Genomic DNA, 54,323 nt, shown 5'->3' with positions numbered 1-54,323 from the left:
CTCCCCCCGCTTCGCCGACGCCCGCGGCGGACGAGCCGGTCATCCCCCTCCCGAACGCGCGCGAGAAAGAGGTCAGTTTCGTGGCGCGCAGCGGGGCGGTGGTCACCCTCCGCCTCATCGACACGGGGCGATTCGAGCTCAAGCTCGACACGCGGGGCGACTACACCGCCGTCCTCCTCCACGACGGAGAGAGCTTCGAGCTGCACCCCGCCCCCGGCGTCCACGCACTCGGGGGAACGGGCCTGACGGCGACCCAGATCTACGAGGGGTTCTGAGCGGCGACGCAAGCCCCACGGCTCGACCTTCGCGACGGGATTGACTGAGGTCCTCGATCCCCGGGAGGACCGCCGTGAGCCACGACGCCGACAGCTACGACATCGCCGTGATCGGAGCGGGCCCCGCGGGCACAGCCGCCGCCTTGCGAGCGGCGGAACTCGGTGCCTCCGTGGTCGTCCTCGAAGCCGGCCGCGTGGGCGGGACCTGCGTCAACACGGGTTGCGTTCCCACGCGGGTGCTCGCGAAGGCCGCGCGCCTCATGCGCGAGACGCGCTCCGCGGACGACTACGGCATCGTCGTGGACGAGCCCCGCGTCGACTGGTCGGCGGTGGTGTCGAGGGTGCACGAGCGAGTGGATGCCGTGCGCTCGATCAAGCGCGAGGCCGAGCGCTTCGCGCACGCCGGGGTGGCTCTGGTGCACGAGGGTCGGGCGCGCTTCGCCGACGACCACACGCTCGTGCTCGACAGCGGCCGCCGCATCCGTGCGGAGTCGATCCTGGTCTGCGTGGGCGGGCACTCCCGTCGCCTGCCGATCCCCGGAGCCGAGCTCGCCACCGTCCCCGAGGACGTGCTCACCCTGACCGAGCTGCCCCGCCGCGTCGCCGTCATCGGCGCCGGCAACACGGGCGCTCAGCTGGTGACGGTGTTCCGCTCCTTCGGCTCCGAGGTCACCCTGCTCGATGTCGCACCGCGCGTGCTCATGGCATCCGACGCCGCCATCTCCCGGGTGATCGCCGACTCCCTCTCGGAGCACGGCGTCGACGTGCGGACCGGGATCGAGACGGTCGAGCGCATCGATCGCGCCGCCGACGGATCGCTCACCCTGGTCTGGCGCGAGGAGGGCTCTTCTCGGAGCGTCGACGTCGACGTCGTCATCATGGCGACCGGGTGGCCCGCTGACGTCGAGGACCTCGGCCTCGAGAACGTCGGCGTCGAGGTGGAGCGCTCGGCCATCCCGGTCGATCGCTACTTCCGGACGATCGTTCCGCACATCCTCGCCGTCGGCGACGCGAACGGCCGCGACATGCTCGTCCAGGCGGCGCAGTTCGAGGGCGAAGCGGCGGCCGAGAACGCCGTTCTGGGCGCCAACCGGCGCACCCCGCACCACCTGCTGCCCGCGGGCGGGTTCACCGACCCCGACTACGCGGGCGTCGGCTTGACCGAAGAGCAGGCGCGAGACCGCGACCCCTCGTGCGTCGTGGCGACCGTCCGCTTCGCCGACCTCGACCGCGCGGTGATCGACGACCGCGAGCGCGGTTTCCTCATGCTCATCGCCGACCGTCGCCGCGAGTTGGTGCTGGGGGCGCACGCGGTGGGCGAGAACGCCGTCGAGGTCATCCAGTCGGTGACCACGGCGATGGCGGCCGGCATCGACGTGTCGACGCTCGCGGGAGTGCGTTTCGCGTACCCCACCTACAGTGCGGTCATCGGCAACGCGGCGCGCGCTCTGCTGCACGCGGACTCCCCCGCCCTGCTGGAGTGACACACTGAATCCGTGCCCGCCGATCCCGTGACGACCCCGCAGACCGCCGACGCCCCGGGTGCGACGGAAGACGCGCCCGCGCGTCGGGGTCGCCCGGGTTACGACCGCGAGGGACTGCTCGCCGTGGCCGTGCAGTTGTTCAACGAGCAGGGGTACGACGCCACCAGCGTCGCCGACCTCGCCAAACGCCTCGGGCTGACCAAGTCGGCGCTCTACCACCACTTCTCTTCGAAGGAGGAGCTGCTGGCGGTCGCCCTCGAGGCCGCACTCGGCGGTCTCGAGGCCGTCCTCGACGAGCCCGGCGCGCGCGAGGGCGCGGCGTCCGATCGCCTGCGCTTCGTGCTCACGGGGGCGACCGACGTGCTCGTCGCGCAGCTCCCCGCGGTGACCCTCCTGCTGCGGGTGCGGGGCAACGGCGCCGTCGAGCAGGCCGCGCTCGAGCGTCGCCGCGTCTTCGACCATCGCGTGACGAGCCTCGTCGCCGAAGCCCAGGCCGAGGGGAGCGTGCGCGACGACGTCGATGCCGCGGTCGCCGCCCGCCTGCTGTTCGGCATGATCAACTCCGTCGTCGAGTGGTACCGTCCCGGCGGCGGCGTCGACGGCGATCGTCTCGGCGCCGACATCGTGCGCATCGCCCTCGACGGCCTGCGCACCGCCTGACGGTCGTCGCGCGAAGAGGCGGCCCCGCGCCACGCGCAGGGCCGCCTCTCGGCATCCGGGATCACGCCCTCAGGTCGACGCCCTTCGTCTCTTTGATGAGCGAGACGGCGCCGAGCGAGATGAGCGCGGCGACGGCGATGTACAGACCGATGGTCCACGAGGCGCCGGTCGAGCGCAGCAGCGCCTCGGCGATCATCGGGGCGAAAGCTCCGCCCATGATCGCGCCGAGCGCGTAGCCGATCGAGACGCCCGAGTACCGCACGTTCGCGGGGAACATCTCGGCGTACAGCGCCGCCTGCGGTCCGTACGACAGGCCGAGGCCGAGCGTCATCACGAACAGCGCGACGAAGTACCAGACGATGTTCGCGGTGTCGATGAGGAACCACATCGGCACGGCCCACACGGCCAGCAGCAGGTAGCCGAGCTGGAAGGTCCGCACGCGGCCGAGACGGTCCGAGAGTCGGCCGCCCCACAGGGTGAAGCCGAGCCAGCCGAAGGATGCCAGGGTCGTGGCCAGCAGCACGGTCGGGCGATCCATGCCCAGCGCCGAGACGGAGTAGGTCGCGAAGAACGCGATCAGCAGGTATCCCGCGGCGTTGTTGCCGATGAAGACGAATGCCGTCAAGGCGACCTGGCGCCAGTTCTTGCGGAACAGCTGGCCGAGCGGAGCCGACGACTCCTTGCGGCGGCGCACGAGGTCTTCGAACACGGGGCTCTCCTCCACCGCGCGGCGGATGACGTATCCGACCACGATGAGCACGATCGAGAACAGGAACGGCACGCGCCAGCCCCACGCGAGGAAGGCCTCGGCCGACATCGACGAGGTGAGGATCCACAGGGTCGCGGTGGCGAGGATCATGCCCACGGGCACACCGATCTGCGGGTACGCACCGAAATAGCCGCGGCGGTTCACCGGGGCGTGCTCGACCGAGAGCAGCGCCGCGCCGCCCCACTCGCCACCGGCCGAGAAGCCCTGCAGCACGCGCAGGAGGATGAGGAGGACGGGGGCTGCCACCCCGATCGCGGCGTACGTGGGCAGCACGCCGATGAGGGCCGTCGAGACACCCATCATGATGAGGGTGAGCACGAGCATCTTCTTACGGCCGAGGCGGTCGCCGAGCCAGCCGGCCACGACAGCGCCGAGCGGGCGGAAGAGGAACGAGATGCCGATCGTCGCGAACGACAGCACCTGCGCGATGGCGGGGTCGGTCTGGGCGAGGGGCGCGAGGAACAGCGGCGCGAGCACGAGCCCCGCCGCCTGGGCGTAGATGAAGAAGTCGTACCACTCGATCGAGGTGCCTACGAGGGTGCCGGCGAGAACGCGCCGTTCCTCTCGTTTCATCCCGGTGGCAGGGGCGGATGCCGAGGTCAGCGAGGCCATGAGAACTCCGTCGTTCTGTGGGGCAGGGTGTGAGGACTCGACCAGAATCTGTTACCGACCGAGCGTTCAGTAATAGTGTCAGAGGGACACGCCCCCGACAAGAGGGAGCCCGAAGGAGAACCCATGACGCCCTGGACCATCGTTCCCGGAGCCCTCGACGACCGGCTGGGCATCACCGTGACGGAACAGTCGGCCGACCGGGTCTGCGCGTGGATGCCCGTCGAGGGCAATACGCAGTCCCTCGGCCGCCTGCACGGTGGCGCGACGGCCGCGCTCTCCGAGGCCGTCGGCTCGTGGGCGGCCATGATCCACGCGTCGACCCTCGGCATGGTGTGCGTCGGCGTCGACCTGAACATCACGCACCATCGCGGGGCGACCGGGGGCCGCATCCACGCCACAGCCACACCCGCTCATCGCGGTCGCCGGCTGGCCACGTACGACGTCCGCGTGGTCGACGACCAGGACCGCCTCGTCGCGACGGCGCGGATCACGAATCTGCTGGTCGCCCCCGACTGAGCACCCCGGCGTCGTCTCGGGGCACTGCCCGTCTCTGCCATTCTGGATCGCATGACGAAGATCCGAGGGGTTGCGCCGCCCCCAAGCGGCGCAACCCCTCGCCCGTCGTCGTCAGACCCGAACATCGGACGACGGGCGTATGGGTGCCTTCTCGAAGCCGGAGTCGGCACCCACCCCCGCATATGTCGTGTCCGCCGAGCACCTTTCCTTACACACCGTCCGAAAATTCTTTTCTCGCCTTCCTCTGTAAGGTCCACGACCGCCCCGACACAGCCCCGGTACACGCACGAGGAAAGACAGCGGTGACGGACGACGCGGATTTCGTGGCGCTCTTCCGTGAGCACTACAACGCCGTTCGGCGATTCATCGAACGGCGCGTGTCGGACCGCGAGGCCGCGGACGACCTCACGATGGAATGCTTCGAGATCGCGTGGCGCAAGCGCGATCCGCGAGAGCCGTTCGGTTTGCCGTGGCTGTACCGCACGGCGCGGAACCTCATCGCGAACGAATACCGACGACGAGACCGAGAGGGGGCACTGTGGACGCACATCGAGGACCAGGTGCGCACCCTCTCGAACGCGTCGGAGGGCGAGATGATCGATCGACTCGTCGACGCGATCCGCGCACTATCAGAGAAGGAGCGCGAGATCCTCTGGCTCACCTACTGGGAAGACCTCTCGGCCGCCGAGGTGGGTGTCGTCGTCGGGGCGAGCGCGGGGACCGTGTGGACGCGCCTGAATCGCGTCCGAGCCAAGCTCCGCCCGCTCCTGTCCGACGGGCCCCTGTCCGCCGAGGAGGTGCTCGATGAACGACGATGACCTCGCGCGCGCGTTGCGCCGGCTGGATCCCGCGCAGACGACCCTCGACGCACCGATCCCCCTCGCCGCCGAGCGACGGGCTCGCGATTTCGCGAGAACGGCTCCGCGAGCGCGCCGTCGACCCGTCTACGCCGCCTGGGGCTCGGCCGCCGCGGTCGTCGTCCTGGTCCTCGCGATCGTCACCGGAGTCCTCTGGATGCCGAGTTCCCCGGCATCCGCTCTCACTCCCCAACCGCTCGCGTTCACCTCGATCTCCGAGGACGCGTCGGAGGTGATCGCGCAGGCGCAGCAACGGTTGACGGACGGCTGCGGTCCCTCCTCCCCCGAGCGGCGATCGTTGTCGCTCGGCTGGTACTTCAGCGGCTCGCCCGACGAGGCCGAGGCGACGGTGTTCCGCCGTGAGTGGATCGACGTGCAGTGGAACGAGAACCTCTCCGGTTCGGTCGTGACCACCGCCGCCGAGGCCACCAACGCGGCGGGCGACACGGTGCCCGCGGGCGAGCCGACGCCGGGGACCGTGGTCGGCGACCTCCACTTCGTGCAGAACCAGTTCTCGCCGCTCTCCCCCACCGCCCCCGAGTCCACCGTCGAGGCGATGCGGGCTCTCGTGCTCACCTCGACCGGCGCCGGGGACCAGCTGACGGCGGGCGACGCGATGCTCGGCGCCCGGGCGCTTCTGGGCGAGTGGACGCTCACCGGTCCGCAGCAGGCGGCCCTGCTCGAGGTGGTCGCCCAGGCCCCGGGTCTGCGGGTCGTCGGGTCGGCGTTCGATCGGCTGGGTCGTCCGGTGGTCGGTCTCGCCGCGGTGCCGTCCGGGCTGACCACCTCCGAGGCGACGCTGCTGCTCTCGGCCGACACCGGGCGCATCGTCGGCTTCGAGTCCGAACTGCTCGCCGACAATCCGAACCTCAAACTCCCGGCCGGTTCGATCACCGACTACACCCTCTGGGACGTCTCCGACAGAAAGGCGGACTCCGAATGACCACGACCGACGATCTGCACCCCGACATCGCCGCGGCTCTCGCCGAGATCCCCGGCGGGGTGGTCATCGACTCGCATCACGCGGAGTGGCCCGAGCTCGGCATGACCATGGACGTCCCGTCCGAGCACGAGCGGGCGGTCGGAAGCTGCGCCGACGGCAACGTCTGCGCCTTCAGCGGATCGAGCCTCTCGGGGACGCGGGTGTCGTTCTCGTACTGCGGCACCTACTCGCCCGGCATCACCGTGCGCTCGATCGCCAACGCGCGATCCGCGGGGTACGTACAGGCCCGGTCCTCGTCGGGATCGGTCCTCGCCACCGCGATCGCCACGTCGTGGGCGAACGTCTCGGGCACGGTCGCCACGCTGAACTGCGTCCCCTGAGCCCGGCTCAGCGCCAGGGACGTTCCGAGCGCCGACGCCAGTAGTCGACGGGGTCCGTGGCGAGGTCCGCCGGGGCGGCGACCGGGTGCGCGCTCGCGCCGCGGCGCAGGTGCGTGGTCGTGGTGGCGCCGCTGAGCACGACGTCGGCCCACGGCTGCGCCAGCGCGGCGCCGAGCGAGAAGACGTCCACGGGCAGGCCGGATGCCGATCCCTCGAGGCGACTCCCGGGTTCGGCGTGGGCGAGCTCGCCGTTGGCGAGGACTTCTTTGACCACGACCGTCCAACCGGCGTCGTGGGCGGTCTGCACCGCCGGAGCCACGGAGGGCTCGAGCAGATTCCAGGTGGACTGCACGACCGAGAACGGCGAATCCGCAAGAGCGAGGGCGGCCCGGATGACGGCCGCCTGGTGCGGTCCACTCGTGGACAGTCCGACCCGCACCCCGTCCGCGCGCAGACGGCGGAGTCTGCCCAGTAACTCCTCTTCGCCGAGGGCGGAACTCTCCGGGGTCACGGAGTGGACCAGGTAGTAGTCCGGAGCGGAGCCGAGCGCCGCGAGCGTCTCGGGCCACTGCCTGTCGAACATGGCCGCCGAGTGCTCTTTGCGCTCGTGCACGGCGGCATCCATCCTCCATCCGCCGACGTACTCGTAGCCCCACTTCGACCCGATCGTCAACTCGGCGCGGCGCTCGGGGTGTACGTCGAGCCACGACCCGAGGAACTCCTCGGCCCGGCCGTAGGAGCGGGCGGCATCGACGTACCGGATGCCGAGTGCCCAGGCCTCGTCGAACAGCTCGTGCGCGCGCTCGCGCAGGGCCTCGACCGAGCGCTCGGCGGGGTCGCCCAGGTCGCTGTCTCGCGCGGTCGTGATGTAGGCGGGGCGGCCGACGGCGGCGAGGCCCAGACCCAGCCGGGCGGAGGTGGCGTGCATCCCTCGACGCTAGCGTCCCCGCGTGCGGGGCGCGTCAGCCGTTCCGGTGCCGACGCACCTCGATCGCACTCAGCAGGATGGCCGAGCCCGAGAAGACCACCGACACCGCGAGCGCAAGGGTGAGAGCGTCGGCGAACGTCGCCGGATCTTTCGCCGGGGAGCCCGCTCCCGCGGAGCCCGCCGCACCCGCGACCGCCAGCACGAAGGCCGTGCCGAGGACGGTCTGACCGATCGAGGACCCCACCCGCTGAGCCGTCTGGACCACTCCGCCGGCGACGCCGCCCCGCCGGGGATCGACGTCGGCCAGGGTCAACGTCTGGTTCGGCGTGACGATCGCGCCGCCCGCGATGCCGAGGACGAACAGGGGAACGCACAGGCGCAGGATGACCCCCGCCGGGTCCGTCGCCTCGGCCCCGACCTGAACCAGCAGTCCGAGGACGATCGTGACGCTCGTGAAAACCGCGACGGCACCGACCAGAAGCGGTCGCCCCACCCGTGAGACGAAACGCCCCGCGACCGGAGCCCCGACGACGGAGCCGATCGCGTACGCCGTGACGCCGAGGCCGGACTGCAGCGCGGTGAAGCCGAGACCGTTCTGGTAGTAGAGCGCGAGCACCAGCGGGATTCCGGTGTTGCTGCAGAAGAAGACGACCGCGAAGACGACACCCGTGACGAAGGACCGGACGCGGAACAGGCGCAGATCGAGAAGGGGCCCGGCATCCGCCTTCGTCAAACGCGCCTCGTGACGCACGAGCGCGAAGAGGAAGCCCGCGGCGGGAAGGAGCAGGAGAAGCGTGAGCGGGCCGCCGCTCTGCCCCGTCTCGACGATCGGGAACAGCAGGCACAGCACGCCCGCACCGAGAAGTATCGCGCCGAGCACGTCGACGCGCCGACCGGATGCCGTGGAGGACGGCTCGTCGGCCGGGACCCAGCGCCGAGCGAGCAGAACCGCGGCGATCCCGACCGGCACGTTGATGAAGAACACCAGACGCCATCCGATCTCGGGCCCTCCCGCCGCGATCAGGAGACCCGCGATGACCGGGCCGAGGGCGGTTCCCGCACCGACCGTCAGCCCCAGCCGGCCGAAGGCGCGCCCCCGTTCCCACGCGGGGAACGCGTTCTGGATGAAGCCCGAGACCTGCGGCCCCATCATTCCGCCGAAGAGCCCTTGGACGACCCGCGCCGCGATCAGAAGGCCCGCGTTCGGGGCGAGGCCCACGGCCGCACTCGCGATGACGAACCCGAGGACGGCGATCGTGAAGATGCGCCGCCGCCCACGCTGATCGCCCAATCTCCCACCGATGACCGGGACGAGCGCGAAGGCCAGCACGTACCCCGTCACGATCCACTGCAGCTCGCTCGCGCCCGCTCCGGTGGAGCGCCCGATCGACGGCAGCGCCACGTTCGTCACGCTGACGTCGAGGAGGGCGGCGAACTGCCCCATCAGCATCACCGAGAGAGCGCGCCAGCGGCGCGGGTCGGGAGCGGGGGCGGATGCCGTCATGCGGTGCCCACTGTCGGACCGGGGTCCGCAGCGGCACGGGAGATCGGCATGGGCCGAGCCTATGCCTGCGGTGGAGGGCCGGGGCCGCTGACGCGGGGGAACACGTCGGACGGGATGCGGGTTGACCCCGGGGACGGATGACGAGCGGGACGGCCATGACCTACAGAGACCCTTACGACGACGGCGCGCAACCGATCTGCCCCTCGTGCGGTGTGACGATGCACCCGCTGCTCGAACAGGGCGGCGGCGCCGACGAGTGCCGCGAGTGCGGGTTCCAGCTGGAGTGGTCCACCCCGGGGCATGTCCGCGACGAAGACGACGATCGGCCTCGCGACCGCTGGGCCGAGGAGTCCTAGCCGAGCGACGCGGCCGGTCACCAGAACAGGGTGGGCGACGAGAACAGGTCGACTCCGCGCGGATCGTCCTGTTCCCCGCGCATCGCCTGTTCTCGTGACACGGATGCTGCGGCGGCGGGCTCAGCGCTCGAGCACCACCGCGAGGCCCTGACCCACGCCGATGCAGATCGCCGCGACCGCGACGCCGCCGCCGCGGCGTTTCAGCTCGTGGGCCGCGCGCGCGATGATGCGTCCGCCCGAGGCGCCGAGGGGGTGGCCGATCGCGATCGCCCCGCCGTTCTCGTTGAGGCGGGCGGGGTCGAGCTCGGTCCACAGCTTCGCGCACGCGAGCGTCTGCGACGCGAACGCCTCGTTGAGCTCGACGAAGGTCACGTCGGCCCACGTCTTCCCGGCGCGCGCGAGGGCGCGGTTCGCCGCCTCGACGGGGGCCACACCGAACACGTCGGGGTCGTTGCCGAACGCGGCCCGGCCGGCGATGCGGGCCAGGGGCTCGGCATCCATCGCCCCTTCCGCGCCCAACAGCACGGCCGAGGCGCCATCGTTGATGGGCGAGGAGTTGCCCGCGGTGACCGATCCGCCCTGACGGAAGGCCGGGCGCAGACCCGCGAGCACCTCGGCGGTGGAGTCGTCGCGGATGCCTTCGTCGCGCGCGAGCGCGTGACCCTCGACCTGCACGATCTCGTCGTCGAAGCGTCCCTCGGCCCACGCCGCTGCGGCGAGGCGGTGGCTGCGGGCGGCGAAGGCGTCCTGCTCCTCGCGCGAGATGCCGTAGATCTCGGCCAGCTTCTCGGCGCTCTCGCCGTTCGAGATCGTCCAGTCCTTCCGCAGCCGCGGGTTTGTCATGCGCCAGCCGATCGAGGTGTTCCACATCGTCTGGGTGGCGGCGGGGAAGGGCCGCGGACTCTTCTCGACCACGAACGGGGCCCGCGTCATCGATTCGACGCCGCCCGCGAGGATTACGTCGGCATCTCCGGCTTCGATCGCGCGCGAGCCCTGGATCACGGCATCCAGCGACGATCCGCACAGGCGGTTGATGGTCGTTCCGGGCACCGACGAGGGGAAGCCCGCGAGTAGCGCACCGAAGCGCGCGACGTTGCGGTTGTCTTCGCCGGCCTGGTTCGCGTCGCCGAAGATCACGTCTTCGATGCGCGCGGGGTCGATCCCGGTGCGTTCGACGACGGATGCCATGACCGTGGCGGCCAGGTCGTCGGGGCGCACGTCGGCGAAGGCCTTGGCGTGGCGGGCGAAGGGGGTGCGGACGGCGTCGTAGACGAACGAAGCGGGCATGGTCAGCTCTCCTGGTCGAGAAGGGTCAGACCGAGAAGCGCCTCGATCTCGGCGTGGGTGTTGTCGCCGAACAGCTCGCGCACGCGAAAGCCGTCGGGGGTGACGTCGAAGACGCCGTGATCGGTGTAGACCCGCGAGACGCAGCCGACCCCGGTCAGCGGGTAGCTGCAGGCCGCGACGAGCTTGGGCTCGCCGCCCTTGGTGAGCAGGTCGGTCATGACGTAGACGTCCTTCGCGCCGATGGCGAGGTCCATCGCCCCACCCACGGCCGGGATCGCGCCGGGCTCGCCGGTCGACCAGTTGGCGAGGTCACCGCCGGCCGACACCTGGAACGCGCCCAGCACGCACACGTCGAGGTGGCCGCCGCGCATCATGGCGAACGAGTCGGCGTGGTGGAAGTACGCGGCTCCGGCGAGCGCGGTGACGGGCTGCTTTCCCGCGTTGATGAGATCGGGGTCGACCCGGCCGCGCTCGGGGGCCGGGCCCATGCCGAGCATGCCGTTCTCGGTGTGCAGCACGATCTCGAGCCCGGCGGGCAGGTAGTCGGCGACCAGGGTCGGCGCGCCGATGCCGAGGTTCACGACGGCTCCCTCGGGGATGTCGGATGCCACGCGAGCGGCGAGATCGCGCCGCGAGATGCGAGTGGTCATTTCTCCTCCTCGGATGCCAGGGCCCGGCCCTCGATGTCGACGCCGCCGACGAAGACGCCGTCGCGCAGCCACCGTCGCTCCCCCACGGCGACGACGCGATCGACGTAGATCCCCGGCGTCACGACGGACTCGGGGTCGAGGGATCCGAGTTCGACGACCTCGTCGACCTGGACGATGGTGGTCGCCGCGGCGGCGGCCATGATGGGTCCGAAGTTGCGCGCCGTCTCGCGGTAGACGAGGTTGCCCCAGCGGTCGGCGGCGCGGGCGCTGATCAGCGCGGCATCCGCGTGGATGGGGTATTCGAGCACGTAGTCGCGGTCGTCGATGCGCCGCGTCTCCTTGCCCTCGGCGAGCTGCGTCCCGAAGCCGGTGGGGGTGAAGAACCCACCGATGCCGGCACCCGCGGCGCGGATGCGCTCGGCGAGGTTCCCCTGCGGCACGAGCTCGAGCTCGACCTTGCCGTCGCGGAAGAGCCCGTCGAACACCCACGAGTCGCTCTGGCGCGGGAACGAGCAGATCATCTTGCTCACCTGACCTGCGGCCAGGAGGGCCGCGAGCCCGGTGTCGCCGTTGCCGGCGTTGTTGTTGACGATGGTGAGATCGCCGGCGCCGTGCGCGATGAGCGCGTCGATCAGCTCGACGGGCTGACCCGCGCGGCCGAAACCGCCGATCATCACGGTCGCCCCGTCGGCGATCCCTGCGACGGCCGACGCGAGGTCGGGGACGGTCTTGTCGATCATGCGGAGCATCCTCGCTTGTTCGCTGTGCGTACACACGTACGTTATGCGAACAGGATACGCCGATCACCGCGGGCACGGCAAGGCCCCGCCCGCCGCACGAGCGGGGCTTCTCGACGATTCAGACCAGGCGGAGGTCCGCGTCGATCTCGGCCGCGGCGGCCCGCAACGCCGGCAGGCACTGCTCGCGCCATTCGTCCGCGTCACCGCGAGAGCTGGCCGAGATGTTCACCGCCGCGACCACCGCCCCCGAGCGATCGTGAAGGGGCGCCGCGAGAGACCGCAGCCCCTCTTCGAGCTCGCCGTCCACAAGAGCCCACCCCTGAGCACGCACCGCCTCGAGCTCCGCGACGATCGCATCGACGTCCGTGCGCGTGCGCGGGGTAAGGGACGCGAGGTGCGAAGCTGCCACGATCTGTCGCGCGTCCGCTTCGGCGAGGGCCGCGAGCAGCACTCGCCCCATGCTGGTGGCGTACGCGGGAAAGCGCGTACCGATCGTGATCCCGACGCTCATGATCCGTCGCGTGGGAACGCGGGCGACGTAGACGATGTCGGCACCGTCGAGCACGGCCGACGAGACGCTCTCCCCCACCTCGCGCGACAGGCGCTCGAGGTGCGGCTGAGCCAGCGCCGGCAGCGACAGCGCGGAGAGATAGCTGAAACCGAGCTCGAGGACGCGCGGCGTGAGCGAGAAGACCCGACCGTCGGCACGCACGTAGCCGAGAGTCTCGAGCGTTTGGAGGAAGCGGCGGGCGGCGGCACGGGTCAGATCGGCGCGACGGGCGACGTCGCTGAGCGTCAACGCAGGGTTCTCGGCGTCGAATGCCCGGATCACCTCGAGACCGCGAGCGAGGGATTGGACGAACTCTCCCGAATCACTCACGCGGCTCACCCTATCGGGGCGCGAGGAGTCCGCCGCGCGCCCCTCGCGGCGACAAAACGAAAGCCGTCCCGGAGGACGGCTTCGCGAAGAATCTGTAGCGGGAGCGGGGCTTGAACCCGCGACCTCACGATTATGAGTCGTGCGCTCTCACCAACTGAGCTACCCCGCCGCACGGCATCCAGGATTCAGATGAGGATGCCTTGAGCCCCGAGTCAGGATTGAACTGACGACCCCTTCCTTACCATGGAAGTGCTCTGCCACTGAGCTATCGGGGCGTACCCGGATCGCTCCGGGCAACTAGAAGAGAATATCAGACCTCGACACTCTCTTACGAATCGAGGGTCAGCCGCCGGCGTGCTGGCGCAGCCACGCGATCGGGTCGATCGGGGTCGTGCCGTTCTGCAGGATCTCGACGTGCGTGTGCGCGCCGAACGAGCGACCGGTGTTGCCGGTGCGTCCGAGGAACTGTCCGACGTGGACCTTCTCGCCCGGGGTGACCTGGAGCGAGCCGTACTGCATGTGTCCGTAGCGGCTCGAGACGAGCTGGCCGTCGATCACGTGGTCGATCAGCACGGTCACACCGAAGGCGCCGCCCTGCTCGGTCGCGATGCGGACGGTGCCGTCGGCGATCGCCTGGACGGGTGCGCCCTCACCGGGGACGAAGTCCGCACCCTCGTGGAAGCCGCCGTCGCGCATGCCGAAGCCGTACGAGATCGACACGCCGACCGCGAAGGGCCACTGGATGGGCGCAGTCGGGTCGTTGACGTAGAAGTTCGTGGGGTACTTGATGCCCGAGTCGACGGCCATCTTGGAGTACGTGGTGGCGCTGTAGCCGTCGGCGCGGTCGACGACCGCGGCCTGCGACTGAGCGGGCGCGACGTAGGCCTGGATCGCTCCGTCGGCCGAGGCGACGTCCCCGCCGACCGCGAGACGGGTCGTCGCGGTGTCGGCCGCGGGGGCGGTGATGCTGTCGGTGCCGCTCGCCGAGGCGATCGCGCTCACGGGCATTGTCATGCCGACCGTGAGGAGTCCGACGACGCCCATGACGCCGACCGAGAAGGACGTCGCCGCGATGCGGCGGACGTTGCGGCGAGTGCGGGGAGCGGCTGCTGCGGGCAGGCCCTCCGAGACGGGCTCAGGAGCCGGGGTGACCGGCGCCGCCTGCTGCGTGGGCGTCTCGCCGGTGAAGGAGAACAGGCGCGCGGCGGTCGCGAACTCGTCCGCGGCCGTCTCGTCGGCGGTGTCCGGCCGCTCGATGGCGGGCTGCTCGACGACGGTCTTCGTCATCTGGCGCGCGACGGGCTCGGACACCGGCTCAGCGACCGGCTCGGACACGACGGGGGTCTCGTCGACCGTGGAGTCGAGGATGACCGACGCCTGGGGGCGACGACGCGCGCGGCGGCTGGCGGGAAGGGTGATGGGCGAGGTCGGCAGCGACACCGGGGTGGTCGCGACGGCGCCGTCCGCGCTCTGCAGAATCACGGCGACGTCGTCGGAACGACGCTGCTCATCGACGACGGTGACCTCGAGGGCGTCGGAGGACGCGGCATCCGGGGTCTGCTCGGCGGGAATCGCGGCGGTGTCGCGCGACGGCAGGGTCGGCTCGATGGTCGCGGCGATGACGGTCTCGACGACCGCGGCGGCGACGCTCTCGATCAGCTCGGGCTGAGAGGCGGCCTCGGCGTCGACCGGGGCGGGGTCGGCGGCCTTGGGTGCCGACGCGGGGGCGTCGAGCGTGGCGACGGGGGTCTCGCTCGCGGAGCGACGGCGCATCTCGGCTCGGGTCAGCCGGGGGGTCGTCTCGGGAGCGGGCGTGGGGAGGGGGCGACGAGACCGCCGGGTGGCGGCGGGCTCAGTCTCAGAGGCTTCTGACGGCAACGCGGAAGGGCTCTCGTGTCGTGTCGCGAAAAGCGACGGCTTCGGGCTGGGGGGCTTGGCCATCTCCGCAGGTTCGGGTTGCGGAAGATAACGAACTGGTAAACACCCTACCTCGGCTGGTCTGGGAATGCCATGAGCAGACGCTCTGTCAGCGCTCGTAGTCCAGCAGCGGCTCGAGACGGCTGTAGAAGTCCGGTCCCGCGGCGATGACCATGCCGTTTCCGGGCCGGCCTCCGGGGGCGCCTCCGACGGCGCCGCCCGCCTCCGCCACCAGCAGCGCGCCGGCGGCGTGATCCCACGGCTGCGTCCCGCGCTCGTAGTACGCGTCGACGCGTCCGGCGGCCACAGAGGCCAGGTCGAGGGAGGCCGCGCCGATACGGCGCACATCCCGGGCGATCGGCATGACGCGGGCGAGCTGCGCAAGAGCCGGGCCGTGCGTCTCGGGGTTGTACCCGAAACCGGTCGCGACGAGGCCTCCGGCGGGCCCCACCTCGCTGACCGCGAGGCGCTGGTCGCCGAGCCAGGCTCCCCCGCCGCGCGAGGCCCGGAAGAGCTCGCCGGTCACGGGGTTGAACACGGCCCCGGCGAGCGCGGTCCACGCCGCGGTCTCGGCAGTCCCCTCGACGGCGGCGATGCTCACGGCCCACGCCGGGATCCCGTACGCGTAGTTGACGGTGCCGTCGATCGGGTCGACGACCCACGTGATGCCGCTCGTTCCCTCTTCGGCCCCGGACTCCTCGCCGAAGAAGCCGTCGTCGGGCCGCTCGCGCGCGAGCTCGGCGCGGATGAAGGCCTCGACCTCCCGGTCGGCGGCGGTGACGATGTCGGCGGCGGCCGACTTGGTGGCGGCGACGGTCACCCCCTCCCGGCGCCGACGGTGGGCCAGTTCCCCGGCTTCGCGAGCGATACGCGTGGCGATCTCGAGCAGGTCGGCTGCGGAAGTCATGGCATCCAGGCTACGTGCGCCACCCCCTGCGACGAATTCGTCCCCGTGGTTAGCGTGGGGCCATGACCGCTTCGGATTCTCGCCGGTACGACGTCGTCATCGTGGGGGGCGGGCACAACGCCCTCGTCTCCGCGGCCTATCTCGCCCGGGCAGGGCGACGCGTGGTGGTGATCGAGAGATCGGATGCCGTGGGCGGCTCCGCCGTGTCGGAGCGCCCGTGGGCGGGGGTCGATGCTCGACTGTCGCGCTACTCGTACCTCGTGAGCCTGCTGCCGCAGCAGATCATCGACGATCTGGGGCTCCGCCTCGAGCTGCGTCGTCGACGCTATTCCTCCTACACGCCCGACCCGACCGATCCCACCCGCGGCATCCTGGTGGACACCCACGATGCCGAGGCGACCGCCGCCTCGTTCGCGCGCACGACCGGCGACGCCGCTGAGGCCGAACGCTTCGCGGCGTTCGGCGACCGGCTCGCCCCGGTGGCGAGGGCCGTCTTCCCCACGATGACCGAGCCGTTGCCCACCGCTGACGAGGTGCGCGAGCGCGTGGGCGACGACGAGCTGTGGGATGCCCTGACGACGCGCCCCCTGGGGGATCTGCTGCGCTCCTCGTTCGACAGCGACCTGGTGCGGGGCATCGCGCTCACCGACGGCCTCATCGGCACGTTCGCGTCGTCCGACGACCCCTCCCTCGCGCAGAACCGCTGCTTCCTCTACCACGTGATCGGCGGCGGAACCGGGGACTGGGACGTCCCGGTGGGCGGCATGGGCGCCGTCACGGCCGAGCTCGAGCGCGCGGCCCGCGAAGCCGGGGCCGAGATCGTCACGGGGGTCGAGGTCGTCTCGATCTCACCCGACGGCGACGTGCACACCCTGACCGACCGCTCCGAGGTCTTCCACGGGGACCTCGTGCTCAGCGGTGTCGGCCGCGCCGTACTCGAACGGCTACTCGCCGCGGGCGGAGCCGCGACGACCGGCGCCGACGAGCCCGAGGGGGCGCAGGTCAAGGTCAACATGCTGCTCTCGCGTCTGCCCCGTCTGCGGGACGAGTCGGTGACCCCCCAGGCCGCGTTCTCGGGCACGTTCCACGTCAACCAGACGATGACCCAGTTGGATGCCGCCCACGCGGCGGCATCCGGAGGGCTCATCCCCGAGCCGCTCCCGGTCGAGATCTCCTGTCACTCGCTCACCGATCCGTCGATCCTCGGCGACGAACTGCGGGCATCGGGCGCGCAGACGCTCACGATGTTCGGCCTGCAGGTTCCGCATCGCCTGATCGACGACACGGATGCCGTGGCCGCCGGTGCCCGCCTGCTCGCGGCCGCGCAGGCCTCGCTCGATTCCGTCCTCGCCGAGCCCCTGCGCGACTGCATCCTGCGGGCACCCGACGGTCGCTTGTGCATCGAGGCCCGGACGACACGCGATCTCGAGGAATCGCTGAACATGATCGGCGGCGACATCTTCCACGGCGCGCTGTCGTGGCCCTGGCTCTCGGCACCGGCCGACTCCCCCGCCGACCGCTGGGGCGTGGCGACCCCGCACGCGCGCGTGCTGCTGTGCGGCTCGAGCGCCCAGCGCGGCGGGGCGGTCAGCGGCATCGGCGGCCAGAACGCGGCGATGGCGGCGCTGGAGATCCTCGGGCGGTAGCGGGCGTCAATCGCAAGGATCGTCGCGACGCGTCAGCAGGCGGATCATGGTCTGCACGGCATCCATCAGGACGACCGTCGACGGACCCGCGTAGCCGAAGACGATGCCCGCGGGGAGGTGAGTCAAGGCGCCGGGCACCCCGTACGAGGTCAGAGGGGCCACGCGGACGTCCGCCTCCGCGAGCCGGTCGACCACGTCCTGCTCGGTCCCGGCCCCGGCCGCGGGGAGCAGGACCACGGCGTGCAGCCCACCGTCGGTCGCGGTGAGCTCCACCCCCTCGATCTCGGCGAACGCTTCGAGCAGCAGGCGGCGGCGGTGGCGATAGTCGCGACGGCGACGGGCGGTGTGCCGTGCGAGCGCGCCCTCGCCGAGGTACAGGGCAAGCGCGCGCTGCTGCACCTGCGACACCGGCGGGTCGAGGTCGGCCCGAGCCGCGACGAGGCGATCGCGCAGCTCCCCGGTGGCGACGATCCACCCGCTCCGCAACGCCGGGCTGAGGACCTTCGACAGGGTGCCGATCATGACGACCCGCGCGGGATCGAGCAGGTGAAGCGGGGGCAACGGTGCCCGCCCGTGGGGGAACTCGCTGTCGTAGTCGTCTTCGACGATCACCGCGCCGGTGCGCGCGGCCCAGGCGAGCAGTCGCGCGCGGGCAGCGGCATCCAACCGTGTTCCGAGGGGGTAGTGATGGTGAGGAGTGACGACGAGGGCGTCCAGATCGGCGCGGGCCTCGACGGCGTCGAGATCGAGACCGTCGTCGAGGCGCACCGGGAACGGCACCGCCTCGACCCCCAGCCGGTGCAGGACCCGACGAACGCGCGGGTATCCCGGGTTCTCGATGCCCACGCGGAGGGGGCGACCGACGTTCCGGGGCGTGAGCGCGAGCAGCGTCAGCAGCACCGCATCGCTCGTCCCCGCGGTCACGATGACCTCGTCGGGAACCACGTCGAGCCCGCGGGTGCGTCCGAGATGCCGGGCGATCTGGTCGCGCAGAAGCGGATCGCCCCGCACGTCGTCGACATCGGATGCCGGATCGACGCCTCCCGCCCGCCGCCACGCCGAGCGCCAGGCGGCGTCGGCGATGCCCGCGGTGTGCGGACGCCCGGGGCGCAGGTCGACGAGGGTGGGAGTCGTCGCCGGCGAGGGCCGGGAGCCCCTCTGGACCGGGCCGGTCGACGAGCCGACGACCTCGGCGACGACGGTCACGCTCCCGGCGCGCGTCACCAGGTAGCCCTCCCCCGCGAGGATCTCGTAGGCGGCCACCGCCGTCCCCCGCGCGATCCCGAGATCCGCGGCGAGCACGCGCGTCGAGGGGACCGGCTCTCCCCCACCGGTGCGTCCGGACAGGATCGCCGCGCGCAGGTTGTGCGCGAGTTGCTCGTGCAGGGGCACCGACGATTCGCGATCCAGGATGCCGGCGGAGATCATGTCTCGGATTCTGTCACTGGTCCACGAGAATGCGGGAAAAGCGGACTATGACCTGGACCACGAACTCGCGTGGACTGAACCCATGACCGACCTGCCCCTGACCACTCTGACGCGCGTCCGCCGCGGCGCCCACCATCAGCGCACCGACCGCGCGGCCCTGTACGACGTGATCGACACGGCCCTGTACGCCACCCTCGCGATCGTCCGCGACGGCCGCCCGGTCGCCCTTCCGGTGGGCATCGGTCGCGACGGCGACGACCTCCTCGTGCACGGCTCGACCGGCAGCGATTTCTTCCGCCGCATCGCCGCCGGAGCTCCGGTGAGCCTGACGATCACGCACCTGATGGGCCTGAAGTACGCTCGTTCGCTCTTCGACAGCTCGATGCGCTACCGCTGCGCGGTCGTGCACGCGGTGGCATCCGTCGTCCCTCCCGAAGAGAAGGAAGCGGCTCTACTCACCCTGTCGGAGCACCTCATGCCGGGGCGCAGCGAAGACGTGCGACCCATGACCGCGCGCGAGATCGCGGCGACCATGGTGCTGCGCATCCCGCTGGCCCAGGCGAGCGTGAAGGACAACGCCGGCTCTCTCGTCGAGGTCGACGACGACGGGGAGGACCGCTCCGTCTGGGCCGGGATGCTGCCGTTGCGGGTCGTCGCCGGCGACCCCGTCACCTCGCCGCAGACGATGGCGGGAACGCCGGTGCCGGAGTCGGTTCGCCGGGCCGCGCGCCGCGTCGAGGCCTCGGGCACGGCCTGAAACCCGACACGGCTCCTGCAATCCGCCCCGCCTGCCGGAACGAGCGCCTCACCCGCGCCCTTGTGCAGGAGTTGTGCGCACCCGCGAGCGTGCAGACCCGCCGCTCCCGCGGGAAGACCCACCGGCTCGCGGCAGAACTCCTGCGTTGCGTCCCGCGAGGCTCCGCGACGCGCCCCGATCCGCGTTCCCGCGGGAGGTGTGGTCAGCGGGGTGCCGTGACTCCCGCACATCGGCGGGACGACGAAGGGCGGGGCCGTCACACGACGGCCCCGCCCTTCTCCGTTCTCAGCCGACCAGCGGCGGCACCTCGTACCGTCGCGGGGTGCCGAAGCGATGCGCCGTGATCGAGACGGCCTGCTCGCGCAGGAACGGTAGCAGTTCGACGTGCCCGGCACGGGTGACCTCGCCCGCGTACACGGCCACCGAGGGCGAACCGTTCGTCGCCTCGGCCACCGCAACGGGCGACCCGCTGAGCAGGCGAATGCGGCCGCCGGTGCGGGCGAGGCGCGCCGCGCGGCGACCCCAGTCCGCGCCGTCTTCGACCGATGCCCGAACTCCCACGCCCTCGAGCCAGGCGCGCACGGCGGGCGAGAGCTCGCGCGCCGTGCTGACCGTCACCGTCGAGCGGGCGCGGACGCCCGCCGCGACCACGCGCACCAGCGCGGCCTCGGAGGCGTCTTCGAGGCGCACGGTCACGGGCACCGAGGCGTAGCGCAGCACGTTCTGCTCCGACTCCAGGCCGGTCACGTCGCGGGCCAGCGCGAACTCCTCGGCCCACGCGGCGGCGTCGCTCGAGAGGGCGGATGCCACCCACTCGCGGTCGGCGGCGGGCACGGCGGCCAGCGCCGGGGCGGCGAGGGCGTCGGGCGTGCGGGGCGCCGAGGTCTCGGCATCCGCCCACTCTCCGAACCCGAACAGGTAGTGCGGTCCGCCGGCCTTGGTGCCCGCGCCGACGGCCGACTTCTTCCACCCTCCGAACGGCTGGCGCTGCACGATCGCGCCGGTGGTGCCGCGGTTGACGTAGACGTTTCCGGCCTCGATGCGCGAGAGCCACTGCTGGATCTCGGCCTCGTCGAGCGCGTGCAGGCCCGAGGTGAGGCCGTACTCGATGGCGTTGACGATCTCGATCGCCTCGTCGAGGGTCTCGGCGGTCATGATGCCGAGCACGGGGCCGAAGTACTCGGTGCGGTGGAACTCGCTGCCGGGCTGCACGCCCTCGCGGATGCCGGGACGCCAGAGCGATCCCTCGTCGTCGAGGCGCTTCGGCTCGACCACCCAGCGCTGGCCGGGCTCGAGGCTCGTCAGGGCCTTCAACAGCTTGCCGTTGGCGGGCTCGATGAGGGGTCCGACGCGCGAAGCCTCGTCCCACGGCAAGCCGACCTCGAGAGAGGTGACGGCGTCGACGAGCTGGTCGCGGAAGCGACGCGAGCGCGCGACCGATCCGACGAGCACGACGAGGGATGCCGCGGAGCACTTCTGTCCCGCGTGGCCGAAGGCCGACATCGCGACGTCCTTGGCCGCGAGGTCGAGGTCCGCACTGGGGGTCACGATCACGGCGTTCTTGCCGCTCGTCTCGGCCAGCAGCGGCAGGTCGGGGCGGAACGAGCGGAACAGCTCGGCCGTCTCGTACGCGCCGGTGAGCACGACCCGCTCGACGGCGGGGTGGGTGAGCAGCTGCCGACCGAGGTCGTTCTCCGACACCTGCACGAGCTTCAGCACCTCGCGCGGAACGCCGGCCTCCCACAGCGCCTCGACCATGACGGCGCCCGAGCGCTCGGCGAGGCCCGCGGGCTTGATGACCACGGCTGAGCCCGCGGCGAGCGCGGCGAGAGTGGAGCCCGCGGGGATCGCGACGGGGAAGTTCCACGGCGGGGTGACCACGGTCACACCGACCGGGGTGAAGGTCGCGCCGTCGACGGTCTCGAGCGTGCGCGCCTGCTCGGCGTAGTAGTGGGCGAAGTCGATCGCCTCCGACACTTCGGGGTCGCTCTGCTCGATGACCTTGCCGCACTCGGCGCCCATGACCTCGAGCAGGTCGGCGCGGCGCTTCTCGAGGGCGTCGCCCGCGCGGTGCAGGATCTCGGCGCGACCGGCGGCCCCGAGCGCGCGCCACGACGCGGCGGCGTCCGCGGCATCCTGGATCACCGCGTTCAGCGCGGTCTCGTCGGTGACCGTGTGGTCGGCGATGGTCTGCGCGCCGAGGGTCGACTCCTCCATGCGCGCGACGATCGCCCGCGACCAGTCGCGGTTGGCCGCGATCGCCGGGTCGGAGTCGGGGGTGTTGCGGAAACCGTGGGTCGGCGCGGGCGCCGCGGGAGCGGTGCGGTCCTGCACGCGGTTGGACGCTGGCACGCCCGAGGGCATGTCGGCGAGCGAGGCGAGGAAGCGGTCGCGCTCGCGCGAGAACAGCGCCTCGTGGGTGTCGAGGTCGAACACCGCCGACATGAAGTTCTCGCTCGACGCGCCCTCTTCGAGGCGGCGGATCAGGTAGGCGATCGCGACGTCGAACTCCTGCGGGTGCACCACGGGGGTGTACAGCAGGATCGAGCCGACCGTGCGACGCACGACGGCCTGCTGCGCGGTCGCCATGCCGAGGAGCATCTCGACGTCGATGCCGCCGGTGACGCCGCGCCGCTCGGCGAGCAGCCACGCGAGGGCGACGTCGAAGAGGTTGTGTCCGGCGACGCCGATGCGCACGTTCGCGGTGTGCTCGGGGCGCAGCGCGTAGTCGAGTACGGCCTTGTACGAGGCGTCGGTCGCCTGCTTCGAGGGCCAGGTGGCGAGCGGCCAGTCGTGCACATCGGCATCCACCCGCTCCATCGGCAGGTTCGCGCCCTTGACCACGCGCACCTTGATGTGGGCTCCCCCGGATGCCACCCGCGCGGCGGTCCATTCCTGCAGGCGGATCATCGCGGCCAGCGCATCGGGCAGGTAGGCCTGCAGCACGATGCCGGCCTCGACGCCGTGGAACTCGGGCTCGCCCAACAGCGTCTCGAAGACGGCGAGGGTGAGGTCGAGGTCCTTGAACTCCTCCATGTCGAGGTTCAGGAACGTGCCCGTCTCCTTGGCCACCCGGTACAGGGGGCGAAGGGCGGCGACCGCGTCGGCGACGGCGGCATCGAAGGCCCACGGCGTGTGCGGGGCGACGGTGGACGACACCTTGATCGAGACGTAGTCGACGTCGTCGCGCGAGAGCAGCTTGCGGGTGCCGGCCAGGCGCCGCGCCGCCTCTTTCTTGCCGAGGATCGCCTCGCCGAGCAGGTTCACGTTGAGGCGGATGCCGTCTCCCCGACCCCGGATCGAGGTGATCGCCTCGCCGAGCTTGCGGTCGGTGGCGTCGACGATGAGGTGGCGCACCATCGAGCGCAGCGCCGTGCGGGCGGCGGGCACGACGATCTGCGGGAGGATCGGCGCAGCGAAGGCGCCGAGGCGGATCGCGGCCTTCAGGTGCAGTGGAAGGAAGCCCGGGATGAGCGGGGTGAGCGCGGCGAGGTTGCGCGCGGCGACGCGCACGTCTTCGGGACGCACGACGCCGTCGACGAAGCCGACGGTGAAGTCGAGGCCGTGCGGGTCGCGGAGCACCCCGGCAAGGCGCTGGGCGGCGGCGTCGACGGGCTCGCCGCGGCTCTCGGCGAGCCAGCGGCGCACGAGGGCGATCGCCTCGTCGGCGAGCTCGTGGGGAGAGACGAGTGCGGCGGGGGTGGTGCCGGACGTGGTGTCGGGGACATCGGTGAGCGACATGGCGATCCTTCCTCGGATGCTCTCAGCATGGGGCTCGCATACGTTCGAGAAAAGCGATGATTCCTGACGCATACTCTTCGATAGACCCGAAGGGATGCCATGTTCGATCTGCGCCGTCTGCGCCTGCTGCACGAGCTGTCGGTGCGGGGCACCCTCGCCGCCGTCGCCGAGGCGCTCGCGTACAGTCCGTCGACCATCTCGCAGCAGCTCGCGCTGCTCGAGAAGGAGGCGGGAGTGCCCCTGCTGGAACCGGACGGCCGCCGCGTGCGCCTCACCGCGCAGGGCGCTGCGCTCGCCGCCCACGCGGCCCGCATGCTCGCCGCCGACGAGGCCGCGCGCGCGGAGCTCGAGCGCATGCGGCCCTCCCTCGCCCCGGTGCGTCTGGCCGTGATGCAGTCCGCCGCGCACGGCCTGCTCCCCCGCGCCCTCGACGCCCTCGCTGAGAGCGAGCCGCAGCTGCGCGTCGAGGTCGCCGAGCTCGCTCCCGAGGAGGGGCTGTTCGAGGTCGCCGCGCGCGGCTTCGACCTCGCTGTGGCCGAGCAGTACCCCGGTCACACGCGCGAGCACCGCGAGGGCCTCGAGCGCGGTCTCCTGGGGCGCGACGCCATCCGTCTCGCCGTCTCGCGCGACGATCCCGCTCAGCACCTCGAAGACCTCCGCGAGCGCGCGTGGGTGATGGAACCGGTGGGCACGGCCGCCCGCCAGTGGGCCACCCAACAGTGTCGGGCCGCCGGGTTCGAGCCCGACGTGAGGTTCGAGATGGCCGACCTCACCGCGCAGGCCCGGCTCGTGGCATCCGGTCATGCCGTGGGGATGATCCCCGACCTCGTCTTCGCGGGCGAGACCCCGCCCGTGCGACTCGTCGGCCTTCCTGACCACCCGCGGCGCGAGGTGTTCACGGCGGTGCGCCGCGGAACGGCCGACCGCCCCGGTGTACGCGCCGTGCGCGCGGCACTGCAGGTGGCGTACGACCGGGGCGGTCGGTAGGGGCGGCGCTTACTTCGTCAGCGCGATCTCGTTCGGGGTCTGCTCGAGTGTCACGCTCTTCACGACCTGGCCGGTGGTGAGGTCGACCGCGTGCACGGCGTTCTTCGCCGGCTCGGTCACGTAGGCGAGGTCACCCGAGACCTTGATGGCGGGGTGGGCGTCCTGCCATTCGGCCGGCCCCTCCCACGCGTCGATCACGGGGAACGCGTCGGTGAACTGCCCGGTCGCGGGGTCGAGCACGTGGATCGCGCCATCGGATGCCAGAACGTAGGCGAGGTCGCCCGGACCCCGGGCCACGTCGCGGAAGGTGTACTCGGCCCCTTCGGGCATGTCGACCACGCGCTGGGTCTTCGCCGCGGTGTCGATCAGCGCGAGGCGGTGGAGCAGGTAGCCCTCGGCATCGCGGTCGTCCTTGTAGTCGCCCACGATGAGCGCGCTGTTCTCGCTCACGTACGCGTTGCCCATGCGGCCGTACGGCTGGTCGGGGGCGGTCAGCTTGGTGAAGGTGCCTTCGTCGTAGACCAGAGCGCCGTTCTCGCAGCCGAAGACGACGACCTCGTCCTTCGCCGTGCCTTCGCCGTGCACGCCGGGGCAGTCGGTGCTCTCGGCGAGGGTGGCACCGGAGGCGTCCTTCGCCACCACGCCGTTGCGGCCGTCGGCGTTGCCGACCGTGGTGAGGAAGGTGCCGTCCTCGAGCACGATCGAGACGCCGTGGTGCGCCTCGACGCCCGGAACCGTCCGAACCTCGGGAAGGGAGTCGGTGGATGCCAAGAGGGCATCGGTGTCGAAGATCGTCGAGTCGCTCGTGCCGTCGGCGTAGAGAACCGTCGTCCCACCGTGCGTGACCACGTGACCGGGCTTGGACGCCGGGAACACGAGGTCGGTGAGCTCGGGGTCGGCGGCCGGGGTCCCGGCATCCAGAACCTGGAATCCCTTGCTCGTGGTCACCATGATGTGGCGACCGTCGCCGGCCGAGTTCAGGCGAGTGAATACCTCGGACGAGAGATCGCCCAGGGTCTCGAGGCTCTGACCGTCGAGCACCAGGATGCCGCCGGGGTACGACAGGGCGACGCGGGTGGCGGTGTCGGTCGCGGGGCTCGACGCCGGGGCCGCCGACCCGGGGCCGGTTCCGCCGGCGCACGCCGACAGGGTGACGGTGGCGCCGATCGCGAGGGCGACCAGGCCCGCGCGGGGGAGGGAGAAGCTGCGCATTCGTGTCTCTTTCTGGGGTGGGGTGGGTCTCGTCAGGGTGAGAGCCCGGTGGCGATGCGCTGCGTGTTCACGCGCATCATGGTCAGGTAGTCGGGGGCGTCACCGCTCGCGTCGGTCAGCGATTCGGTGAACAGCTCGGTCACCTCGACGTGGCGGTCGGCCTCGTCGGCGAGGGCGCGGACGAGGCGGTCGGGAGACGACGACTCGGCGAAGATCGTCGGCACCTTCGCCTCGTCGATGGCCGAGACGAGATCGGCGAGGTCGCTCGTGCTGGGGGCGGCGAGGGTGGTGCCGCCGGGGATCACGGCCCCGATGAGGCGGAACTCGAAGCGAGCGGCGAGATAGCCGAACACGTGGTGGTTGGTGACCAGCGCCCGGCGTTCGGCGGGAATTGCGGCGAAGGCCGCGGTCATGTCGGCGTCGAGCTGCTCGAGCTGCGCGCGGTAGGCGGCCGATCGCTCGGCGACCGCGGCCCCGCCGAGCTTCTCGAGCTCCGGGGTGAGGCGGTCGACGACGGCGATCATCTGCGCGGGGTCGGTCCAGAAGTGCGGATCGTCCGCCCCGTCGGCGTCGGCCGAGGTGTACGGCAGCACGGTGACGGCGTCACCGGCGACCATCGTGCTCACGCCGTCGGCGGCCGCGGCGTCGAGGTGGTGCTGCAGGCCCTCTTCGAGGCCCAGACCGTTCGCGACCAGCAGGTCCGCCGAGCGCATACGCGCGGCCTCCGCGGCCGAGATCTCGAACGAGTGCGGGTCGGTGCCCGGGCGCATCAGAGTCATCACGTCGACGTCATCGCCGACGAGATTCGACACCACGTCGCCCAGGATGTTCGTGGTCACCACGACCAGAGGGCGGTCGGATGCCGCGCTGCCGGCGCACCCGGTCAGGCACAGCAGGGCTGCCGCGGCGAGGGCGGCGAGGGTACGGCGCATGTCAGCGTCCCGTCTCTGCGAAGAAGAGCGGCGAGCGCTCGGGGGTGAACTCGCGCGCGATGCGCGCGCCGTCGACAAAGTCGATCTCCCACAACCGGCCCTCGGCGGGCCCGTTGAGGTACGCGCGCTGTTGGTCGGCGACGAGTGTCACAGGAAGCCCCGCGGCGAGACTCTCCGAGACGAGGGGGACGGATGCCGCGCGCACCGCGCCGCTGTCGCCGTCCAGCGTGAGCGCCCGGCCACCGGCGCTCAGCGCCAGGACGTTCGCGGTCTTGTCGTCGACGGCGGTGACCTGAACGAGCGGCTCGGGCGCGGGAAGAAGGGTCCACGTGCGCGCGCGAGTGTCCAGGATCCAGATCCCGACGTCTCCGGCGAGAGCTGCGACGCGGGGTCGCCCCTCGCGGTTGTGGAAAGCCGTCGCCCGCGGCGCGGTGGTGCCCGGCGGGTACGGGACGACCTCGACGACCGGCTGATCGCCCTCGACGCTCGCGAGGACGGCGCCGTCGCGGCATCCGATCACCGCTCCGACGCGGGTCGTGATCGTACCCGCCGGGTCGATGCACGGCGTCGTCGGGCCGAGCGGGGCGCCGTCGGCCGCGCGCAGCGACACCTCTCCCCCGGCGGCGACCGCCGCGAAGGAACCGACCGGGGCGACGAGACCCGCACCCGCTGTCGTCGTCATGCGGAACTTCTCGACGACCTCGCCCTTCGACAGCGCTTCGGTATCGAGCAGAACCGCCTCGCCGGAGCCCGGGAAGAACACGCCCGTACCCCCCGAGGTCGACGAGTTGGATGTCGCGATCGTGGCGACGCCCTCCCCCGCGACCTCGTCGAGCACGCGCGCGGGCGCCCGGTAGTAGTGGAAGTGGTCGACGTGGTCCCAGGTCCACACCCCGCTGTCGACGATCGAGACACCGTCGTCGTCGGCCGAGAAGAGGTAGCGACCGTCGGAGTGCACCGCGGCGGGCGCGCGGACGACCCCCAGCTCGGCCGTGGTCTCGTCGAGCAGGTCGAGGTGCGAGACGCGGCCGCCTGCGTCGATGGAGGTCAGACCGAGCGCGGGCTCCGCCACTTCCGCGGCGCCGTCGATCCGACCGTGCGCGTCGGATTCGGGGGCGGCTGTCGAGGCGGACGGCGCTGGCGGGGCGGCGCAGCCGGCCAGAGCGAGCAGGAGGAGAACGCCGACGGGCGCGAGGCGGCGGGAGGAATGAGACATGGGGGCTTTCCAGGTGGAGCGGGACAGGGAGTCAGGCGGGCGCGGGCGGGGCCGCGAAGGCGCGGCTGCGCACCTCGTTCGTCGCCCGGCGCAGGAGCCACGAGACGCCGGCGGCCGCGATCGCGGTGGCGGCGATCGTCGCCCCGGCTGCCGTCGCCGCGTGCCACGACACGACGAGACCGACGGCGACGGCGAGAGCGCCGATGGCGGCGGCGAGCACCATGGTCGAGGGGATGCGCTCGGTCCATTGCCGCGCGGCCACGGCGGGGGCGACGAGCAGGCCCACGACGAGCAGCGAACCGACGGCCTGGTACGACGCGACGACCGCGAGGGTCACGAGGCCCACGAGCACCGTCTGCGCCACGCGCGGACGGAGGCCGAGGACGCGCGCGACACGCTCGTCGATCGCGAGGGCGATGAGGCAGCGGTGCGCCAGGGCTGCGGCGGCGATCCCCAGGGCGACCGCGACGGCGAGCACGATGAGGTCGGCGGCGGTGACCGCCAGGATGTCGCCGAACAGGATGGCCGTGGCATCCGTCGCGAAGCTCCCCGCGTGCGAGATGACGATCACCCCGAGTGCGAGCATGCCGACGAAGAGCAACCCGATGCTCGTGTCGTACGACACCTTCGCGCGGCGCTGCAGAACGCCGATGCCGAGGCTCATCACGACGGCGCTGACCGCCGCACCCGCCAGCACGGGGAGCCCCAGCACCGTGGCCAGTGCCACGCCGGGGAGCATGCCGTGGGCCAGCGCCTCGCCCAGGAAGGCCATCCCCCGCACGATCACCCACGTGCCGGCCACCGCGCACAGCACGGCGACGAGCACGCCGCCCAGAAGGGCGCGCTGCACGAAGACGAGCGAGAAGGGATCGAGGAGCCAGGACACGATGTCCGACCGTAGCGTTAACTGAGAACGGTTATCAAACTCATATGATGGATGCCATGACGACATGTGCCCTGCGCGCTCGCGGTCTCCGCCTCGAATTCCCCGGGGTCGTCGCGCTCGACGACGTCGACCTCGACATCCCCGACGCGGCCCTCACCGTGATCGTCGGCCCCAACGGCGCGGGGAAGTCGACGCTGCTCGAGACGCTCGCCGGCGCCCGCCCGCCGGCATCCGGCTCACTCGAGGTCGATGGTCGATCGCGCGCCTTCGTGCCGCAGCGTGCCGCCGTCGCGGAACACCTCCCCCTCACCGTCCGCGACGTCGTCACCGTCGGAGTCTGGGGCCGCCTCGGCGCGTTTCGGCGCCTCACGCGCGCGTACCGGGAGTCCGTGGATCACGCAATGCGAAGACTCGACGTGGCACCCCTCGCGCGGCATCCGTTCTCGTCCCTCTCGGGCGGGCAACGGCAGCGTGCGCTCCTCGCGCAGGGACTCGCCCGTGCAGCGGACATCCTTCTGCTCGACGAACCGACCACGGGTCTCGACGCGGCGAGCGCGGAGCTCAATCGCGCCGCGATCAGCAGCGAGATCTCACGCGGGGCAGCCGTGGTGTGCGTCAGTCACGACGAGCGGTTGATCGACGAGGCGGACCACGTGATCCGCATCGAGGCCGGTCGCCTCAGGCCCGCGAGCGAACGCGTTCGGTGATCCGGCGCAGCAGCGCCGCGGCGGCCTCCGCCACCTCGCGCGACTCCAGGCCCACCGCCGCCTCGACGTCGGTCGGGAACCGGCGCAGCGCGCTCCAGGGCTCGGTGTCGAGGTCGACCTCGAGGTAGATGTGGTTGACGCGGCGATCCGCGGCGTCGAGTTCGCGGCGCAGCAGCCCACGACCGATGAGCCGGTCGACGAGGGTCGTGACCCCTGCGGGGGTCACACCGAGGCGCGAGCGCAGATGCGAGGGTCGAATGCCGGGCTCGTCGCAAATGCAGCACAGAGCGGCCGCTTCGAGCTCGCTGACGCCGAGATCGGATCGCGCCTTCGCTGCCATCTCGTCACGCGCTCCGACGTACTCGTCCAGCGCCAGGGTCAACGCAGAGGACTGTGTCATTTCCGCCACCTCCTCCTCGCGGCCCGGCCGGCCACATCTCCACCATAGTGAACATCTCAAATATTTTGCGAAATTAATTAATTTCGTGAAATACGTGCTACCTTAGTGATCAGCCCGTCGACCCCAAGCGAAGGAGATCGCCATGGCCACGTTGTTCTACGGATCCGACACGGACCCCATTGTTCTGCCCGATCGCCTGATGGGGTACATCAAAGTCATCACCTCGACCAAACTGCGGCGCGGAGAATCCTTCACGCTGACCTGGACGGGAACCGCCGACGAGGCCGGCCGTTCCACCATCTGGCTGCAGCCGTCCATTCCCCTGCGATTCGTCTTCGACGCGGTCGAGCCCGAGCAGCTCGCGGGCGACTACCTGCGCGCGCTCGCCGATCAGGCGAACGCCGCGTCGGGCCTGGTCATCGACACCCGCACGTGGGAGGCCGCCGAAGGGGCGAGCCACGCCGCCGCGGCCCGCACGACCCGCACCGCCGGTCGCCCCGTCCGCGCCGCCTGATATCACTTTCGACCGGATCGGTCCAGCCTCTCTCCGCACCCGTCATACTGTGGGGGCGCGTCACATTCGCGCGGATGGATCGGAGAGGCCCGTGCCGGTACGAACGCTGCTCGACAAGTCATTGCTCGAAGCATGGTTGACCGAATTCCGCGAGCTCGGCTACCTCACCGGCAGCGACATCCGCGTCCTCGACCAAGAGGATGACGCCGACCCCGACGCCGGGCTCATCGTCGTCGACCTCAGCGAGGCCAAGACCATCACCTACCTCCAGCCCATCACGGGCGGCGACGGCAGCTGGAAGGCGACGATGGAGGCGCGCGACGCCACCATCGAGCTCGGCGCGGTCGCCTTGGTGAACCTCGGCAACGAGGTCAACGTGCTGGGCGCGCTCGTCGCCTTCCTCGAGACGAAGTCGAAGGCGCTCCTGGCGAAGAGCTGAGTCCGGCCCGCGCCGGGAAGGAGAAAAGGGCACCCGATCCGGGTGCCCTTTCTTCGTGGTGGCGAGTGAGGGATTCGAACCCCCGAATGCAATGCAGTCTGATTTACAGTCAGATCCCTTTGGCCGCTTGGGTAACTCGCCAGGTGCGCACCCGTCCGGCTTGTTCAGTCGACCGGAGGCGCGATAGACCACTCTACTATCCCCCGGGGGATGCTCGAAACCATCGACGCCCTCACTCGGGCGTACGCAGCAGAGCACCCTCGTGGCGACAGGTCGCGGCAGCGACATCCATGGCGCGCGAGAGCACGGCATCCCACTCCTCCGCGTCCGCGGGGAGTCGGTCTCGGACGAGCGCGGCGGTGGTGGCGAGCACGGCGTCGCCGCCGCCCATCGTGTCGACGATGCGCCCGGGAAGATCGGAGATCCCTCGCGAGACGGTCGTCTCCCCCGCGTCGATCGCTGCCCCGCCGGCGCCGTAGGTCGCGAGCACGGCCCCCACGCCGAGGCCCCCGAGCTTCGTGCGGAGCTCGTCGAGCGGCGTCCCGTAGAGCAGCTGCGCGTCGTCCTCACCGACCTTCACGAGCAGGGCGCCGGACGCCGCTTTCTCGAACCCGCGCACGAACTCGGCCCGATCGCGGAGCATTCCGCTGCGCGGGTTCGGGTCGATCGCGAGCGGGGTCGAGGCGGATGCCGTGGCCTCGATGAGCATGTCGGTCTGCTGAGCGTCGTCGAAGGGGAAGCAGCTGACCACGACCATGGGGGCGTCGGCGATCGCCGCACGCTCGGCGTCACCGTAGGCGACGCGACGGTTCTGGGCGGCCTCGTTGAAGACATAGACGGGCTCACCCTGCGGCGAGCGCGTGCTCACGGCGCGCGACGACCCGTGCTCCGCGGGGCTGGCGAGCAGGTCGACGTCGTGCTCGTCGAGGAAGGCGCGGATCTGCTCCCCCGCGTCGTCGTCTCCGACCATGGCGATGAGGGATGCCGGCACCCCCAGCCGAGAGAGACCCACGGCCACATTCAGTCCCGCTCCTCCGACGAACTCGCGGACACCGGCCTCGTCGCGGATCTCGTCGATCAGCGCGTCGCCGATGACGACGACCCGACCGGTCACCGCGACACCTCGGCGGCGTCGAGCACGCGGGAGACGAAGTCTTCGGTGCGGCGCTTGGTGCCGTCGATCTTGCGGTCGACGCTCGCGCGGATCTCGCTCGGAGCGAGCGGGGCGGCCAGGCGCACCGTCTCGTGACACGACATGTCGGCGCAGATGTAAGTGCCCACGGTGTCGCCGTGCTCGCCCGCGGTGCCCGCTTTGCGGGCGGTGAACAACGACACCTGATCGCCCGGCTGCATCGTGTGGCAGAGGTTGCACATCGCCGACCGCGCGCGGGACTGCCCCTCGGCCGCGCGCAGCACGATCGCGGTGGGCTCGCCGTCCCGCTCGGTGACGATGTAGCCGCGGCCGCGGGTGCGCGGGTCACGCCACGCCAAGAAGTCGAGGTGGTCCCAGTCGGTCAGCAGGAAATCGTGCGGGAGCTCGACCACTCGCAGCTCCTCGGGGGCGGCGTTCACGAACGCCGCCCGCACCTCTTCATCGGTGAGTGCTCGCATGGCATCCGAGTCTACGAGCGCCTCTACCCGCGTGGGCCGGGCGATGTCGAGGGGGTGTGTACAAGGGGGGCGCGAATACAATCGAGTCATGGCTGATTCTTCGTTCGACATCGTCTCCAAGATCGACCGGCAGGAAGCCGACAACGCGCTCAACCAGGCGCACAAAGAGGTCGAGCAGCGCTACGACTTCAAGGGCACCGACGCCTCCATCGCGTGGAGCGGCGACTCGATCGTCATCAAGGCGAACTCCGAGGAGCGCGCCAACGCCGTCCTCGACGTGTTCCAGACCAAGCTGATCAAGCGCGGCATCTCGCTGAAGAGCCTCGAGACGGGTGAGCCCGTGCAGAGCGGCAAGGAATACCGCATCACCTCCACTCTCAAAGAGGGCATCTCGCAGGAGAACGCCAAGAAGGTGAACAAGATCATCCGCGACGAGGGCCCCAAGGGCGTCAAGTCGCAGATCCAGGGCGACGAACTGCGCGTGCAGTCGAAGTCGCGCGACGACCTGCAGGAAGTGCAGCGCCTGCTCAAGGCGGCCGACCTCGACGTCGACCTGCAGTTCACCAACTACCGCTGATCCTCGGGTGGTCGTCTCTCCGCCTCAACGCTCCCCCATCTGCTTGCGGCGTATGCTGTGGGGGGCCGGGTTGTCGCTTGCTGGGGCAATGTTCGGTGCGGTGGGCCTCTGGGTCGGAGCGCAGTTCGCGTCCCAGCCGCAGATCGAAGGGTTGCCCGCGGTCAGCGCGTGGATGGTCGGGGTGCTGTGCGCGGCGGCGGGAATCGTCGGTGCGGCTCTGACTCTGGGCTACTCCTCCCGTGTCACGGCTAAACGACACCGTCGAGCACTCGCGCGGGCCGCGGCCGGTGTAGCACTTGGGGCGTCCGTCGCGGTTGTGCTCAGCTACATCATCGCGCCTTTCCTCTGAGGGGCAGCCTGCGAGAGACTGCTCCCATGGCCGTCCGCGTCGATCTGAACATCTCCCTCGATGGCGTGGCGATGCCGGCCGACCCCACGCCCGAGAATCCCATGGGCGAGGACTGGGGCCGGCTCGTCGCCGACTACATGGCGACGAAGACCTTCCGCGAGCGCGTCTTCCGCGACACGTCGGGGGCGGGCACGACCGGCGTGGACGACCGGTACGCGGCCGCGTACTTCGAGGGCATCGGCGCCGAGGTGATGGGCGCGGCGATGTTCGGCCTGCACTCTTTTCCCGACGATCCAGACTGGCGCGGCTGGTGGGGTGACGAACCACCGTTCGAGGTGCCGGTGATCGTGCTCACGCACCGCGAGCGCGAACCCCTCTCCTTCGCCAACGGCACCCGGTTCGAGTTCTCGTCGGAGAGCATCGCGGATGCCGTGGCCCGGGCCACCGATCTGGCGAACGGCGCCGACGTGAGGGTCGGCGGTGGCCTGTCGACGGTGCGGTCCGCGCTGGCCGCGGGTCTCGTCGACCGTCTGCACGTGGCCGTCCGCCCCGTGATCCTCGGCCGCGGCGGCCGCCTCTGGGACGACCTGCGGGGCCTCGACGAGGACTACACCGTCACCTCGGAGGTCGCCGAGTCCGGTGTCGTGCACGTCACCTTCGCGCGGTGAGCGCGGAGAGCCCGGTGGAGCAGCCCCTCAGCCCCCTCACGTGCCCCACGTGCGGCGATCCCCTGCGGTTCGAGATCCTCGACGACGAGCGGTTCCTCGTCGCGTGGTCGTGCGTGAACTGCGGGCTGATCCGCACGACCGAGCCGATCTGAGTCGCGGGGGCTCGGTCAGCCCTCGATGCCGTTGATCATCTGGGTGATCTCGCGCTCGGTCTCGCGACCGATGTTGCGCTCCTCCATCAGCGAGGGCATGTCGCTGTCGTCATCGACGGAAGGGTTCTCGAACGGCTGCTTCTGATCCTTTTCCATGCATCGATGCTCACACGCGACGACGGTGGCCGCGAGGGGCTTGCGCGTCAGCGATCGCCCCGCAGTGCGGCATCCGTCCACTCGACGCAGTCGATCTCTCCGCGGAACACCGCCTCTTCGCGCTGGCGCAGCTCGACGCGGCGGATCTTGCCCGAGATCGTCTTGGGCAGCTCGAAGAACTCGACGCGGCGCACCCGCTGGAACGGGGCGAGCCGCTCGCGCGCGAAGCGCAGGATGTCGAGCGCGACCTCCTCGCCCGCCTCGTGTCCGCCGGCGAGCACGATGTAGGCCTTCGGCACCGCGAGGCGCAGCTCGTCGGGCGCGGGAACGACCGCGGCCTCCATGACCGCCGGATGCTCGATCAGCACGCTCTCGAGCTCGAACGGGCTGATCTTGTAGTCCGAGGCCTTGAAGACGTCGTCGGTACGGCCGATATAGGTGATGCTGCCCGTCTCATCGCGCCGCGCCACATCGCCGGTGTGGAAGAGCCCGTCGGCGAACGCCTCGGCGTTGCGCTCGGGGTCGCCCACGTACCCCGTCGTGAGGTTGACGGGCCGCTCGGTGAGGTCGATGCAGATCTCGCCCTCGTCGGCGCGCTCGCCCGTCACCGGGTCGACGAGCACGACCGGGCACCCGGGCAGGGGCCGCCCCATCGAGCCCGGAACGAGGTCGGCGCCCGGGGTGTTGGCGACGACCGCGGTCATCTCGGTCTGCCCGTACCCGTCGCGGATGTCGAGGCCCCACGCGCGCTGCACCGAGGCGATGACCTCGGGATTGAGCGGCTCACCCGCCGACACGACCTCGCGCAGCGACCCGCGGCGCCCGGTCAGATCGGCCTGGATGAGCATGCGCCACACCGTCGGCGGCGCGCAGAAGGTCGTCACGCGGTCGTTCTCGAGCTCGGTGAGCAGGTGCTCCGCCGAGAAGCGCGAATAGTTCAGGGCGAGCACTGTCGCCCCGGCGATCCACGGCGCGAAGAACAGGCTCCACGCGTGCTTGGCCCACCCGGGCGAGCTGATCGCGAGGTGCACGTCGCCGGGCTGCAGCCCCAGCCAGTACATCGTGCTGAGGTGACCGACCGGGTACGACGAGTGCGTGTGCTCGACGAGCTTGGGCTTCGAGGTCGTCCCCGAGGTGAAGTACAGCAGCAGGCGCTCGTCGGCAGTGGTCCCCGGATGCCGAGCGGGCTCCGCCTCGACGGCGAAGGCGTCCGAGTAGGTCGCCCACCCCGTGTGCTCGCCACCGACGACGATGCGACCGAGACCCTCGGGCAGGTCGTCGAACTTGGCGGCATCCGCCGCTCCGACGACGACGTGGCGGATCTCGGCGCGCTCGATGCGGTCGGCGAGGTCGACCGAGCCGAGCGCCGTGGTTGTCGGGGCGATGACGCCGCCGAGCTTCATGATGCCGAGCATGGCTTCCCACAGCTCCACCTGGTTGTCGAGCATGAGCAGCACGGTCTCGCCGCGGCGGACGCCCCGCGTCTCGAGCCACGCGGCGACCTGGTCGGAGCGCCGCGCGAGCTCGTCGAACGTGCGCTCGTGGTGCGTTCCGTCATCGTCGACGACGATCAGCGCCGTGCCGTCGTTGCCGCGGGCCATCGGGTCGAACCAGTCGATCGCCCAGTTGAACGCCCCCTCGAAGCTCGGCCAGACGAAGTCCGCGGCGGCGGCGGGATCGGTGCGGACGGCGAGAAGGTGGTCACGGGCGGCGCGGTAGCGCTCGGTCGCGGCGGTGGGTGTCATGGAGCTCCTTCGAACGCGTTCTACGCTAGACCTCTCGTCCAGGCCGCGAGTGCGTCGAAAGCCCGAGCCCTGGCATCCGGGGCGGATAAGAACACGTCGTGCAGCGCCCCATCGATCCGGGCGATGGTGACGGTTCTCGCGATGCGGGTCGCCGAACGGGCGATGTCGTCGACCACGAGCACCGAGTCGGTCTCGCGCATCGCGTCGTTCCAGGTGAGTGCCGGCGTGGACCTCGCCGACAGCAGCACGAGCGCCGGGCAGCCCACGTCGACTCCGGATGCCACCCGCGCGTGCCCCGCGATGATCGCCGCGAGCCAGCCGGGGTGGGTGGGAAAACCCTGCGGCGGTCGCCAGCCCTCGGGGCTGTCGGGCAGAGTGCCCAGATCGCGTTGCGCCCGCGTGTAGAAGCCGAGGTCGACCACCGGATGCGTGCCGAGGGGGTCGAAGCGGGCGCGCGCGTTGACGATCGGCGCCAGGGCCTGACGTCCGAGCGGACCGAGCTGCAGTTCGAGCCACGGGCTGTTCAGCACGAGGGCGTCGGCGACGCCGGGATGCCGCGCGGCCCAGAGCGTGAGGGTGAGTCCCCCCGTGCTGTGGCCGAGCAGAAGCAGGCGTCGGTTCTCTCGTTTCGTGGCCATGGCGTCGAGGGCCGCCCCGATGTCGGCGTCGTAGACGTCGAGGGCTGCGATGTATCCCGGAGCCTGCCCGGGCCGCAGACTCCGGCCGTACTTGCGCAGGTCGAGGGCGTAGAAGCGCGCCCCGCGGTCGGTGAAGAAGCGCGCGAGGTCGGTCTGGAAGAAGTAGTCCGACCAGCCGTGCACGTAGAGGACGTCGGTGTCGCGCAGGTCGCCGAAGAGGCGCGCGCCGGGGTGCGGTCGGGAGCGGACCAGCGTCGCGACGACCTCGCCCTCGGCGTCGTCGCCGAGAGGCAGCGTCTGCTGCTCGAACCCGTCGCCGAGGACGTCCGGTCGCCACTCCCCCATCGCCCCAGCCTACGACGGGCGTTTTCGCGAAGAGCCGCCCGCGTCGCGATGACGGGGCGGCTCTTCAGCGGGGAGGGCTACTCGCCGCGCGAGATCTTGATCATCTCGTCGCGGGGCACGACCTTGATGCGCGCGCGCTCGTGCGGAGCGCCGAGCGCGACCTCGTGCTCGTCGAGGCGGTGCCAGCCGTCGAGGTCGGTCCAGCGCACGCCACGCTCCTCGAGCAGAGCCGGGATGGCCTCTTCCTCGGGGTGCTCGGGCCGCCACCACTCCGCCTGGTCATTGATGACGTGGCGCACCGTCTCCATGGCATCCGACTTGGTGTGTCCGATGAGGCCGACGGGACCGCGCTTGATCCAGCCGGTGGCGTAGACGCCGGGCAGTCGGGAGTTCGAGTCGGCCGAGAGCACCTGACCCTCGTGGTTGGGGATGACGCCGTGCTGCTCGTCGAAGGGGACGTCCTTCAGGGGCGAGCCGAAGTAGCCGACCGCGCGGTACAGCGCCTGGATGGGGACCTCGCGGATCTCGCCGGTGCCGACGACTCCGCCCTCGGCGTCGGGCTTCGTGCGCTCGTAGCGGAAGGCGGCCACCCGGCCCTCGTCGTCGGTGACGACCTCGACGGGCTTCGCCCAGAAGTGGAGGTGCAGGCGGCGCGACGCCTCGCCCCCGGCGTTGTTCACGCCCGGGCGGGTGCGCCACTGCTGCAGCACGCGGTCGATGACCTTGACCTGCTTGTTGGTCTCGATGGCGGTCTTCGAGGCCTCGTCGTAGTCGAAGTCCTCGTCGTAGACGACCATGTCGACGTCGCGCAGCTCGCCGAGCTCGCGGAGCTCCAGCGGGGTGAACTTCACCTGGGCGGGACCTCGACGACCGAAGACGTGGACGTCGGTGACCGGAGAGGCCTTGAGCCCCTGGTACACGTTGTCGGGCACCTCGGTGGGCAGCAGGTCGTCGGCGTGCTTGGCCAGCATGCGGGTCACGTCGAGGGCGACGTTGCCGTTGCCGATCACGGCGACCGACTCGGCCTCGAGCGGCCACTCGCGCGGCACGTCGGGGTGGCCGTCGAACCAGCTGACGAAGTCGGCGGCGCCGTAGGAGCCCTTCGCGTCGATTCCGGGGATGTCGAGGTCGGCGTCGCGGATCGCGCCGGTCGAGAAGATGACGGCGTTGTAGTGCTTCTTCAGGTCGTCGAGGGTGATGTCCTCGCCGAAGCGCACGTTGCCGAAGATGCGGATGTCGCCGCGGTCGAGCACTTCGCGCAGCGCCGTGACGACGCCCTTGATGCGCGGGTGGTCGGGGGCGACGCCGTAGCGGACCAGGCCGTAGGGCGCCGGGAGCTGCTCGAACAGGTCGATGGAGACGTCGAACTGACGCTCGGACTTCAGCAGGATGTCGGCGGCGTAGATGCCGGCGGGGCCGGCTCCGACGATGGCGAGGCGCAGCTTCGTCATGGGTTCCTCTCGATCGCGATCGGGGGGGGTGGGGAAAGGGTCAGGCCGAGCGGTCGGCCACGGCGCGGGCGAAGCGCGTCAACGCTTCGCGCACGGCGCCGTCGGGCAGCGGCGCGAGGGCGTCGATCGCCTCTTGCGACCACTGGTGCGCGAGGCGCAGGGTCTCGTGCGTGGTGTCGTGCTCGCGCAGTTCGGCGAGCGGTCCGTCGAGCACCGACGAGTCGGCGCCGGCGGCGATGCGCTGCTGACCTTCGTCGATGCGGGCGCGGAGATCGGCGGATGCCGCGTCGGAGCGGTGCCCGAGCAGCAGGTACGGCATAGTCGGGACACCGGCGCGCAGGTCGGTTCCGGGGACCTTGCCGGTCTCGGAGGGATCCGGCGACAGGTCGATCACGTCGTCGAGCAACTGGAAGGCGACTCCGGCCTTCTCTCCGAACACGACCATGGGCTGCTCGAACTCCTCGGGTGCACCCGAGTAGATGACACCCGACTGCGCGGCCGCGGCGATGAGCGAACCGGTCTTGTCGGCGAGCACTTTGAGGTAGAAGTGGACGGGCTCGTCGCCCTCCTGCGGGCCCACGGTCTCGTGCATCTGCCCGAGCACGAGGCGCTCGAAGGTGTCGGCCTGCAGCTGGATCGCGCGCTCACCGCGGCGGGCCATGAGCTGGCTCGCGCGGGCGAAGAGCAGGTCGCCGGTGAGGATGGCGATGTTGTTGCCCCACACCGTCTGCGCGCTCGGGACGCCGCGGCGCTTGTCGGCGCCGTCCATGACGTCGTCGTGGTACAGCGAGCCGAGATGGGTCAGCTCGAGCGCCGTGGCGACCTCGACGACCTCTTTCGTGGTGCCCTGACCGAGCTGCGCGGTGAGGATGGCGAGCATGGGTCGCACACGCTTGCCGCCGGCCTCGTAGAGGTAGCGGGCGGTGACGTCGGCGAGCTTGTCGGCGCTGCGCACCTCGCCCTCGAGCTCGGTCTCGACGCGCGCGAGGCCCGCCTCGACGGTGGAGAGGAGGGTGCGCGAACGCAGGCCTGCGAAGATGCGGTCACTCAGGCCCAGCTTGCCCGACAGGCGGGTGCCGGCCGCGGGCGGTCTCGGGGTCACGGTTTCAGCCTATCCTGGCGCGCTGAGGGCCCGCCGACGGTATCTCGACGGTTGACAGGGGTTAAGAAGCGGGACGGATGCCGCGGTGCAGCGCGACGATGCCGAATGTGAGGTTGCGGTAGGCCACGTCATCCCATCCGGCATCCCTCATCCATCCGGCGAGAGTGGGCTGGTCGGGCCAGTCGCGGATCGACTCGTTGAGGTAGTCGTAGGCCTCGGCGTTCGAGCTGACGGCCTTCGCGACGATCGGGAGGACCCGGTCGTTGTAGAAGCGGTAGAGACCGTTGAACGCGCGGGACGGCGGGTGCGAGAACTCGCACACCACGATGCGCCCGCCGGGGCGGGTCACGCGGCGGAGTTCGCGGAGGGCCCGACGCGGGTCGATGACGTTGCGCAGACCGAACGACATCGTCACGGCGTCGAACTCGCCGTCGGCGAAAGGCAGGTCGGTGGCGTCGGCCTGCACGAACTCGAGGTTCGGCACGTCGCCGTGACGGCGGCGTCCCTCCTCGATCATGCCGCGCGAGAAGTCGGCGGCGACCACGTGGGCCCCGCTCGGCACGAACGCCATCGACGAGGTGCCGGTGCCGGCGGCCAGGTCGAGGATGCGCTCCCCGCGCTGCGGAGCGACCGCGCGCAGCGTCGCGACGCGCCAGAAGCGGTCGTTTCCGAGACTGAGCACGGAGTTCGTGCGGTCGTAGGCCGCGGCGACCTGGTCGAACATTCCGCTGACGCGCTTCGGGTCTTTGCCGAGATCGGCGCGGTTGGGGTCGCTGCTCACCCGTCGAGTCTAGGCGCGTGCCGCGGGGCGGTCGTCGGGGGTTGCCATCGACGCGAGGCGTTCGAGCCAGGGGCCGGTCACCTCGTCCGAGAACGGCTCCTCCCGCGCGAGCACCCGCCGCTCGAGGTCGAGGGCCGTGGCCTCGAGGTGCTCGACGATCTCGGCCGGGTAGCCGTACTGCACGCGGTGCTCGTCCCACTCGTCGCGATCGTCGACCCAGGTGCCGCGCTCGTCGGTGCGCCGCACGACGTCGAGGTCCATGTCGATGCCGCGTGGCACGCCGTCATCGTGCCAGCGGACGTCCCACGCCAGGTCGATGTACACCGCGACCGGGTGCGGATCGGCGTTGTGGGTGAATGCCCAGTCCCCCGTCGCCGGCACGAGCGTCACGTTCGGCTGCCGGCAGACGAACTCGGCGCCCGGTCTCGCGCTGCGCCACCCCACCTGCTGGCCGAACCACTCGCCCCACTCGTCGGATCCGAGGTAGACGCTGTCCTGCACCCAGTGCGGGGAGCCGTCCCATTTGCGCCACTCGAACATCAGCCGGGTGCCGGGGGCGGGTCGAGGATCCATGTTCGGAGTCTAAAACGTGCTCGGCCACCCCCGTCTCGCTCGACGCCGAAGCATCCCGGTCACCCGTCCCGCCGCGCTGCCGCCCGCGGGTCTACGCTGAAAGACGTGCTCGAACCCGCGGAAGACGTCGTGCCGCGCCTGCGCGTGGTCACGCGCGAGCTGCCCCCGATGGACGATGTCCTCGCCTACACGACCCCGTACGACCCCCTGTTCTGGAGCCGCCGCGGAGAGTCGCTCGCGGCCTTCGGCGACCTGCTGACGCTGCGGTACGCCGGAGAGCAGCCGGGCGACGCCACCATCTCGGAGCGGTGGCGCGCGATCGCCGCCGCCGCCGAGATCGACGACCCCGTGCAGCTGCCGGGCACGGGCCTCGTGGCATTCGGGTCGTTCGTGTTCGATCCGCACTCGGAGCGCGAGAACGTCCTGCGCGTGCCCGGCATGATCGTCGGTCGCCACAGCGGCCGTGCGTGGGTCACCCGCCTCGCCTTCGACGACACCCCCGACGGGCCCGAACCCGAGCTCCCACCCCGCTCCCCCTTCGGTCCGCACTGGTCCGCGACGCTCGGCCCCGGTCGGCAGACGGCGGAGAAGTATCAGGATGCCGTCCGCCAGGCCATCGAGGCCATCGGCCGCCGCGAGGTGGGCAAGGTCGTCCTCGCCCGCGACATCACGGGCACCGTCCCCGCCGGGTCCGACCTGCGGCGCCTCGTCCGGTCCCTGCTCGAGGGGTACCCCGACTGCTGGGTCTTCGCGGTCGACGGACTCATCGGCGCGAGCCCCGAGACCCTCGTCACCGTCTCCGGCGGAACGGTGACCGCTCGCGTCCTCGCCGGTACCGTCGCGCGCGGCGGTGACGCCGACGCCGATGTCGCGGCATCCATCGGTCTCACCCGGAGCACGAAGGACCAGGACGAACACCGGTTCGCCGTGCAGAGCGTGCTCAAGGCCCTCGGGCCCCACACCTCGGCGCTCGCCGCCGCGGATGAGCCCTTCACCCTGAAGCTGCCGAACGTCTGGCACCTGGCCACCGACGTCGAGGGCGAGCTGAGCGAGGACGCGTCCTCACTCGACCTGATCTCGGTGCTGCATCCGACGGCCGCGGTCGCGGGGACCCCCACCGCCGCGGCGATGGACGTCATCCGTCGCCTCGAACCCTTCGACCGCGGCCGGTACGCCGGCGCGGTCGGGTGGACGGCCGCCTCGGGCGACGGCGAGTGGGCCATCGCCCTGCGGTGCGCGCAGATCGACCGCGCCGCCCCCTCGTCGCCGACCGCGCCGATCACCGCTTACGCCGGCGCGGGCATCGTCGCCGACAGCGTGCCGGAGTCCGAGCTGCTCGAGACGCGCGTGAAGTTCCGCCCGATCGTCGAGGCGCTGGCCTGACTCAGGAGTTCGCGAGCCGGCCCTTCTCGACCTCGACGTCGTAGTCGGCCGCGGGCCACCGCGGATCGATGTCTTCGAGGGCGTCGATGAGCAGCTGCTGCACGGCGAGGCGCGCGTACCACTTGCGGTCGGCCGGGACGACGTGCCACGGCGCGACGGGCGTCGAGGTGCGCTCGATCGCGACCTGGTACGCGTCCATGTAGGCGTCCCAGAGCTCGCGCTCGTCCACGTCGGAGGGGTTGTACTTCCAGTGCTTGTCGGGTCGTTCGAGCCGCTCGCCGAGGCGCTCCCGCTGCTCGTCCTTCGAGATGTGCAGCATGACCTTCACCACGCGGATGCCCATCTCGGCGGCCTGCGCCTCGAACGAGACGATCGCGCCGTAGCGGCGCTCGATCTCATCGTGCGGCGCGAGCTCGCGCACCCGACCGATGAGGACGTCCTCGTAGTGCGAGCGATCGAAGACGCCGAGGCGCCCCGCGTCGGGCAGACGCTTCTCGATGCGCCAGAGGAAGTCGTGCTCGAGTTCCTCGGCGGTGGGTTTCTTGAACGAGGCGAGTTCGACGCCCTGGGGGTCGACGGCACCCACGACGTGCCGGACGATCCCGCCCTTGCCCGCGGTGTCCATCGCCTGCAGCACGAGCAGTACCGAGCCCGTGGCCGTGCCCGCGACGCTCTGCGCGAAGAGGCGTTCCTGCAGCCCCTCCAACGGCGCTCGGCCCGCGTCGAGGTCGGCGCGACCGTCGGCCTTGTCGCCGTCGTAGCCGGGCGTGGATCGCGGATCGATGTCGGCGAGGCGGAATCCGGGCTCCACGCGCAGGGCGTCGGCGGCGGGCGTGGACCATCTGCTGCTCGTGCTCATCCCGACATCGTGCCGTGGCATCCGGAATCTCCGCCACCCGTTGACGACGATGCCGAGCCGCGGGAACGGATGCCGCTCGGTCAGCGCGGAAGGGGCACTTCGATCAGCTGCCGACCGCCGGTGGGAGCGGTGAGCACCTGGTCGAGGGCGACACGCGTGGTGCACCGGTGGTACTCCCACCCGAACGCGAGAGCGAGCTGCTCGAGCCGGGCCGTCTGCGGGGTGTACTGCACGCGCGACATCGCGTCGTCACCGGCGACCGTGGCGACCTCGAGACCGTCGAAGATCGTGCCCCCACCGTCGTTTCCGACCACGACCTGCAAGCGGGGCTCGATCTCGCCGGGGGGAAGGAGCAACGCACCCATGTCGTGCAGGAACGCGAGATCGCCGAGGAGCAGACGCGTCACGCCGGGGCGTTCGTCGACCTGGCTGGCGAGTGCGACACCCGTGGCCGTGGCGATGGTTCCGTCGATGCCCGCAAGGCCGCGGTTCGAGTGCACGGCGACCTTCTTGCCGCCCAGAAGTTCGTCGGCGACGCGCACGATGCGCGAGGACCCGAAGACGAGCCGATCGTGGGGCCAGCTCGCGCGCCACAGCGCGTCGACGAGGGCGGCGCGATCCAGGGGTGCACGCATGACCTCGACCTCGGCGTTGATCGCGCCGAGCCGTTCGTGCGGCACGGCGGAGGCGAGTCCGTCTGCGTCGGGGGCCGGGGGCGAGAGGTCGACGGCGGCGGCGCGCGAGGCGCGCATCCAGTCTCCGAGCCACGCGCGGTCAGCGGCTCCCGAGCCGACTCGCACCGCGTCGACCGCCAGCGTCGAGCCGTTCAGGTTCACGGGCTCGCCCGGCCCGCGCACGGCGAGGACTTCAACGTCGTCGCGCATGAGCAGGCGCGTGACCTCGCGGCTGAGCGTCGGACGGCCGAACACGACGACGCGCTCGACGCGGCCGCCGAGCTCGGGGTCACTCAGCAGGGCGCGGTAGCCGTGCACGATCTGGCGCCCGAAGCGCGCGCCGCTGACGATCTCCGCCACGAGGGGGAAGCCGCCGTCGTGGGCGAACTGCTCCGCCGCGTCCCCGGCGTCCGCGCCCGCGACGACCACCGTCCGCGGACCGGGGTCGACCACGTGCGCCGCCTCGGCGACAGGTGCCACGTCGGCCTCGCCGATGCCCCCGCCGCCCTGGTAGAGCGCCCCGGAGCCGTCGCTGTTCTCTTCAGCGGGAACGGCACCGGATGCCGCCCGCTCCGCGAGCCACGCCGGCGCGGCGCCGGCGAGCGGCTCCCGGAACGGTACGTTCAGGTGCACGGGCCCTGCCGCGCGGGCACCCTCGCCGAGGGCGGCCTCGAGCGCTGCGGCGGCCACCGCATCGAGCTCCGCGGTCTGCTCGCCGGTGGCGCCGTCGTCGGTCGCCTCCGGAACCGCGAGGTCGGCTTCGAGCCGGACGGCGGAACGGAACAGTCCCGGCTGTCGGGTGGTCTGGTTGGCGCCTACCCCGCGCAGCTCCGGGGGGCGATCGGCGGTGAGCAGCAGAAGGGGAACACCCGCGTGATGCGCCTCGAGGGCGGCCGGCACCAGGTTCGCGACGGCGGTGCCCGACGTGCAGACGACGGCCGCCGGCATCCCGGTCTCGCGTCCGATCCCGAGGGCCGTGAAGCCCGCGACGCGCTCGTCTATGCGCACGTGCAGATGAATGAGCCCCGCCCGTTCGAGCTCGGCGGCGACGAGGGCCAGCGCCTGGGAGCGTGATCCCGGGCTGACGACGATGTGCCGCACGCCGCGGGAGACGAGCCCGGCCAGCAGGGCCGCGGCCGCGTCGGTGGCGGGCGCGGCGGTACGCGCGGTGTCGACCACGGGTCAGCCGACAGCGCCGCGCTGGTCGCGGGTGTCGTCGTCGCCCTTGCCGGGGGTGTCGCCCGGATCGGTCGTCTTCTGAGGAAGCTGGGGATCTTCGGCCTCGGAGTCGAGCTGCGCCAGCTCTTCTTCGAGGCGACGGATCCGCTCGTCCTGGTCGGCGCGCGCCGAGGCGGTCATGCGGCCGAGGAACTCAGGGTCGTCGTCGGGAGCCCGTCGAACGACCGTCTGCGTGGCGCGCCCGCGGCCGATGGCGAACCACAGGATGCCGCCGAGCACGGGCAGAAGGATCACGATCGCCATCCACGCGGGCTTGTTGACGCCGCGGTGACGAGAGGGGCTCTGCACGGCGCAGTCCACGATCGTGTAGACCCAGAAGACGGTCGCCACGAGCGCCAGGATGAGAAGCAACCGTGCCATGACCTGATTCTACGTGCGTCGGCTGGACAGCGGCCCGGAGTGGGCGCACGGTCTTCCGCCGTCGAACGACCCGGATCGGGGCCGTGGGTGCCCGCCGTAGACTGGGGGCATGCGTGCACGTTCGGCCCTCGTCTACACGGTGCTGCGTCTGCTCGCCTTCCTCGTGCCCCTCGGCATCCTGCTGCTGTTCCCGGTTTTCCAGGAGCTGCCGTGGCTCGCAGCGATCTTCGCCGCCCTCATCGGGCTGAGCCTGTCGACGCTGTTCCTGCGCCGCCCGCTCGCCAAGGTCACCGGCGGTCTCGCCGAGCGTCGTGCGCAGCGCGCGACGACCGGTCGCCGGACGGGCGCCGAGACCGACGCCGACGCCGAGGATGCGGTGGTGGATGCCACGCGCACCGACGGTCCGGACGCGACGCCCGAGGCTCCGCGCGCCTGAGCCCGGGCGCCGATCGTGCGCGAGTCAGACCGCGAACGCCGCGAAGAGGACCGCGCCGTACGCCACCGAGGTGAAGCTCGTCACCTGGAGCGCGGTGATCAGCTCGCGCGGGGCGCGGTAGGTCCACACGATGAGGATCGCGGCGAGCCCGCCGAGCAGCGGGATCCCCTCGAGCCAGGCCAGCGGGTAGACCAGGGCGAGGAACGCGGCGATCGCGAAGGGTGCGAGCACGAAGACCGTGAACAGCACCTGGGTCGCGCGACGGCCGATGAGAACCGAGAGGGTGCGCTTTCCCGCGAGACGGTCCTGGTCGATGTCGCGCAGGTTGTTCGCCAGCAGCACCGCGCAGGCGAGGAGCCCCGCGGCGACCGCCCCGAACCACGCCTCTTGCGGCAGAGACAGCACCTGCAGCCAGGTCGTGCCGAGGGTGGCGACCAGGCCGAAGAACACGAAGACGAAGATCTCGCCCATCGCGTTGTAGCCGTAGGGACGCTTGCCGCCGGTGTAGAACCAGGCCGCGACGATGCACACGGCGCCGACGAGGAGAAGCCACCACTGCCCCGTGCGGATCACCAGGGCGAGCCCGATCACCGCGGCGAGAGCGAAGAACGACAGCGCGACGATCAGCACGGTCCGCGGCTTCGCCTTCTTGCCGCCGGTGAGGCGCCCCGGGCCGACACGCACGTCATCGGTGCCGCGGATGCCGTCGGAGTAGTCGTTGGCGTAGTTGACGCCGATCTGCAGCGCGAAGGCGACGGCGAGACACGCGAGGGCGATCACCCCGTGCAACTGGTCGTCGACGAGGGTCGCAGCCCCCGTACCGATGAGCACGGGGGTGATGGCGAGCGGCAGCGTGCGCAGGCGCGCGGCGGCGATCCAGTCCCGCGCGGTGGCGGGCGTGACCGCCTGCGGCGCACCGCTCTTCGCCTTCTGCGGGTTGCCGCCCGGATGACGCTTCTTGGCGGTGTTCGGACGCTTGCGAAACTGTGCTGCCACGAGGGGTCAGTCTAATCCCGCGGGTCCGGCGAGCCCTCGCCGACGAGTCGACGCAGCGTCGCCCGATCGGGTTTGCCCGAGCGCAGGGTGGGCACCTCGGCGATCGCGATCACGCGGGCCGGTCGTGCCGGGGCCCCGACCGCCGCACCGACGACCTCGCGCACCGCGGCGAGCACCTCGCGCTCTCGGGACGGATCGATTCCGGGCACCACCACGGCGGACCCCTGGCCCCAGTCCGTGTCCGGGATCGGCACGACGACGGCGGATTCCAAGCCCGGGATGCCGCGCACGGCCGCTTCGACCCGGTCGAGCGAGACGTTCACCCCTCCCGAGACGATGACGTTGTCGAGGCGACCGGTGACGTTGAGCACGCCGCCGACGATCTCTCCCCCGTCACCCGTGCGGTACCACCGAGTGCCGGCCGCATCGGAGGGGAAGACGGATGCCGTGCGCTCGGGGTCGCCGAGGTAGCCCTCGGCGAGTGTCGGTCCCGACAGGCGCACCTCGCCGTCGACGATCGCGACGCCCACGCCGTCGAGCGGGACGCCGTCGTAGACGCACCCGCCGCTGGTCTCGCTCGAGCCGTAGGTGCGCACGATCCGTGCTCCCGCCGCCTCCGCTCGCTCTCGCACCGCCGGCGCCAGAGCTTGCCCTCCGATCAGGATGGCTTCGAACGAACGCAGGGCCTGCGCCACGGTGGCGTCGTGCTCGGCGGCATCCAGAAGTCTCTGCAGCTGCGCGGGGACGAGCGAGGTGTAGCTCGGGACGCGGGCACCGCCGACGTGCGACGCCATACCGAGGGCCGCCGCGGCGAACGGCTCGGCGCGGAACGGACCCGCGACGACGGCGGGCTCTCGATCGGCCAGCAGTGCCCGCACGATCACCTGCACCCCGGCGACGTAGGTGGCGGGGACCGCGAGCAGCCACGCGCCCTCGCCGATGCGCGCCGCCGTGGCGTACGCACTCGCGATGAGGGCGTTGCGGCTGATCACGACCGACTTGGGCACACCCGTCGACCCCGAGGTCGTGACCACCGCCGCCGTCCCCGGGGGGACCTCACCGGCGAGGTCCGAGCCGCCGAGTGCCACGGCGGGACCAGCGCCGAGGACGGCCGCCCGCAGAGCGCGCAGCACGTCGCGCGGATCGTCGGATGCCGCCGGCTCGAGCCTCACGAGGGGACTCCGGCGGTCAGTAGTGCCACGGGACGTCGGACCAGTCGGGGTCGCGCTTCTCGAGGAACGAGTCGCGCCCCTCGGCCGCTTCGTCGGTGCCGTAGGCGAGGCGCGTCGCCTCGCCGGCGAACAACTGCTGGCCGACGAGACCGTCGTCGACGGCGTTGAAGGCGTACTTGAGCATGCGGATCGCGGTCGGCGATTTCGTCAGGATCGTGCGCGCCATCGAGAGGGCCTCGCGCTCGAGCTCGGCGTGCGGCACGACGCGGTTGACCGCGCCCATCTCGTACGCGCGCTCGGCGGAGTACTCCTCGGCGAGGAAGAAGATCTCGCGCGCGAACTTCTGGCCGATCTGGCGCGCGAAGTACGCGGAACCGTACCCGGCGTCGAACGAGCCCACGTCGGCATCCGTCTGCTTGAAACGACCGTGTTCGGCGCTCGCGATGGAGAGATCGCACACGACGTTGAGCGAGTGCCCGCCACCCGCCGCCCACCCCGGGACGACCGCGATGACGACCTTCGGCATGAACCGGATGAGCCGCTGCACCTCGAGGATGTGCAGGCGACCCGCGCGACCGGGGTCGTGCACGGTCGTCTCGTCTTCGGAGTACTTGTAGCCGTCGCGGCCGCGGATGCGCTGGTCACCACCGGAGCAGAACGCCCAGCCGCCGTCCTTGGGGCTCGGGCCGTTGCCGGTGAGCAGGACGACGCCGATGCGATGATCCTGGCGCGCGATGTCGAGGGCGCGGTACAGCTCGTCGACCGTGTGCGGGCGGAACGCGTTTCGCACCTCGGGACGATCGAAGGCGATACGCGCGACCCGACCGTCGTGCGTGACGTGGGCGGTGATGTCGGTGTAGTCCTCGGCGCCGGGCGCCAGGGTCCATTCCGCGGGGTCGAAGAGCTCGGAGACGGTCACCCGTTCAGCCTACGCGCGGGGGTCGCCGCGAGAGCAGGCATGAAGGCGGTGGACGACCGCCGCCATGCCCCGTAGCCTGGACGACCCCGACGATCGGAGTCAGCATGACGAAGAAAGTGTCGATCCTGGGCCGCATCCGCGAGTACTTTCTCGGGGCGCCCGCACACGACCAGTCCGAGGACGCGCGGCGGTCGATGAACCACCAGAGCGAGACCGCGTTCCACAACGGCGAGGCCGCGAAGACCTGGACGGGCACGTCCGGCGGCGCGCAGTTCAAGCCGTGACAGCGGGCGGCGCCCCGAGATCCTCGGGGCGCCGCACCGTTCACGCGTTCTTGCTGTCGCGCCACCGCAGCCAGCGCTCGACGAGCGAGTAGTCCCACTCGGGACCTGAGAAGCCGAGCGTGAAAAGGCGGGTTCCGGCGTCGAACAGGGCGTCGGCCACGTCTTCGTCTCGGTCCTTGAGCTCGTTCGAGACGACGAGGCCCGACAGGTCGCGCTGCTCTGCCTCGGCCCACTTCTCGATCACACCAAACTTGTGCGGCAGTTCGTCGGGGGTGACGAAGCTGTGCCAGATGTCGGCGTGACGAGCGACGATGCGCAGGGTCTTCTGCTCCCCCTTACCGCCGATCATGACGGGGATCTTGCGGGTGGGCGCCGGGTTGAGCTTGCCCCAGCGCGCGACGACCCGGTCGAGATCGGTCGCCAGAGCGTTGAGCCGCGAACCGGCGGTGCCGAAGTCGTAGCCGTACTCGTCGTAATCGCGCTGGAACCATCCCGATCCCGTGCCGAAGATGAAGCGACCCGCGTCGCCGCCCTTCTTGCTGATGTGGTCGACGGTGCGGGCCATGTCCGCCTGCAGGTCGGGATTGCGGTAGCTGTTGCAGTTGACGAGGGCGCCGAACTCGACGCGCTCGGTCTGCTCGGCCCAGGCGGAGAGCATGGTCCACGACTCGAAGTGCTCACCCTCGGCGTCACCGTAGAGGGGATAGAAGTGGTCCCAGTTGAACAGGACGTCGACGCCCATCTCTTCGAGACGGAGGACGGCGTCGCGGATGTCGGAGTACTGCACGTGCTGCGGCTGGATCTGCACGCCGAGCCGGACGGGGGTATCGAAGAGCATGGCGTCAGCCTATGCCCGCCCTCCGACACCCGGGCGGGTGGATTCTCCGCTCGGTGCCGCGTAGCGTGGGAAGGCCCCGACGATCGGAGTCAGCATGACGAAGAAGATGTCGAAGCTCGCGCGACTGCGCGATTACCTGTTCGGCCCGCGACGCACCCACGAGCAGTCCGAGGCGGCGAAGGAGTCGCTCGAGTCCACCCCCGACCTCTCCTCCTACACCGTCGAACGTCAGACGTTCTGGCTCGGCGGGTTCGGCGGCGGCGGGCCGCGCTGAGCGGCAGGATGAGGGCATGAGCACCGTCGCCCTCCCCTCGCTCGCCGAGATCCTCGACTCGGCGCGCGTCGTCTCCCTCCCGCTCGCCGCCCGCTTCCGGGGGATCGAGACACGAGAGGCGCTCGTGTTCGAGGGCCCCGAGGGGTGGACGGAGTTCTCGCCGTTCGTCGAGTACGCCGATGCGGAAGCCGCGACCTGGCTCGCCGGGGCCATCGACTTCGGGTGGCGTCCGTCACCGCCGGCCGTGCGCGACCGCGTCGCCGTCAATGCCACGGTGCCCGCGGTCGCGGCATCCGAAGTGCCGAGGATCCTCGCCCGGTATGACGGATGCCGCACGGTCAAGGTCAAGGTCGCCGAGGCGGGCCAGACGCTCGCCGCGGACGTGGCGCGCGTCCGAGCGGTCCGCGAGGCGATGGGGCCCGAGGGACGGGTGCGCGTCGACGCGAACGGTGCGTGGAACGTCGACGAGGCCGAGCGAGCGGTCCACGCCCTCGCCGAGTTCGACCTCGAGTACGTCGAGCAGCCCTGCGCCGAGATCGACGAGCTCGCCGAGCTGCGCGAGCGGATCGACTATCTCGACATCCCGATCGCGGCCGACGAGAGCGTCCGCAAGGCCGCCGACCCCCTGCGTGTGGCGCGTGCCGGTGCCGCCGATCTGCTCGTCATCAAGGCTCAGCCCCTCGGCGGCGTCCACGCGGCGCGAGAGATCGTCGCGCAGGCGGGACTGCCCGCCGTCGTCTCCAGCGCCCTGGACACCTCGATCGGCCTGTCGATGGGGGTGGCGCTGGCGGCGGCGCTGCCCGACCTCGACTACGACTGCGGACTCGGCACCGCCTCGCTGTTCACGGTCGATGTCGTGGGATCCCCCCTCGTGGCCCGCGGCGGAATGCTGCCGCTCGAGCGCCCCCGCCCCTCGGTGTCCGACCTCGATCGGGTGGCGGCGACGGACGATCGACGGGAGTGGTGGCTGGACCGGCTGCGGCGGTGCTACGCCGCTCTCGAGATCACTCGAGGATGAGTCGCACGATCTGAGCGAGCCGCTCGCCCAGCTGACCGCGCGCGTCGGAGGGTGACGTTCCCGTCATGACGGCGGTCTCGGATGCCGAGATCCAGGCGGACAGCAGAAGCTCCGTCGCGGCGTCCGCGGGCAGTCGCAGAGTCAGCCCCCGCGCGTCGGCGATGTCGCGCACGAGCTGCGTGACGCTGTCGCACAGGGCGCCGTTCGATGAGAGGTAGGCCGCCGCGAACTCGGGGTTGCGCAGGGCCTGCACGCGGGTCTCGGCGCCGAGGAGGACGTCGAGGCGGTCCTCGCCCGCGACCTCGAGTACTTCTTGGACGAGATGGAGGACTTCGCCCGTGGCATCCAGTCCGCGGTCCTCGATCGAGGTGACCCGGTCGCGGACAGCGGCGATCGTGGTCTCGGCGGAGCGGGCGCAGAGGGCGAGGAAGAGTTCTTCCTTCGAGCCGAAGTTCGAGTAGAACGCGCCGCGCGTGAACCCGGCGCGGTCGCAGATCGCCTCGACCGAGGCCGCGTCGATGCCGACCTCGGCGAACATCTCCGCGGCGGCGTCCATGAGGCGCGTCCGGGTGTTCTCGCGCCGCCGTGAGGGGGCGGGTGCGGTGTCGGTCATCCGCGTCTCCTGTTCTGGGCGGACGTCCAGCTTCGGTCGCACCCTCGAGGTCTACGATACATTGATGTATCCGATACGGTGATGTATCGACTCGTTCACCGATCGTGGGAGCAGCCGTGTCGACATTCCTCTACACCCTGGGTCGCTGGTCGTTCCGCCACCCCTGGCGCGTTCTGACCGGCTGGCTCCTCATCCTCGTGATCGCCGGCGGCGGAGTCGCGGTGTTCGCGAAGGGGACGGACAACACCTTCTCGATCCCGGGCACCGAGTCGCAGGCCGGCCTCGAGATGCTCGGGCGCACCTTCCCCCAGGTGAGTGGAGCGAGCGCCGAGATCATCGTCGTCTCCGCGGACGGGTCGAGCGTTCGCGACCAGAGCTACCAGGACGCCATCCAGAAGACGACCGGCGACATCGGCACGCTCGACTTCGTCGAGGCCGTCACCGACCCCTACGACACCCGCGTGTCCGGCGGCATCTCCGACGACGGGCGCGCGGCGATCGTGCGCATCCAGTTCGCCGGAGAGTCGACGGCGGTGCCCGCCGACACCAAGGACGCCCTCCGCGACGCCACCACGGCACTCAGCACCGCCCTGCCCTCCGGATCCCAGGCGATCCTGGGCGGACAGCTCTTCGCCACCGAGATCCCCGGCGCCTCGCTCACCGAGGCGCTCGGCGTCCTCATCGCCGCGCTCGTGCTCATGGTGACGTTCCGTTCGTTCCTCGTGGCCGGGATGCCGCTGGCCACCGCGATCCTCGGCGTCGCCCTCTCGATCGGGCTCATCTTCATCGCGACGGGCTTCGCGACCGTGTCGTCGACCACTCCCCTGCTGGCGGTGATGCTGGGGCTGGCGGTGGGCATCGACTACGCCCTCTTCATCGTGTCGCGACATCAAGACCAGACGCGCGCGGGAATGGACCCCGAGGAATCGACCGCCCGCGCCGTCGGTACCGCCGGATCCGCGGTCGTGTTCGCCGGCATCACGGTGCTCATCGCCCTCATCGGCCTGAGCTTCGCCGGCATCCCGTTCCTGACGACCATGGGCATCGCCGCCTCCGTCGCCGTGGCGATCGCGGTCTGCGTGGGACTCACGCTCACTCCGGCGTTCCTGGGATTCGCGAGGCACCGCGTCGTCGGCTGGGGATACAAGAAGCAGAAGAAGCGCTCCCGCACGGCCACCGCCGAAGACGACGCGGCGGCCGCCGAAGAGGCCGCCGCCGAAAGCGTGCGCCGCGCCTCCACCGCGGCCGTCCGCGCCCAGCGCAACGGGCCCGCCAAGCGCTGGGTCGGCCTGGTCACCCGGCATCCAGTGGTCACCTCCGTCGCCGTGATCGGCCTGCTGGGGGTAACCGCGATCCCGGCCGCGTCCCTCGCGCTCACCCTTCCGAACGCCGGGCAACTCCCCCCGGGCGACGAGGCGCGCGTCGCCTACGAGCTGACCGACGAGTACTTCGGCCCCGGCGCCAACGGTCCCCTCATCATGACGGGCACGATCGTCACCTCGAACGACCCGCTGAACCTCATGACGAGCATCGGCGACGAGATCGCGAAGATCCCGGGGGTCGCGAAGGTCGCCCTCGCGACGCCGAACGCCACCGCCGACACCGGCATCGTGCAGATCGTGCCCGAGACCGCGCCCGACGACCCGCGCACCGCCGACCTCGTGCGCGAGCTCCGCGCGGCCGAGCCGCGCCTCTACGACCAGTTCGGCGTGCACCTGCTCGTCACCGGCTACACCGCCGTCACGATCGACATCTCCGACCAGCTCGGCGCCGCCCTGCTGCCGTTCGGCCTGTTCGTCGTGGGCCTCTCGCTCGTGCTGCTGATGATCGTGTTCCGCTCGATCTGGGTGCCGCTGACCGCCGCCGGCGGGTACCTGCTGTCGGTCGCGGCCTCGTTCGGCGTCGTCGCCGCGGTGTTCGAGTGGGGCTGGTTCGCCGACGCCCTGCACGTGGCCAAGGTCGGCCCCATCATCAGCTTCATGCCCATCGTCGTGATGGGCGTGCTCTTCGGCCTCGCCATGGACTACCAGGTGTTCCTCGTCTCGCGCATGCGCGAAGACTTCGTGCACGCCGAACGCGAGGGTCGCACGCCCCGCGAGGTGGCGCTCGGCGCCGTCCGCAGCGGCTTCTCGGCATCCGCCCGCGTTGTCGTCGCCGCCGCGGTCATCATGTTCGCGGTCTTCGTCGCGTTCGTGCCCGAGGGCGACTCGAGCCTCAAGCCCATCGCGCTGGGACTGGCCGTCGGCGTCGCGGTCGACGCGTTCCTCGTGCGCATGACCCTGGTGCCCGCGATCCTCGCGCTGCTGGGCGCGAAGGCCTGGTGGATGCCGCGCTGGCTCGACCGGATCCTCCCCAAGCTCGACGTCGAGGGCGAGGCCGTCGAACGTGAGGTGCGCCTCGCCGACTGGCCGACCGAGCCCGGGATCGCGATCGCCGCCGACGATCTGCGCACGGTGGGAGCAACGGATGCCGAGGAGCCCGTGTTCTCGGAGGTGTCGCTGCGCCTCGGGTACGGGGGGACGCTGCTCGTGACCGGCGAGACCCGCACGACGCGCACCCTGCTGCTCGCCCTGTCGGGCC

The 54,323-nt window shown here is 71.1% G+C and carries 56 protein-coding genes and 3 tRNA genes (2 of these 59 running past the window's edge); 23 read left to right on the top strand and 36 right to left on the bottom strand.

Annotated elements, in window-relative coordinates:
- The 3 genes from BLS25_RS10195 to BLS25_RS10185 form a co-directional block, all read left to right on the top strand.
- On the top strand, nucleotides 1–275 hold the 3' portion of the coding sequence (locus tag BLS25_RS10195; RefSeq protein WP_056223872.1) for a hypothetical protein. 19 nt of this gene lie to the left of the window's left edge; only the last 275 of its 294 coding nucleotides appear in the window; its start codon lies off the left edge, out of view; its stop codon occupies nucleotides 273–275.
- Between the two features lie 74 nt (nucleotides 276–349).
- A complete protein-coding gene (locus tag BLS25_RS10190) occupies nucleotides 350–1,759 on the top strand; it encodes a dihydrolipoyl dehydrogenase family protein (protein ID WP_081349776.1) in 1,410 nt (469 codons plus the stop codon).
- Nucleotides 1,760–1,771: 12 nt separating this feature from the next.
- Entirely contained in the window at nucleotides 1,772–2,419 is a 648-nt protein-coding gene (locus BLS25_RS10185; RefSeq protein ID WP_256335569.1) for a TetR/AcrR family transcriptional regulator, read from the top strand.
- Between the two features lie 61 nt (nucleotides 2,420–2,480).
- Here BLS25_RS10185 and BLS25_RS10180 read toward each other — a convergent pair whose 3' ends face one another.
- Nucleotides 2,481–3,800 (bottom strand): MFS transporter, encoded by a 1,320-nt coding sequence (locus tag BLS25_RS10180; protein WP_056223876.1) that lies wholly within the window; start codon nucleotides 3,798–3,800, stop codon nucleotides 2,481–2,483.
- A 123-nt stretch (nucleotides 3,801–3,923) separates the two neighbouring features.
- Here BLS25_RS10180 and BLS25_RS10175 point away from each other — a divergent pair, with 123 nt between their 5' ends.
- From BLS25_RS10175 to BLS25_RS10160, 4 genes are all read left to right on the top strand, one after another.
- The gene (locus tag BLS25_RS10175; protein WP_056223878.1) at nucleotides 3,924–4,316 is read left to right on the top strand and encodes a PaaI family thioesterase; all 393 of its coding nucleotides are present in this window, start codon (nucleotides 3,924–3,926) and stop codon (nucleotides 4,314–4,316) included.
- 302 nt (nucleotides 4,317–4,618) lie between these two features.
- Nucleotides 4,619–5,134: an RNA polymerase sigma factor gene (locus tag BLS25_RS10170; protein ID WP_074695471.1), complete on the top strand. Its 516-nt coding sequence runs from the start codon at nucleotides 4,619–4,621 to the stop codon at nucleotides 5,132–5,134.
- Nucleotides 5,121–6,116 carry a hypothetical protein gene (locus BLS25_RS10165; RefSeq protein WP_074695469.1) on the top strand — a complete coding sequence of 332 codons (996 nt, stop codon included), beginning with the start codon at nucleotides 5,121–5,123 and terminating at the stop codon, nucleotides 6,114–6,116. Before BLS25_RS10170 ends, BLS25_RS10165 begins: the two co-directional genes overlap by 14 nt.
- The gene (locus BLS25_RS10160; protein WP_056223884.1) at nucleotides 6,113–6,496 is read left to right on the top strand and encodes a hypothetical protein; all 384 of its coding nucleotides are present in this window, start codon (nucleotides 6,113–6,115) and stop codon (nucleotides 6,494–6,496) included. The genes BLS25_RS10165 and BLS25_RS10160 overlap by 4 nt, the downstream gene beginning before the upstream one ends.
- Nucleotides 6,497–6,503: 7 nt before the next feature.
- Here the strand turns inward: BLS25_RS10160 and BLS25_RS10155 are convergent, their stop codons facing one another.
- Both BLS25_RS10155 and BLS25_RS10150 read right to left on the bottom strand, forming a co-directional pair.
- Nucleotides 6,504–7,424 carry an aldo/keto reductase gene (locus BLS25_RS10155; protein WP_074695467.1) on the bottom strand — a complete coding sequence of 307 codons (921 nt, stop codon included), beginning with the start codon at nucleotides 7,422–7,424 and terminating at the stop codon, nucleotides 6,504–6,506.
- Nucleotides 7,425–7,458: 34 nt separating this feature from the next.
- A complete protein-coding gene (locus BLS25_RS10150; protein WP_074695465.1) occupies nucleotides 7,459–8,928 on the bottom strand; it encodes an MFS transporter in 1,470 nt (489 codons plus the stop codon).
- Nucleotides 8,929–9,083: 155 nt separating this feature from the next.
- Here BLS25_RS10150 and BLS25_RS10145 point away from each other — a divergent pair, with 155 nt between their 5' ends.
- Entirely contained in the window at nucleotides 9,084–9,284 is a 201-nt protein-coding gene (locus tag BLS25_RS10145) for a zf-TFIIB domain-containing protein (RefSeq protein ID WP_143017902.1), read from the top strand.
- 120 nt (nucleotides 9,285–9,404) lie between these two features.
- On the opposite strand, the gene BLS25_RS10140 is transcribed toward BLS25_RS10145, so the two are convergent.
- The 8 genes from BLS25_RS10140 to BLS25_RS10105 form a co-directional block, all read right to left on the bottom strand.
- Complete coding sequence (locus BLS25_RS10140; protein ID WP_074695463.1) at nucleotides 9,405–10,571, bottom strand: thiolase family protein; 1,167 nt, start codon at nucleotides 10,569–10,571, stop codon at nucleotides 9,405–9,407.
- Nucleotides 10,572–10,573: 2 nt separating this feature from the next.
- Nucleotides 10,574–11,221, bottom strand: coding sequence for a 3-oxoacid CoA-transferase subunit B (locus BLS25_RS10135; protein WP_074695461.1), 648 nt, complete (start codon nucleotides 11,219–11,221; stop codon nucleotides 10,574–10,576).
- Entirely contained in the window at nucleotides 11,218–11,961 is a 744-nt protein-coding gene (locus BLS25_RS10130) for a 3-oxoacid CoA-transferase subunit A (protein WP_074695459.1), read from the bottom strand. Before BLS25_RS10130 ends, BLS25_RS10135 begins: the two co-directional genes overlap by 4 nt.
- Nucleotides 11,962–12,079: 118 nt before the next feature.
- On the bottom strand, nucleotides 12,080–12,841 hold the full coding sequence (locus BLS25_RS10125) for an IclR family transcriptional regulator domain-containing protein (protein ID WP_256335568.1): 762 nt from the start codon (nucleotides 12,839–12,841) through the stop codon (nucleotides 12,080–12,082).
- A gap of 95 nt (nucleotides 12,842–12,936) precedes the next feature.
- Nucleotides 12,937–13,010, bottom strand: a tRNA-Met gene (locus BLS25_RS10120).
- Between the two features lie 34 nt (nucleotides 13,011–13,044).
- A tRNA-Thr gene (locus BLS25_RS10115) sits at nucleotides 13,045–13,116 on the bottom strand.
- 67 nt (nucleotides 13,117–13,183) lie between these two features.
- A complete protein-coding gene (locus tag BLS25_RS10110) occupies nucleotides 13,184–14,614 on the bottom strand; it encodes a M23 family metallopeptidase (RefSeq protein WP_074695455.1) in 1,431 nt (476 codons plus the stop codon).
- Between the two features lie 253 nt (nucleotides 14,615–14,867).
- Nucleotides 14,868–15,665 (bottom strand): inositol monophosphatase family protein, encoded by a 798-nt coding sequence (locus tag BLS25_RS10105; protein WP_074695453.1) that lies wholly within the window; start codon nucleotides 15,663–15,665, stop codon nucleotides 14,868–14,870.
- 62 nt (nucleotides 15,666–15,727) lie between these two features.
- On the opposite strand from BLS25_RS10105, the gene BLS25_RS10100 reads away from it, so the two are divergent.
- The gene (locus BLS25_RS10100; RefSeq protein WP_074695451.1) at nucleotides 15,728–17,311 is read left to right on the top strand and encodes a phytoene desaturase family protein; all 1,584 of its coding nucleotides are present in this window, start codon (nucleotides 15,728–15,730) and stop codon (nucleotides 17,309–17,311) included.
- Nucleotides 17,312–17,317: 6 nt separating this feature from the next.
- On the opposite strand, the gene pdxR is transcribed toward BLS25_RS10100, so the two are convergent.
- Nucleotides 17,318–18,739 (bottom strand): MocR-like pyridoxine biosynthesis transcription factor PdxR, encoded by a 1,422-nt coding sequence (pdxR, locus tag BLS25_RS10095; protein WP_074695449.1) that lies wholly within the window; start codon nucleotides 18,737–18,739, stop codon nucleotides 17,318–17,320.
- Nucleotides 18,740–18,821: 82 nt separating this feature from the next.
- Between pdxR and BLS25_RS10090 the strand changes: the two genes are divergently transcribed.
- The gene (locus tag BLS25_RS10090) at nucleotides 18,822–19,496 is read left to right on the top strand and encodes a pyridoxamine 5'-phosphate oxidase family protein (protein WP_074695801.1); all 675 of its coding nucleotides are present in this window, start codon (nucleotides 18,822–18,824) and stop codon (nucleotides 19,494–19,496) included.
- A 285-nt stretch (nucleotides 19,497–19,781) separates the two neighbouring features.
- Here BLS25_RS10090 and BLS25_RS10085 read toward each other — a convergent pair whose 3' ends face one another.
- Entirely contained in the window at nucleotides 19,782–23,237 is a 3,456-nt protein-coding gene (locus tag BLS25_RS10085; protein ID WP_074695447.1) for a bifunctional proline dehydrogenase/L-glutamate gamma-semialdehyde dehydrogenase, read from the bottom strand.
- A gap of 99 nt (nucleotides 23,238–23,336) precedes the next feature.
- On the opposite strand from BLS25_RS10085, the gene BLS25_RS10080 reads away from it, so the two are divergent.
- Nucleotides 23,337–24,224: a LysR family transcriptional regulator gene (locus BLS25_RS10080; RefSeq protein WP_056223910.1), complete on the top strand. Its 888-nt coding sequence runs from the start codon at nucleotides 23,337–23,339 to the stop codon at nucleotides 24,222–24,224.
- Nucleotides 24,225–24,233: 9 nt separating this feature from the next.
- Here BLS25_RS10080 and aztD read toward each other — a convergent pair whose 3' ends face one another.
- The 4 genes from aztD to aztB are packed head-to-tail and all read right to left on the bottom strand — an operon-like array spanning nucleotide 24,234 to nucleotide 28,470.
- Nucleotides 24,234–25,436, bottom strand: coding sequence for a zinc metallochaperone AztD (gene aztD / locus BLS25_RS10075; protein ID WP_074695445.1), 1,203 nt, complete (start codon nucleotides 25,434–25,436; stop codon nucleotides 24,234–24,236).
- A gap of 32 nt (nucleotides 25,437–25,468) precedes the next feature.
- Nucleotides 25,469–26,368 (bottom strand): zinc ABC transporter substrate-binding protein AztC, encoded by a 900-nt coding sequence (gene aztC / locus BLS25_RS10070; RefSeq protein ID WP_074695443.1) that lies wholly within the window; start codon nucleotides 26,366–26,368, stop codon nucleotides 25,469–25,471.
- A 1-nt stretch (nucleotide 26,369) separates the two neighbouring features.
- Nucleotides 26,370–27,584, bottom strand: a complete 1,215-nt coding sequence (locus tag BLS25_RS10065) for an ABC transporter (RefSeq protein WP_074695441.1) — start codon at nucleotides 27,582–27,584, stop codon at nucleotides 26,370–26,372.
- Nucleotides 27,585–27,615: 31 nt separating this feature from the next.
- The gene (aztB, locus tag BLS25_RS10060) at nucleotides 27,616–28,470 is read right to left on the bottom strand and encodes a zinc ABC transporter permease AztB (protein WP_056223919.1); all 855 of its coding nucleotides are present in this window, start codon (nucleotides 28,468–28,470) and stop codon (nucleotides 27,616–27,618) included.
- A 56-nt stretch (nucleotides 28,471–28,526) separates the two neighbouring features.
- On the opposite strand from aztB, the gene aztA reads away from it, so the two are divergent.
- A complete protein-coding gene (aztA, locus tag BLS25_RS10055) occupies nucleotides 28,527–29,177 on the top strand; it encodes a zinc ABC transporter ATP-binding protein AztA (RefSeq protein ID WP_081349774.1) in 651 nt (216 codons plus the stop codon).
- On the opposite strand, the gene BLS25_RS10050 is transcribed toward aztA, so the two are convergent.
- Nucleotides 29,149–29,577 (bottom strand): MarR family winged helix-turn-helix transcriptional regulator, encoded by a 429-nt coding sequence (locus BLS25_RS10050; RefSeq protein ID WP_074695437.1) that lies wholly within the window; start codon nucleotides 29,575–29,577, stop codon nucleotides 29,149–29,151. The genes aztA and BLS25_RS10050 overlap by 29 nt on opposite strands.
- A 142-nt stretch (nucleotides 29,578–29,719) precedes the next feature.
- On the opposite strand from BLS25_RS10050, the gene BLS25_RS10045 reads away from it, so the two are divergent.
- The gene (locus tag BLS25_RS10045) at nucleotides 29,720–30,091 is read left to right on the top strand and encodes a DUF7882 family protein (protein ID WP_074695435.1); all 372 of its coding nucleotides are present in this window, start codon (nucleotides 29,720–29,722) and stop codon (nucleotides 30,089–30,091) included.
- A 91-nt stretch (nucleotides 30,092–30,182) separates the two neighbouring features.
- Nucleotides 30,183–30,530, top strand: a complete 348-nt coding sequence (locus tag BLS25_RS10040) for a hypothetical protein (protein WP_074695433.1) — start codon at nucleotides 30,183–30,185, stop codon at nucleotides 30,528–30,530.
- A 56-nt stretch (nucleotides 30,531–30,586) separates the two neighbouring features.
- Here the strand turns inward: BLS25_RS10040 and BLS25_RS10035 are convergent.
- The 3 genes from BLS25_RS10035 to BLS25_RS10025 form a co-directional block, all read right to left on the bottom strand.
- A tRNA-Tyr gene (locus tag BLS25_RS10035) sits at nucleotides 30,587–30,671 on the bottom strand.
- A gap of 91 nt (nucleotides 30,672–30,762) precedes the next feature.
- Nucleotides 30,763–31,644, bottom strand: coding sequence for a PfkB family carbohydrate kinase (locus BLS25_RS10030; RefSeq protein WP_056223930.1), 882 nt, complete (start codon nucleotides 31,642–31,644; stop codon nucleotides 30,763–30,765).
- Nucleotides 31,641–32,141 carry an FBP domain-containing protein gene (locus BLS25_RS10025; RefSeq protein WP_056223932.1) on the bottom strand — a complete coding sequence of 167 codons (501 nt, stop codon included), beginning with the start codon at nucleotides 32,139–32,141 and terminating at the stop codon, nucleotides 31,641–31,643. The genes BLS25_RS10030 and BLS25_RS10025 overlap by 4 nt, the downstream gene beginning before the upstream one ends.
- Before the next feature lie 88 nt (nucleotides 32,142–32,229).
- On the opposite strand from BLS25_RS10025, the gene BLS25_RS10020 reads away from it, so the two are divergent.
- The 3 genes from BLS25_RS10020 (at nucleotide 32,230) to BLS25_RS16940 (ending at nucleotide 33,887) form a co-directional block, all read left to right on the top strand.
- Nucleotides 32,230–32,718: a YajQ family cyclic di-GMP-binding protein gene (locus BLS25_RS10020; protein WP_056223933.1), complete on the top strand. Its 489-nt coding sequence runs from the start codon at nucleotides 32,230–32,232 to the stop codon at nucleotides 32,716–32,718.
- A 375-nt stretch (nucleotides 32,719–33,093) separates the two neighbouring features.
- The gene (locus BLS25_RS10010; protein WP_074695429.1) at nucleotides 33,094–33,735 is read left to right on the top strand and encodes a dihydrofolate reductase family protein; all 642 of its coding nucleotides are present in this window, start codon (nucleotides 33,094–33,096) and stop codon (nucleotides 33,733–33,735) included.
- Nucleotides 33,732–33,887, top strand: coding sequence for a hypothetical protein (locus tag BLS25_RS16940; RefSeq protein WP_176786343.1), 156 nt, complete (start codon nucleotides 33,732–33,734; stop codon nucleotides 33,885–33,887). Before BLS25_RS10010 ends, BLS25_RS16940 begins: the two co-directional genes overlap by 4 nt.
- 15 nt (nucleotides 33,888–33,902) lie before the next feature.
- On the opposite strand, the gene BLS25_RS16935 is transcribed toward BLS25_RS16940, so the two are convergent.
- The 7 genes from BLS25_RS16935 to BLS25_RS09980 form a co-directional block, all read right to left on the bottom strand.
- Nucleotides 33,903–34,043: a hypothetical protein gene (locus tag BLS25_RS16935; protein WP_176786349.1), complete on the bottom strand. Its 141-nt coding sequence runs from the start codon at nucleotides 34,041–34,043 to the stop codon at nucleotides 33,903–33,905.
- 47 nt (nucleotides 34,044–34,090) lie between these two features.
- The gene (locus tag BLS25_RS10005; protein WP_074695427.1) at nucleotides 34,091–35,788 is read right to left on the bottom strand and encodes an AMP-binding protein; all 1,698 of its coding nucleotides are present in this window, start codon (nucleotides 35,786–35,788) and stop codon (nucleotides 34,091–34,093) included.
- Between the two features lie 20 nt (nucleotides 35,789–35,808).
- Complete coding sequence (locus tag BLS25_RS10000) at nucleotides 35,809–36,771, bottom strand: alpha/beta hydrolase (RefSeq protein WP_074695425.1); 963 nt, start codon at nucleotides 36,769–36,771, stop codon at nucleotides 35,809–35,811.
- A gap of 77 nt (nucleotides 36,772–36,848) precedes the next feature.
- Nucleotides 36,849–38,222, bottom strand: coding sequence for an FAD-dependent oxidoreductase (locus BLS25_RS09995; protein WP_056223943.1), 1,374 nt, complete (start codon nucleotides 38,220–38,222; stop codon nucleotides 36,849–36,851).
- Between the two features lie 40 nt (nucleotides 38,223–38,262).
- Entirely contained in the window at nucleotides 38,263–39,324 is a 1,062-nt protein-coding gene (locus BLS25_RS09990) for a polyprenyl synthetase family protein (RefSeq protein ID WP_074695423.1), read from the bottom strand.
- Nucleotides 39,325–39,385: 61 nt separating this feature from the next.
- Nucleotides 39,386–40,105, bottom strand: coding sequence for a demethylmenaquinone methyltransferase (locus BLS25_RS09985; protein WP_074695421.1), 720 nt, complete (start codon nucleotides 40,103–40,105; stop codon nucleotides 39,386–39,388).
- 9 nt (nucleotides 40,106–40,114) lie between these two features.
- Entirely contained in the window at nucleotides 40,115–40,678 is a 564-nt protein-coding gene (locus BLS25_RS09980) for a DUF402 domain-containing protein (protein WP_074695419.1), read from the bottom strand.
- Between the two features lie 168 nt (nucleotides 40,679–40,846).
- Here BLS25_RS09980 and BLS25_RS09975 point away from each other — a divergent pair, with 168 nt between their 5' ends.
- Nucleotides 40,847–42,061 (top strand): isochorismate synthase, encoded by a 1,215-nt coding sequence (locus BLS25_RS09975; protein WP_056224213.1) that lies wholly within the window; start codon nucleotides 40,847–40,849, stop codon nucleotides 42,059–42,061.
- Between the two features lies 1 nt (nucleotide 42,062).
- Here BLS25_RS09975 and BLS25_RS09970 read toward each other — a convergent pair whose 3' ends face one another.
- From BLS25_RS09970 to BLS25_RS09960, 3 genes are all read right to left on the bottom strand, one after another.
- Nucleotides 42,063–42,920 carry a polyphosphate kinase 2 family protein gene (locus BLS25_RS09970; RefSeq protein ID WP_074695416.1) on the bottom strand — a complete coding sequence of 286 codons (858 nt, stop codon included), beginning with the start codon at nucleotides 42,918–42,920 and terminating at the stop codon, nucleotides 42,063–42,065.
- 80 nt (nucleotides 42,921–43,000) lie between these two features.
- Nucleotides 43,001–44,773, bottom strand: coding sequence for a 2-succinyl-5-enolpyruvyl-6-hydroxy-3-cyclohexene-1-carboxylic-acid synthase (gene menD / locus BLS25_RS09965; RefSeq protein WP_074695414.1), 1,773 nt, complete (start codon nucleotides 44,771–44,773; stop codon nucleotides 43,001–43,003).
- A 3-nt stretch (nucleotides 44,774–44,776) separates the two neighbouring features.
- Entirely contained in the window at nucleotides 44,777–45,193 is a 417-nt protein-coding gene (locus BLS25_RS09960) for a PLDc N-terminal domain-containing protein (RefSeq protein ID WP_056223954.1), read from the bottom strand.
- 109 nt (nucleotides 45,194–45,302) lie between these two features.
- On the opposite strand from BLS25_RS09960, the gene BLS25_RS09955 reads away from it, so the two are divergent.
- Nucleotides 45,303–45,629, top strand: a complete 327-nt coding sequence (locus BLS25_RS09955; RefSeq protein ID WP_056223956.1) for a DUF4229 domain-containing protein — start codon at nucleotides 45,303–45,305, stop codon at nucleotides 45,627–45,629.
- Nucleotides 45,630–45,653: 24 nt separating this feature from the next.
- Here BLS25_RS09955 and BLS25_RS09950 read toward each other — a convergent pair whose 3' ends face one another.
- The 3 genes from BLS25_RS09950 to BLS25_RS09940 are packed head-to-tail and all read right to left on the bottom strand — an operon-like array spanning nucleotide 45,654 to nucleotide 48,716.
- Nucleotides 45,654–46,625: a 1,4-dihydroxy-2-naphthoate polyprenyltransferase gene (locus BLS25_RS09950; RefSeq protein WP_074695412.1), complete on the bottom strand. Its 972-nt coding sequence runs from the start codon at nucleotides 46,623–46,625 to the stop codon at nucleotides 45,654–45,656.
- An 11-nt stretch (nucleotides 46,626–46,636) separates the two neighbouring features.
- Nucleotides 46,637–47,797: an AMP-binding protein gene (locus BLS25_RS09945; protein ID WP_074695410.1), complete on the bottom strand. Its 1,161-nt coding sequence runs from the start codon at nucleotides 47,795–47,797 to the stop codon at nucleotides 46,637–46,639.
- A gap of 16 nt (nucleotides 47,798–47,813) precedes the next feature.
- Entirely contained in the window at nucleotides 47,814–48,716 is a 903-nt protein-coding gene (locus BLS25_RS09940; protein ID WP_074695408.1) for a 1,4-dihydroxy-2-naphthoyl-CoA synthase, read from the bottom strand.
- 104 nt (nucleotides 48,717–48,820) lie between these two features.
- Between BLS25_RS09940 and BLS25_RS09935 the strand changes: the two genes are divergently transcribed.
- Entirely contained in the window at nucleotides 48,821–49,000 is a 180-nt protein-coding gene (locus BLS25_RS09935; RefSeq protein WP_074695406.1) for a hypothetical protein, read from the top strand.
- A gap of 40 nt (nucleotides 49,001–49,040) precedes the next feature.
- Here BLS25_RS09935 and BLS25_RS09930 read toward each other — a convergent pair whose 3' ends face one another.
- A complete protein-coding gene (locus BLS25_RS09930; protein WP_074695404.1) occupies nucleotides 49,041–49,838 on the bottom strand; it encodes an LLM class F420-dependent oxidoreductase in 798 nt (265 codons plus the stop codon).
- Nucleotides 49,839–49,932: 94 nt separating this feature from the next.
- Between BLS25_RS09930 and BLS25_RS09925 the strand changes: the two genes are divergently transcribed.
- Nucleotides 49,933–50,112, top strand: coding sequence for a hypothetical protein (locus tag BLS25_RS09925; protein WP_056223970.1), 180 nt, complete (start codon nucleotides 49,933–49,935; stop codon nucleotides 50,110–50,112).
- A gap of 16 nt (nucleotides 50,113–50,128) precedes the next feature.
- On the top strand, nucleotides 50,129–51,130 hold the full coding sequence (locus BLS25_RS09920; protein ID WP_074695402.1) for an o-succinylbenzoate synthase: 1,002 nt from the start codon (nucleotides 50,129–50,131) through the stop codon (nucleotides 51,128–51,130).
- Here the strand turns inward: BLS25_RS09920 and BLS25_RS09915 are convergent.
- Nucleotides 51,117–51,743: a TetR/AcrR family transcriptional regulator gene (locus tag BLS25_RS09915; protein WP_056223974.1), complete on the bottom strand. Its 627-nt coding sequence runs from the start codon at nucleotides 51,741–51,743 to the stop codon at nucleotides 51,117–51,119. The genes BLS25_RS09920 and BLS25_RS09915 overlap by 14 nt on opposite strands.
- A gap of 116 nt (nucleotides 51,744–51,859) precedes the next feature.
- Between BLS25_RS09915 and BLS25_RS09910 the strand changes: the two genes are divergently transcribed.
- A protein-coding gene (locus tag BLS25_RS09910) for an MMPL family transporter (RefSeq protein ID WP_074695400.1) crosses the window boundary here: on the top strand, nucleotides 51,860–54,323 show its 5' portion. The gene runs 425 nt beyond the window's last position; 2,464 of the gene's 2,889 nt are visible here — the first part of the coding sequence; it begins with the start codon at nucleotides 51,860–51,862; the stop codon falls past the right edge of the window.

This window comes from Microbacterium testaceum StLB037, from assembly GCF_900104345.1.
GTDB lineage: Bacteria > Actinomycetota > Actinomycetes > Actinomycetales > Microbacteriaceae > Microbacterium > Microbacterium testaceum_A.
This window is presented reverse-complemented; position numbering and strand designations above follow the sequence as displayed.

Excerpts from the sequence above, each read along its gene's own strand:
- BLS25_RS10180 (WP_056223876.1), bottom strand. The coding sequence starts at position 3,800 with ATGGCCTCGCTGACCTCGGCATCCGCCCCTGCCACCGGGATGAAACGA.
- BLS25_RS10175 (WP_056223878.1), top strand. The coding sequence starts at position 3,924 with ATGACGCCCTGGACCATCGTTCCCGGAGCCCTCGACGACCGGCTGGGC.
- BLS25_RS10165 (WP_074695469.1), top strand. The coding sequence starts at position 5,121 with ATGAACGACGATGACCTCGCGCGCGCGTTGCGCCGGCTGGATCCCGCG.
- BLS25_RS10160 (WP_056223884.1), top strand. The coding sequence starts at position 6,113 with ATGACCACGACCGACGATCTGCACCCCGACATCGCCGCGGCTCTCGCC.
- BLS25_RS10155 (WP_074695467.1), bottom strand. The coding sequence starts at position 7,424 with ATGCACGCCACCTCCGCCCGGCTGGGTCTGGGCCTCGCCGCCGTCGGC.
- BLS25_RS10150 (WP_074695465.1), bottom strand. The coding sequence starts at position 8,928 with ATGACGGCATCCGCCCCCGCTCCCGACCCGCGCCGCTGGCGCGCTCTC.
- BLS25_RS10145 (WP_143017902.1), top strand. The coding sequence starts at position 9,084 with ATGACCTACAGAGACCCTTACGACGACGGCGCGCAACCGATCTGCCCC.
- BLS25_RS10140 (WP_074695463.1), bottom strand. The coding sequence starts at position 10,571 with ATGCCCGCTTCGTTCGTCTACGACGCCGTCCGCACCCCCTTCGCCCGC.
- BLS25_RS10135 (WP_074695461.1), bottom strand. The coding sequence starts at position 11,221 with ATGACCACTCGCATCTCGCGGCGCGATCTCGCCGCTCGCGTGGCATCC.
- BLS25_RS10130 (WP_074695459.1), bottom strand. The coding sequence starts at position 11,961 with ATGATCGACAAGACCGTCCCCGACCTCGCGTCGGCCGTCGCAGGGATC.
- BLS25_RS10110 (WP_074695455.1), bottom strand. The coding sequence starts at position 14,614 with ATGCGCCGTCGCTCCGCGAGCGAGACCCCCGTCGCCACGCTCGACGCC.
- BLS25_RS10105 (WP_074695453.1), bottom strand. The coding sequence starts at position 15,665 with ATGACTTCCGCAGCCGACCTGCTCGAGATCGCCACGCGTATCGCTCGC.
- BLS25_RS10100 (WP_074695451.1), top strand. The coding sequence starts at position 15,728 with ATGACCGCTTCGGATTCTCGCCGGTACGACGTCGTCATCGTGGGGGGC.
- pdxR (WP_074695449.1), bottom strand. The coding sequence starts at position 18,739 with ATGATCTCCGCCGGCATCCTGGATCGCGAATCGTCGGTGCCCCTGCAC.
- BLS25_RS10090 (WP_074695801.1), top strand. The coding sequence starts at position 18,822 with ATGACCGACCTGCCCCTGACCACTCTGACGCGCGTCCGCCGCGGCGCC.
- BLS25_RS10085 (WP_074695447.1), bottom strand. The coding sequence starts at position 23,237 with ATGTCGCTCACCGATGTCCCCGACACCACGTCCGGCACCACCCCCGCC.
- BLS25_RS10080 (WP_056223910.1), top strand. The coding sequence starts at position 23,337 with ATGTTCGATCTGCGCCGTCTGCGCCTGCTGCACGAGCTGTCGGTGCGG.
- aztD (WP_074695445.1), bottom strand. The coding sequence starts at position 25,436 with ATGCGCAGCTTCTCCCTCCCCCGCGCGGGCCTGGTCGCCCTCGCGATC.
- aztC (WP_074695443.1), bottom strand. The coding sequence starts at position 26,368 with ATGCGCCGTACCCTCGCCGCCCTCGCCGCGGCAGCCCTGCTGTGCCTG.
- BLS25_RS10065 (WP_074695441.1), bottom strand. The coding sequence starts at position 27,584 with ATGTCTCATTCCTCCCGCCGCCTCGCGCCCGTCGGCGTTCTCCTCCTG.
- aztA (WP_081349774.1), top strand. The coding sequence starts at position 28,527 with ATGACGACATGTGCCCTGCGCGCTCGCGGTCTCCGCCTCGAATTCCCC.
- BLS25_RS10050 (WP_074695437.1), bottom strand. The coding sequence starts at position 29,577 with ATGACACAGTCCTCTGCGTTGACCCTGGCGCTGGACGAGTACGTCGGA.
- BLS25_RS10045 (WP_074695435.1), top strand. The coding sequence starts at position 29,720 with ATGGCCACGTTGTTCTACGGATCCGACACGGACCCCATTGTTCTGCCC.
- BLS25_RS10025 (WP_056223932.1), bottom strand. The coding sequence starts at position 32,141 with ATGCGAGCACTCACCGATGAAGAGGTGCGGGCGGCGTTCGTGAACGCC.
- BLS25_RS10020 (WP_056223933.1), top strand. The coding sequence starts at position 32,230 with ATGGCTGATTCTTCGTTCGACATCGTCTCCAAGATCGACCGGCAGGAA.
- BLS25_RS10010 (WP_074695429.1), top strand. The coding sequence starts at position 33,094 with ATGGCCGTCCGCGTCGATCTGAACATCTCCCTCGATGGCGTGGCGATG.
- BLS25_RS16935 (WP_176786349.1), bottom strand. The coding sequence starts at position 34,043 with ATGGAAAAGGATCAGAAGCAGCCGTTCGAGAACCCTTCCGTCGATGAC.
- BLS25_RS10005 (WP_074695427.1), bottom strand. The coding sequence starts at position 35,788 with ATGACACCCACCGCCGCGACCGAGCGCTACCGCGCCGCCCGTGACCAC.
- BLS25_RS10000 (WP_074695425.1), bottom strand. The coding sequence starts at position 36,771 with ATGGGGGAGTGGCGACCGGACGTCCTCGGCGACGGGTTCGAGCAGCAG.
- BLS25_RS09995 (WP_056223943.1), bottom strand. The coding sequence starts at position 38,222 with ATGACGAAGCTGCGCCTCGCCATCGTCGGAGCCGGCCCCGCCGGCATC.
- BLS25_RS09980 (WP_074695419.1), bottom strand. The coding sequence starts at position 40,678 with ATGGATCCTCGACCCGCCCCCGGCACCCGGCTGATGTTCGAGTGGCGC.
- BLS25_RS09975 (WP_056224213.1), top strand. The coding sequence starts at position 40,847 with ATGGACGATGTCCTCGCCTACACGACCCCGTACGACCCCCTGTTCTGG.
- BLS25_RS09970 (WP_074695416.1), bottom strand. The coding sequence starts at position 42,920 with ATGAGCACGAGCAGCAGATGGTCCACGCCCGCCGCCGACGCCCTGCGC.
- BLS25_RS09960 (WP_056223954.1), bottom strand. The coding sequence starts at position 45,193 with ATGGCACGGTTGCTTCTCATCCTGGCGCTCGTGGCGACCGTCTTCTGG.
- BLS25_RS09955 (WP_056223956.1), top strand. The coding sequence starts at position 45,303 with ATGCGTGCACGTTCGGCCCTCGTCTACACGGTGCTGCGTCTGCTCGCC.
- BLS25_RS09935 (WP_074695406.1), top strand. The coding sequence starts at position 48,821 with ATGACGAAGAAAGTGTCGATCCTGGGCCGCATCCGCGAGTACTTTCTC.
- BLS25_RS09930 (WP_074695404.1), bottom strand. The coding sequence starts at position 49,838 with ATGCTCTTCGATACCCCCGTCCGGCTCGGCGTGCAGATCCAGCCGCAG.
- BLS25_RS09925 (WP_056223970.1), top strand. The coding sequence starts at position 49,933 with ATGACGAAGAAGATGTCGAAGCTCGCGCGACTGCGCGATTACCTGTTC.
- BLS25_RS09920 (WP_074695402.1), top strand. The coding sequence starts at position 50,129 with ATGAGCACCGTCGCCCTCCCCTCGCTCGCCGAGATCCTCGACTCGGCG.
- BLS25_RS09915 (WP_056223974.1), bottom strand. The coding sequence starts at position 51,743 with ATGACCGACACCGCACCCGCCCCCTCACGGCGGCGCGAGAACACCCGG.